The sequence below is a fragment of the Methylobacterium sp. Leaf106 genome (genome assembly GCF_001422895.1).
GTDB lineage: Bacteria > Pseudomonadota > Alphaproteobacteria > Rhizobiales > Beijerinckiaceae > Methylobacterium > Methylobacterium bullatum.
Window position 1 is genome coordinate 1 of sequence record NZ_LMNB01000007.1, and the last position, 57671, is coordinate 57671.

The window sequence follows — 57671 nt, forward strand, 5'->3', positions numbered from 1 at the left end:
CGCCCTTCATCCCCCTACACCACCCTTCCGGCCGTACCGGAGAGCAGTCTGCGAGAACGAGGTTAGGGGGTCAGAATTGGACGCCGATCCCCCGCCTCACGGGGTCAAAGTTGCACGCCGAAACACACAGAACCACGGCCACCGTCGCAGACATCTCCTGCCTGATCGCCTGCAGGGGCACGGACGCCCGACCTGTAGACCACTGCCTGCTGGTACCAGTGAGCGACGCGTCCGCCACGCCTGAGCAGGAGTAGACGGAGCTCGGGAGGCCCAGCGCGGTGGCGATGCTGGTGGCCAGCCTCGTCTTGCCGGAGCCCGGGGGCCCGACCAGGAGGATTGGGGGGAGCCGCGCGAACGGACGCCCGACGAGGAGGTTCAGGATCCGCTCGATCAGGGATGCGGCGTGCGGGTACTGTTCAACGAGGTCCTGGCGCGCGACCGCAAGATCGGGCACCGGCCGGCACGGGAGGGTCACCCCGGCGACGGGCGCCCACTCCGCGCGGGGCGTGGTCCCGCCGCTGCCATGCACGCCTGCCTTGGCCGAGCCAGGGAGATGGTCGACGCTGCGAACGACGAGTAGGCCCGACCCGGACGCCTCCGGCAGATCGTCCCCGTCCTCGTCGCGGGGGGCGTACCCCGTGTCGTCCCGGACCGGTCCCCTCTTTACATTGTATGGCCACTCCAGCGGGGGCACTGAACGCGCGATGATCTGCAGCGAGGTCAGGGCGTCACCCTGGCGGCGGGCCGAGCGGGGCACCGTCTTCGGACGCCAATCTCCCCCGTCGCAGTAAGCAGCAACGCACATCATCTCGGAGTGCGTCGTGAGAAGATTCCGGAGCCCCAGGTCGCTGTGGCCGCCGGCCATCGAGGCCTGCCAGACCCTCACGGCGCACCTAAGGGCGCACCCGTGGTCACCGAGGAAAGCGGCGTAGTAGACGCACCGTGCCGCATAGTCGGCATATCGATCCCTGTCGTAAGGGCTCAGCTTGAGATCGTCCGCGACCTCGTCGCACGCGCTCTCGCATGCCGAGAGCGTCGTCACGGTGACAACGCACGAGGAGAGCCTCTCCAGCGCCGTCCTGACGAGGGGATGGATGTCGAGGAAATCCATCAGGAGGCCATTCGACCAGTGGATCGCGTCGGCCAGGGGATCGCAATCGAAGAAGTCGAGCCCGTGGTCGAGCTCTTCTACGCTGGGCGGATGGTTTCCGGGAAACGGTTCTGTAGGCGCACGGGGGCGCGCACCCCGGGGGGGGGCCTTGGGCATCTATTGGATCCTCAAATTCCGCAGCGCATGACGGTAGGGACCGAACGCGCCTAGAACTGACCTCCCTAGCAGGGAGGCGTTAACGATTGGTTTCGAGCGAGCGTCGGATCTGACGGGCAGTTTCAGCCTCGTCACGGAGGGTATTCACAGTCAGACGGGCATGCTCGACCAACCCCTGGAGGCGGTCCGCGAGCTCGTCGAGTCCCTGAGAACTAAGGGCGTCTGACCCATCCTGATGGAAGGGATCAGACTTCCCGACGTCCTCCCAGATCGCGGCGACGGACAAGAGCAGGTGACCAAACGCCTTAGGTGGCGTCGCGAATGAGGCGTTTCCAAGCATGACCAGGACGTGCACCGGCAGCCCGTGTTTCGCGATGCGGTCACGCTGGAGGGTGCGCTGTCCGAGGCCGGTCACTTGTACCATGGGCCCGAGCCAGAGGTCCCCAAACAGAGATGCGGCCGCGTGGATGACCGCCTGAAGGAGCTCTTCAGATATATCTTGGAATTGGACCGCCTGGCCGTCGATGTACGGCTGCCGCCCCTCGAACGAAAGGATCGGACCGGCCCGAGGGGGGATCCCCCTCAAGCTGGCGAGCGTGCCCACGCCGACCCGTCCGACGGGGACGCCCGGGAGCGTTGAGTTGGACGTCACGGGGCAGAGCAGGATCTTGGGCATTAGTCCTCAATCGAAACGGTAATAGTCGACGCTCGCGCAGAACGGCGAGCCGTCGTTCGCGAGGCACTACATCCCTGTTCCCAGGCGAAGTCGCTTGCCGGACATAGTGAGCGTGACGCCGAGCCGGATCATGCCGCCGCCCCCACGGCGATCCTTGCCAGGGCCCGGCCAAGGTCCTTCTCGTTGACGGACCTGAACCCGGAGAACCGGTCCTTATGGACCACGAGCTCATCCCAGATGCCCGTGGTGTCGCGGTAGATCACCGTCCTGCCTGAGAGCCCACCCAGGTCCCGGACGAGGTCCTCGACCACGGCGTGCGCGTCGTTCGTTACTGTACGGCCGTCGTTGAGGTCCGTGACGCAAACAACGTCGCCATGGAGGTCATAGGTATAGTGCGAACGCTCATAATTCTGCGTCTGACGTCCGGCGGAGGCTTGCTGCAGCTGGACGGGCTGGGGCACCATCGAGTGCGACGGCCGTGGCTCTAATACCAAACGTCCCTCAATCCTCGCAGCCTCGCATTCCTTCAGCCATGCACGATGTGCGGCGAGCTCTGACGGAAGCGCCTCATTGATCTTGGAAATGGCTTCGGCGGCACTGCCGGCGTAACGCTTACCGTGACGTCCGATGTCGATCTCGTACTCTAGAAAGGTTGGTGCCTCGGCAGCACCACGCGAACGTGTGTGCCACACGGCGACAGTGAGCATCTCCCCGGGTACGACCTCATAGTCACGGCGAAAGGACAGGTTCGCCTTGAATGTGTCAGTCACATACGCGGTAGGCTGGTAGCCGGCATCGAGAAGTGACCCGAACTGCTTTTCCAGGGGACTGGACAGGAGAACAACTGGCGTCTGGGGCATGGGCATTCCTTGAAAGGACGAGGCCGGGATACCGCACCTCGATCGACCACCATCTGGGATGGCCGTACGCCCAAGATAGCATTGGCCCTGCCAGACGCCACCGATTTGTTGCGCATCGTTAACGGCGATGGCGTTTCCGATGGGCCATCCGGACGACGCGTACCGTTTCCCCCTAGGCGAATCTGCGAGACCTGCTTCGATCGTCTCTGAAGCGATCTCGCGAACGCGAGACAGGGACCCGGACTGGCATGCCCACCGATGATGAGATCGAGGCCTTGGGGCGCTCGTACTCCCGCATGACACCCTCGGAGCAAAGAGCCCAAGCGGCCTGGATCGACAGGCATGGCCTGCAAATGGCCGAGGCCGCCGCGCTCAGAACTGTCGCCGCTCTGGATCTCCGGCGGTCGCAGCATTCCCCCGCCCGGGAGCCCCGGTCATGAGGCAGTCCACAATCGACGAGATCGCCCTTGGGGCCGCGCGCAGCGTGGAGCGCATCCTCGCCGAGGAGCATCCCGGCGGAGCCCCCCAGCGGCAGGCCAAAATCCAGGTCATGTTCGCGGACTGGATCAAGCACGCCGTTTGCCGGGAGGTCAGGAATGACAGGCGCCGCGTGGCGAGGAGGTCCTGATCATGGCTGAAGGACAGACGCTTCTGAATGCCGTCGGTGGTGACGATTTCAAGCCGGTGGCCCTCACCGCGATACGGGGATAGTCCGCCAAATCGTGCCTCGTCACCCGCGACCCCGCCCGCATCCGTGACATCGCATCGAAGGTGATCCTGCCGGAGGCGCAGTGGTCCAGCGCCGACTTCCCGGAAGACATCGAGCGGCTGACGATCTGGACCGAGGACACGGTCGTCCACGTCCACGAAAACCATGAGGGCGGAACGTCCGTCCTGAAGGTCCGCAGGAACCTACCGGCCGGCGCCGATCAAGAGTGGGAGGCCTGAGCCATGACCCTTCACTGGCAACAGGTCCGCCGGGCCCGGGGGCTGGCCATGCCGCTCCCGCCCAAGCCGAAGCGCCCCCTCGGGCCGCCGGTCCTCTACTACTGGGGCGACGTCGCGGTCCGGACGCGCGCGGACATCGAGGCCAGCGGCCAGACCTGGGACGAGTTCCTCGATGCTTACGCGGCGGACGTGGCGGACAATGCCATCGACATCCGGCGGTTCGAGATGAACCTCGATGTTCTCAAGCTCGTGCCTGATGAGGAGCGCCGCGCCCTCAACCTGGATATCCGTCGACGCTACATGGAGCGCCGGGCGGCAGCAGATCCCGGAGAAGGACGGGCAGCGGGCTCTCTTCTAGCCGCGCCCCCGGCCGTCCCGTTCCAGGCGGCTCTCGATTTCCTGAAGTACCGCCTCGCAACGAGGCGGACCGCGCAGGAGGCCATCTGCCAGGCCGTGTCGGACGTCGAGGGCGACCTCCCAGCCGTGGGGTCCTCCCATGGTTGAGGTGACCATCGAGGAATGGGCCGAGAGGTTCGCGTCCGAGCCGGGCCTGACCATCACTCACGTGATCATGTCCCGGCGGGCGGCCGCCTTGGCCGAGACCGTGCGTGCGCCCTTCGGCAAGCGTCTCTCGATCAGGGCGCGACGGCGGTGGCAGGGCCGGGCCCGGGCTTGGCTGAGGAGGATGTCATGACCGAGCGCGAGAAGGCGGCCGCCGACGCGGCCCTGGCAGCCCTGCCCACGGGCGTCCTGCGGCGGACGGTCTGGCCGGTGAAGGTCACCGATTTCCAATTCGACGAGGCCGCCGGCGCTTGGTCCATAGCGTTCGAAGTGATGGATGTGCCCCTCGTCATTGCCGACCGCGACGTAGAGGAGATCGCCGTCTACGCCGACGGCAGCTATTTGCAGAGGCTGACATGACCGACACCGAGTCTGACGACGTCATGCAGCAGACCTGGTGCTGCTTCACGTGCTCCTCGACGTTCCGGTGGGGGGGAGGTCCGGATGGCGGCGGGCGGCCTGCACTGCCCCCGATGTGATGCCGCCTCGCTCCACCCGGCCGGGGGCGAGGTCAGGTTGCTTGACGGATACGACGGCGAGATCGGGACCCTGAACTGATGGCCCTGCTAGGCCAACGTGTAAAACGATTCCACAAACGCGATCCGGGAATCGTTTTACACGTTCGGGGCGGGCCCACGTCCCGTGCCGCGCCCGTGGCGATACCTGTTCGTCTGCGGTATCCATGCGGTATCCACTACCCAGGCAAACAGCCGCAGGATACCGCGCCCCTGCCCTATCGGACTGAAGATGCTAGGCTTTTCGGGAAAGTGAGGGTGGAGCGGGTACCGGGAATCGAACCCGGGTATTCAGCTTGGAAGGCTGCTGCTCTACCATTGAGCTACACCCGCATGTGGCGCCCGATAGCATGGCGACGCGGTCTTGAGAAGGCGATCCCTTCATCGGCCGTGGTGCCAGCGTGTCGGTATGGATTGGTGGGGGAAGTAGGACTCGAACCTACGAAGCTTACGCAGCGGATTTACAGTCCGCCCCCTTTGCCGCTCGGGACATTCCCCCAAACCACCGCCTTTCGGCAGCGCGCGGGTCCTTATGGTGAGGGCTTGCGCGGGTGTCAACACGTCCCGCGCGGGCACCGACGCAAAGTTCAGGGTGTGGCGAGATCGCCGACGCGCAACTGCACCCGCTCACCGCCGCGCCAGGTATCGATGGCAAGGGTTCCGGCCACGTGGAATTCCCGTCCGATCCCGCCCAGCAGCGCCTGCCCCAACGGTCCCTGGGCGGAGCGGAAGGCGATGGCGCCGATGGCTTGGCCGTCCCGGCTCCTGAAGCGCGCGCGGACGTGGCCGTTGCCGACGATTCCCGCATCGACCAGCCGGTGATACGGCAGGGCGAAGACCGGTTCCGGTGCTCCCGCGCCGAACGGCCCGGCGCGCTGGACGAGGCGAACGACCTCCGCCGTGGCGCCGCCCGCGTTCACGGTGCAGTCGACGAGCAGTGCCTCCACCGCCCTCGCCTCCGACACCGCCGCGGCGAGGGCGGCCGCCAGGAAGTCGCGCAGAGGCGTGGGATCGTGGCTCGGGAGCGTGGCGCCGGCCGCCATGGCATGCCCGCCGCCCTTGACGAGGAGGCCGGCATCCACGGCCTGACGCACCGCATGGCCGAGATCCACCCCCGCGACCGATCGGCCTGACCCCGTGGCGGTCCCGTCCGGGCGCAGGGCGAAGGCGAAAGCCGGCCGACCGAAGCGCTCTTTCAGCCGCGCCGCCACGAGGCCGACCACTCCCGGATGCCAGGAGGCGGAGGCCGTCACCAGGATCGGCGTGTCGGGGGCCAGTGTCAGCGCGCGATCCATCTCGGCCTCGGCTTCCAGCACCGCCTGTGCCTCGATGCCCTGCCGCTCCCGGTTGAGAAGATCGAGTTCGGTGGCGATGCGGGTCGCCTCCGCAGGATCCCCGCTGGTGAGAAGGGCCGCGCCGAGTCCCGCATGACCGATGCGCCCGCCGGCATTGATGCGCGGACCGAGCAGATAGCCGAGATGCCAGGATTCCGGCGGCTCGCTCAGGGATGCCGCATCGAACAGGGCGGCGAGACCGATCCGGCCTCGGCCCCGCATCACCTTCAATCCCTGCACGACGAAGGCGCGGTTGAGGCCGGTCAACGGCACCACGTCGGCGACCGTCGCCAGGGCCACCAGATCGAGGGCTTCGGCGAGATCCGGCAGATCCTCCCGCCCTCCCCGCCTCAGGCGGCGGTTGAGGGCCACGAGGGTGAGGAAGACGACACCCGCCGCGCAGAGATGACCGAAGCCCGAAATGTCGTCGAGCCGGTTCGGGTTCACCAGGGCCGCGACCGGAGGCAGGATTTCCGGCGCGCCGTGATGGTCGAGGACGATCACGGCGAGCCCGCGTTCGGCCGCAGCCGCCAGGGGCTCATGGCCGCTCGTGCCGCAATCGACGCAGACGAGAAGCGTCGCGCCGCCCTCCGCCAGTGCCGTGACCGCCGCCACGTTGGGGCCGTAGCCTTCCGTGATCCGGTCCGGGATGTGGATGTCCACCGTCAGGCCGAGCGCGCGCAGGTAGCCGGCCATCAACGCCGCGCTCGCGGCACCGTCGACATCGTAATCGCCGAACACGGCGACGCGCTCGCCGGCCTCGACGGCATGGGCGAGCCGTTCGGCCGCCGCCTCCATGTCCACGAGGCGGGACGGATCCGGCATCAGGTCGCGCAGGCGCGGTTCGAGATAGGCCGCCGCCTCGTCGGGCCGGATGCCGCGCGAGGCCAGGACGCGGGCGAGAAGGTCGGGCAGGCCATGGGCCTGCACCATCGTCGCGGCATAGGCCTGGGCGGCGGGGTCGCCGCAGCGGTCACGCCAGGGCCGCCCCATGACGGAACGGGTGACGCCGAGGAAGGCACGGGATGGGGCAAGGGCTGAGGCGGCTGACACGCCGTCAGTCTACTCGCCTGGGGCTATCCGGCGCTACTGCGCTGCTCGCTTCGAGGTGACGCGTGAGGCGATACCGGAACCAGCTCCTACCAAGACGAGAAAAGGGCCGGCGCATGGCGCCGACCGTTTGCAATCGAGACTGACGGGGCGGTGTGCCGCCCCGCGCCGCTCAGAGGTTCTTGACGATCGAGTCCACGACCTTCTTGGCGTCGCCGAACAGCATCATCGTGTTGTCGCGGAAGAACACCTCGTTCTCGACTCCGGCATAGCCGGAGCCCATGCCGCGCTTGATGAAGAGGACCGTCTTGGCCTTCTCCACGTCGAGGATTGGCATGCCGTAGATCGGCGAGGTCTTGTCGGTCTTGGCGGCCGGGTTGGTGACGTCGTTGGCGCCGATCACGAAAGCCACGTCCGCCTGCGGGAAGTCGCCGTTGATGTCCTCGAGTTCGTGCACCTCGTCGTAGGGTACGTTGGCCTCGGCGAGCAGCACGTTCATGTGCCCCGGCATGCGGCCGGCGACGGGATGGATGGCGTATTTCACGTCGACGCCTTCCTTCTTGAGCATGTCCACCATCTCACGGAGCGAATGCTGGGCCTGCGCCACCGCCATGCCGTAGCCGGGGACGATGATGACGCGCTCGGCATTCTTCAGGATGTAGGCCGCGTCGTCGGCCGATCCCTGCTTCACGGGGCGCGTCTCGACAGCGCCACCCGCACCGGCCGCGGCTGCGTCGCCGCCGAAGCCACCGAGGATCACGGAGATGAACGAGCGGTTCATCGCCTTGCACATGATGTAGGACAGGATCGCGCCCGAGGAGCCGACGAGGGCGCCGGTCATGATGAGCGCGAGGTTGCCCAGTGTGAACCCGATGCCGGCCGCCGCCCAACCCGAATAGGAGTTGAGCATCGACACGACGACGGGCATGTCCGCGCCGCCGATCGGGATGATCAGCAGCCCACCGAGCACGAAGGACAGCACCACGATCAACCAGAAGATGGCCTTGCTCTCGGTGCCGATGAACACGGCGATCAGGCCGATGAGGGCGATGCCGAGAGCGATGTTGATCGCGTGCCGCTGCGGCAGCATGATCGGCTTGCCGGACATGCGTCCGTCGAGCTTGGCGAAGGCGATGACCGAGCCGGTGAAGGTGATGGCGCCGATGGCGACGCCGAGCGCCATCTCGAACAGCGATTCCTTATGGATATGGCCGTTCTCGAGGATGCCCACCGCCTGCGGGGCGTAGAGCGTACCCGCCGCACCCGCCACGGCGGCGAGACCGACGAGGGAGTGGAAGGCGGCCACGAGCTGCGGCATGGCCGTCATCGGCACCCGCTTGGCGATGACCGCACCCGCGCCACCTCCGATGCCGAGGCCGAGGAGGACGATGATCCAGGCGCCGAACCCGGCCGGAGGATGGCCGACCAGGGTGGTGAGGACGGCGAGTCCCATGCCGATCATGCCGTACAGGTTGCCCTGCCGCGACGTGGTCGGGTGCGAGAGCCCCCGCAGCGCCATGATGAACAGGACGCCGGAGACGATATAGAGGAGGGCGGAGACGTTCTGGGACATCGTCTCAGGCCTTCTTCTTGTACATGCCGAGCATGCGCTGGGTAACGAGGAAGCCGCCGAAGATGTTGACGCTGGCGAGCACGATGCCGACGAAGCCGAAGAAGCGCGCCCAGCCGGTGCCCTTCTCGATCAGCGGAACGCCGGCGGCGAGGAGGGCGCCGACGATGATGACGGAGGAGATCGCGTTGGTGACGGACATCAGGGGGGTGTGGAGCGCCGGGGTCACCGACCACACCACGTAGTACCCGACGAAGATCGCGAGCACGAAGATCGCGAGCTGGAACACGGTGGGGTCGACCGCGCCGTGGGTGGCGGCGGCGATGCCGTGGCTGATGCCCTGACCGAGGCTGTCCGCGAGGCTCTGCGCCTGTTCGGCGGCGGTGCGGGCGGTAGCGGCGGCGGCGCGCGCCTGTTCGGCGGCCTGTTCGGGAGGAAGGGTTGCCATCTGTCTCTCCGTCGCGATCAGGCTGCTGTGGACTGGAAGGACGGGTGGACCACCTGTCCGTCCCGCGTGAGGTTCGTCGCCTTCACCAGCTCGTCGTCCCACTTGACGGCGAGGGCCTTGGACTCCTTGTCGATCAGGGTCTCGACGAAGGCGAACAGGTTGCGGGCGTAGAGGCTCGACGCGGTTGCCGCGAGGCGGCCGGCGACATTGACGTGGCCGACGATCTTGACCCCGTTCTCGGTGGTGACGATCTCGCCGGCCTTGGCACCGGCGACGTTGCCGCCGCGCTCGACGGCGAGATCGATGAGCACCGAGCCGGGCTTCATCGAGGCGACCATCGTCTCCGAGACGAGCTTCGGAGCGGGGCGGCCGGGGATGAGCGCCGTGGTGATGACGATGTCCTGCTTGGCGATATGCGTCGCCACCAGATCGGCCTGTTTCTTCTGGTATTCCGCCGACATTTCCTTGGCATAGCCGCCGGACGTCTCGGCCTGCTTGAACTCGTCGTCCTCTACCGCCACGAACTTGGCGCCGAGGGATTCGACCTGTTCCTTGGTGGCGGGCCGCACGTCGGTGGCGGTCACAACCGCGCCCATGCGGCGGGCAGTGGCGATGGCCTGGAGGCCGGCGACGCCGACGCCCATCACGAAGACGCGGGCGGCGGGCACGGTGCCGGCGGCCGTCATCATCATCGGCATGGCGCGGCCATACTCTGCGGCGGCGTCGATTACGGCGCGATAGCCGGCGAGGTTGGCCTGCGAGGAGAGCACGTCCATGACCTGGGCGCGGGTGATGCGAGGCATCAGCTCCATGGAGAAGGCGCTGATCCCCGCATCGGCCATGGCCTTCAGCGCGGTCTCGTTACCGTAGGGATCCATGATGGCGACGACGGTCGCGCCGGTCTTCAAGAGCTTCAGTTCGTCCTCGTTGGGACGGCGAACCTTGAGGACGAGGTCGGCATCCGTTGCGGCCTCCGCCGCCGTGGCGGCGATGGTGGCGCCCGCCGCCTCGTAATCCGCATCGGGAACACCGGCCTTCAGGCCCGCCCCGGACTGGATCGTCACGTCGGCCCCGAGGCCTTTGAATTTCTTGATCGTCTCGGGCACCGCCGCGACCCGCGGTTCGGCGGGGTCCGACTCTGTCAATACAGCGATGCGCATTCAGGAGATCCCCCTCGGCGATCGTTCTCGATCGCCGTAGCTTAGCAGGAATATAGAGCCCGGACCCCTGGTATACCAGCGGTCCGTGGCTACGTCACGCGAAGAAGAGGTACAGAAGCAGAAGAACGGCGACCGCAGCGGGAGCCTTCCAACCGACGACAGGCGACAGCGCGCCCACCGTGCCCGCCACGCCCGACAGCAGGACGCCGAAGATGGCCGTGAGCCAAGCCTCGCGAATGCCACCCACGGCCAACGCGAGCACCCAGCAGATCACCACGAAGGTGCCGATTTCCACGAACCGGACAAACCCACGGTAGGTCTGTTCATGGGTCTTTTCGTCCATCGCCGGGCTGTAACGTACGCCGGTCACGGTCTTCGCATCGGCCATCTTGTCGTCGTCCCCTTGGGTATCATCTTGATTGGTTCCAAGCGGATTTAGCGCATGCCTCTGTCACCCGCAATCGAGATACCGACTCGCGAAAATATGGAAAGCCGGTTTTATCCCGGAGAATGACAGTCGATCCCCGCTTGTCATGCGCGGGCAGTTAATCTTGGCGATTATTCGGGAGATGGAAGTCCCGCCGCTGCCAGAGCCGCGCCCTGCCGTTCGGTCAGGGTCTCGAGGGAGAAGCGCTCGATTTCGGCCTCGAACAGGCGGTGGTAGTTCAGCTCCGAGCGCAGATGCAGGAACACCGCGCCGAGTCCCACGGCGGCGCGGTCCATGAAGACGAATTCCTGCGGCACGGTCACGGGTCCGCGCTGCTTGAGGGCCTGATGTACCTCGAAGGCCTGACGCCGGCCATATTCGCCGGGCTTGACGCCATCCGCCACCGTTCTCGTGCGATCCTCCAAGATCGGGCCGTAGATGAACCGGGCCCAGATGTTGAGAGTCTCGATCAGCTCCTTGTTGAGGTTCTTGAATCCCCACACCTCGTAGGCGTGGACGATCCGGGCGTTGTCGTTCTCCAACAGGCCGCGATAGAGATCGACCACGCCGCCGACGAAGCGGGGGTGGAAGATGCGGACGCAGCCGTAATCGAGCAGGTTGATCCCGCGCGCCTCGCCGTCCTCGGAGAAGACCGTGTAGTTGCCGAGGTGCGGATCGCCGTGGATCACGGCCGCTCGACTGAACGGGTGCCACCAAGCCTTGAACATCGCCCGCGCCAGACGATTGCGGATCTCGAGGGTCTGATCGGAAAAGCTGAGGATCCTGTCGCCTTCGAGCCAGCCGAGGGTGAGGAGGCGCTTGGTGGAGAGGTCGGTGTGGATGGCGGGCACCCTCACCTCGGCGATGTCCTGCAGAACGGCCCCGTAGAGGGCGGCGTGCTTGGCCTCGCGCTCGTAGTCCAGCTCCTCGCGCACGCGGGCGCCGATCTCCTTGGCGATCTCGCGGGTGTCGAGCCAGGAACTGAGGCGACGGTGCAGGGCGAAGGCGATTTCGAGCTGCTTCAGGTCGGCCTCCACGGCCGATTGCATATCGGGATATTGGAGCTTGCAGGCGAAGGGCGTCCCGTCGAGGCCGGTGGCCCGGTGAACCTGGCCGAGGGAGGCGGCGGCGGCGGGCTTGAGGTCGAAGGAGGCGAACCGCTTCTGCCAGTCGGGGCCGAGCTCGGCCATCATCCGGCGCTTGACGAAGGCCGCACCCATCGGCGGTGCGTCGGCCTGGAGTTTCTGAAGCTCGGTGGCGTATTCCGGCGGCAGCAGATCCGGCACGGTGGCGAGGAGCTGCGCCACCTTCATGATCGGGCCCTTCAGCCCCCCGAGCGCCTGGGCCAAAGCTGCCGCGTTGGTGGGGGTCTCTCCCTTTCCGAACAGCTTGGCGCCGGCCATCCGCGCGGCGACACCCCCGACATTGGCGCCGACACGGGCATAGCGGCTGGCGCGCGCCGAGAAGCGGTTGGCTTCGTTGTCGTGATCGGCCATCGGGTCCATTCTGCGCGACGAAGGAGTGTCACTACGAGATAGGCTCCTCCCCCGAGGGTGCCAGGGCCATGAGCCCTTGGGTCGCGGAAGGGGTCACGCCGCCGGCCAGTTGTCGCGGATCCAGCGCGTGAGGCCATCCTCGTCGATCTCGCTCGCAGCGAGGCCGAGGATCATCCGGGTCGCCTCGGCCTGATCCGGTCGAAAAGCAATGTTGTTGAGACGTAGGAACAGCGTCATCGCCACGAAGGCGATCCGCTTGTTGCCGTCGATGAATGCATGATTCCGCGCAAGTCCGAAGGCATACGCCGCCGCCAGTGAAGCGAGGTCGCCGTCCTCATATCGCCAGCGGTTCACAGGCCTTCCCAGAGCCGACTCGAGGGCATTCTCGTCTCGAAGTCCAGGTGGGCCCCCAAACCGGACGAGTTGGCGTTCATGGGCAACCTTGATCTCTTCGGCCGTCAGCAAACGGGGCTCGGTCATTGCGCGAGCGCCCGCAAAGTATCCTTGTATTCGTCCATGATGTCGTCGACGAGCGCCATTGCCTTGTCGAAATCAGGATCGTAGGGAGTCAGGCGCACTCCGCCGTCGGGCATTTCGGTGACGTGAAGCCACTGACCCTGTTCCAGATTCAGTTTGGTGATGAGTTCCCGCGGCAGGATGAGCCCGGTGGAATTGCCGATCTTCTTGACTTCGAGCTTCATGACCGTCGGGCCTTTCGTTGTACGTTGTGTACAACGAAAGGCCGCCGGCGCAAAGGAGCGTTACCCCTCCATCGCCTCCAGTTCGGCGATCATCCCCTCGATCATGTTGAGGCCGATCTGCCAGAAGGCGGGGTCGCTGGCATTGAGGCCGAAGGGAGCGAGGAGCTCGCCGTAGGGCTTGGCCCCGCCGGCCGAGAGCAGGGCGAAGTAGCGGTCCACGAAACCCTCTTCGGCATTGGCATAGACGCCGTAGAGCGAGTTCACGAGGCAGTCGCCGAACGCATAGGCGTAGACGTAGAAAGGCGAGTGGATGAAGTGCGGGATATAGGCCCAGAACGGCTCGTAGCCGGCGTCCAGCGAGATCGCCGGGCCGAAGCTCTCCGCCTGCACCGACATCCAGAGCCCGTTGATCTGCTCGGCGGTGAGCTCGCCCTCGGCCCGAGCGAGATGGACCTTCCGCTCGAACAGGTAGAACGCGATCTGGCGCACCACCGTGTTGATCATGTCCTCGACCTTGGCGGCCAGCATCGCCCGTCGCTGAACCGTATCGGTGGTGGCGGCGAGCAGGCGCCGGAACGTGAGCATCTCGCCGAACACGCTCGCGGTCTCGGCCAGCGTCAGGGGCGTCGGCGCCATCAGCGCACCGTTATGTGAGGCGAGGACCTGATGCACCCCGTGGCCGAGTTCGTGCGCCAGGGTCATCACGTCCCGCGGCTTGCCCTGGTAGTTCACCAGCACATAGGGATGTGCAGAGGGCACGGTGGGATGGGCGAAGGCGCCCGGCGCCTTGCCCGGCCGCGTCGGCGCATCGATCCAGCGGCGGTCGAAGAAGGTCTTGGCGATGTCGGCCATGCGCGGCGAGAACGCGCCATAGGCGTCGAGCACCATGTCGCGCGCCTCCGCCCAGGGAATGGTGCGCTGCTCGACTCGCGGCAGCGGCGCGTTGCGGTCCCAATAGGGCAGGACGTCCACCCCGAACCACTTGGCCTTCAGCCGGTAGTAGCGGTGCGACAGGCGCGGATAGGCGGCCTGGACGGCGTCCACCAGGGCCGCCACCACCTCGGGCTCGACCCGGTTGGAGAGGTGCCGGTCGTCGGCGACGTCCTTGAAGCCGCGCCAGCGGTCGGAAATCTCCTTGTCCTTGGCCAAGGTGTTGGTGATGAGGGCGAAGGTCCGCAGATTGGCGCGGAACACGTCGCCCAGTGCCCCGGCCGCTTCCTTGCGGACCGCCCCGTCCGGGTCCTGCAGCTTGTTGAGCGTCGGTTCGAGGGTGAGCATCTCGCCCTGCAGCGGGAAGCGCAGGGACGCGATCGTCCCGTCGAACAGCCGGTTCCAGGCGGAGCGCCCGGTGACCGACTTTTCGAGGAACAGCTTCTCGGTGCGGTCGTCGAGCTGATACGGCTTCTCGCGGCGCAGATCCTCGATCCAGGGGCGGTAATGCGCGAGGGGACCATCCGCCATGGCGGCGTCCATCACGCCGTCATCGACCCGGTTGATCTCCAGGGCGAAGAAGAGCAGGTGGCCGGAGGCCGTGGTCAGCCGTTCCTGGGTGTCGCCGTAGAACTTCTGGCGCCGCTCGTCCGTGGTGTCCCCGGAGTAGACGAGGCCGGCGAAGGACATCAGACGGCCGAGCCGGTCCTCGATCGCCTCATAGGCCGCCACCGCCTCGGCGAGGCGAGCGGACGCGTCGGGTCCGCCGGCGATCTCGGCGATGACGCCGCCGTAGCGCTGTGAAAAGGCGCTGCATTCCTCTTCCGCCCGGATCAGGTCGGCGCGGAAGTCCGGCGAATCGATCCCGGAATAGAGGTCGCTCAGATCCCATTCGGGAAGCGAGCCGAGGTCGAGGGCGAGAGCGGCCGCCCGCGCGACGTTCGTTCCTTCCGATCGTTGCCCGGCCGGCATCCGGGCGGCGCTTGAGAGGCTGGCATGGACGACGGCACGACTCGACATGATGTCTTTGATCCTGAAGCGGCGTTTCCCCGCCGTTTCCGCTGATATCGAGCGGTGAGGCTCCGTGATCAACCGATTCGGCCCATTCGGCCGCAACGAATCTCCGGCATGGCCTTCGTTCGCCCCGCCTAGGCCGGGGAGTGGACCATCTGGGAAGAAAGTGGGATCGTCGTTAAGAGCAGCTTTACGCTCTTCGCTCACCCTACGGATCGAAACGAAACACCGGTGGCCGACTCGCAGGGCGATATCCCTGGGACGATCGCCTTTCTCAGCACACGGTCGAGGCTCTCCGCATGTCGACAACGATCCTCATCGTCGACGACGATCCCGTCCAGCGCCGGCTCGCCGAAGCGATGGTGCGTCGCCTCGGTTTCGAGGTGAAGGTCGCCGAGAGCGGCGAGGACGGGTTGTCCCTGCTGCGTTCGGGCGAACCGATCGACGTCGTGCTCCTCGATCTGGTGATGCCCGGCGGCCTCGACGGTCTCGGCGTCATGGCCCAGATGCGCCAGTCGGGTCTCGACATCCCCGTCATCGTCCAGACGTCCAACGGCTCCATCGATGCGGTGGTCAACGCCATGCGGGCCGGCGCCACCGATTTCGTGGTGAAGCCCGCCGGTGCCGAACGGCTCCAGGTCTCGATCAAGAACGCCCTCAAGGTCGATCAGCTCGAGGAGGAGGTCCGGCGCATGCGGCGGCGCGCCTCCGGCTCGCTCACCTTCAAGGACCTGTCCTCGCGCAGCCCCGACATGGAGCGCGTGATCCGGCTGGCCGAGCGTTCGGCCAAGTCCAACATCCCGGTGTTGATCGAGGGTGAATCCGGTGTCGGCAAGGAGGTGCTGGCGCGCGCGATTCAAGGGTCGGGCGACCGGCGCGGCAAGGCCTTCGTCACGGTCAATTGCGGCGCGATTCCCGACAACCTCGTCGAATCGACCCTGTTCGGGCACGAGAAGGGCGCCTTCACCGGCGCCACCGAGCGCCATGTGGGCAAGTTCGTCGAGGCGTCGGGCGGTACGCTGTTCCTCGACGAGATCGGCGAACTTCCCCTCGATGCCCAGGTGAAGCTCCTGCGCGCCCTGCAGGAGGGGGAAGTCGATCCGGTGGGCGCCAAGCGCAGTGTCCGAATCGACATCCGCCTCATCTCGGCCACGAACCGCTCGCTCCTCGACCTCGTCAAGCAGGGCCGCTTCCGCGAGGACCTGTACTACCGCCTGAACGTCTTCCCGATGACCCTGCCCCCCCTCCGGGCGCGCCGCGAGGACATCCCGGATCTGGTGCGCTCGTTCTGTGCGCGCTTCGCCGCCGAGGAGGGCAAGCGTGTCCGCGCGATCACGCCGGAGGCGATGTCGCTGCTCAGCCGCTACGGCTGGCCCGGCAATGTCCGACAGCTGGAAAACGCCCTGTTCCGCGCGGTGGTGCTCGCCGATAGCGACGAACTCACCGTGGCCGAGTTCCCGCAGATCGCCGCCCAGGTCGAAGGGTTCGACGTGCGCATTCCGGCCGCCCCGGTCCAGCCCATGGTCCATGCCGGAACCCCGGAGCCGGTGCGCGAGATCGTCCGCGTGGAGGTCCGCGACCCCCACGCCATGACCCTCGTCACCGAGGAGTCCGGCGAGATGAAACCGATGGACGAGCTGGAGGCGGAGATCATCCGCTTCGCCCTGCAATATTACCGGGGCCGCATGTCCGAAGTGTCGAGGCGCCTCGGCATCGGCCGCTCGACGCTCTACCGCAAGCTGAAGGATCTCGGTCTCGACGGCGACGAGAAGGGCGACGAAGCCGCTGCCTGAGACGCGGGAGCGATCCCTTCGCATCCTTTGAATTGGGATGTGCGTCACGGCACTGCGTTTCCAGCCTCCGGCGCACGCCAGGCTTCCACTGTTGCCCGCGCGCCGTTGCAAGCGGTGGCGCAAGCAGCGATTGTTTTGAGCTCAAACACGGCCGTTGCGGCCGGTTCCGGGAGTTTCATCATGGGCGCTTCGCGCTCCGCCTCCGTCGCACTGGCTGCCCTGATGGCGGGTTGTGTCGGCTACGCGGTAAAGGCCGAACCCCGGCTCGATCCGGCTCCTTCCGTGGTGCAGAGCGCTGCCGCGCCATCGGTCTCGTCCGAGCAGGGGCAAGGCGACAGGGTGGCGACCGGGGCGATCTCCGCGCCGGTATCGCCCTCCCCCGAGCCGGCCAAACCCGCCGCAGCGGGAGAGGCCGCCCAAACGCCAGCGAGTCCGCCCGAGACGGGCAAGGCGGAGACCACGAACGCCGAGGCCGGCTCCGAACCCGCTGGCGCCGTGTCCGCAGCTCCGGTGCCGACCGACCCGATGGGGGCGGCCCTCGCTGCCCGCCTCGCCGATCCGGCCCCTCTCCTCGCACGCCTGAGCACCAAGGACCGGGAGGCGATGCAGGCCTTCTACGGTCTCGGTGCCTTCAAGCCGGTCTGGGTGGTCGATGGCGCCTTCACCCCCGCCGCCAAGGCCGCCGCGTCCCGCCTTTCCCTTGCAGCCGAGGACGGCCTCAACGTCCAGGCCTATCCGGTGCCGGTCATCGGCACGCAGGGACTGACCGAGGCCCAGACCGCCGAGATCGAGCTGAAACTCTCGGCCGCCATCGTACTCTACGCCAAGGACGCACGCGGGGCGCGCCTCAACCTGTCCGCCATATCCCGCCTGATCACGCCCACCCTCGACATTCCCGGCGCGGATGCCGTCCTGACGCGCGTCGCCAGCGCCGGGCCGCAAGCCGGTACCGTGCTGCAGGGCTACAACCCGGCGCAGGCCGGCTACCTCGCTCTGAAGGCGCGGCTCGCCAGCCTGCGCAATCTCCATAGCGCGCCCATGGCGGCATCGCCCGTCACAATTCCCGCCGGGCCGGTGCTCAAGGTCGGCATGAACGATCCCCGCGTCCCCGCGCTACGCCGCCATTTCGGCTTGCCGACCCGGACCGCCGGCACCCTCGACGCCGCCTCCGGCGAGCCGGATGCGTTCGATGCGAACGTGTCCGCCGCCGTGGCGAAGTTCCAGCGCGGTCGCGGCCTGCCGATCACCGGCACGCTCACGCCGCAGACCGTCGCCGCCCTGGGCCGGGCCGAGTCATCCTCGCGCGTCGGCGACGAGGAGGCGACCGTCCTCGTCAACATGGAGCGCTGGCGCTGGCTGCCGAGCGACCTCGGTCGTGACTACGTCCTGGTCAACATCCCCGAATTCCGCCTGCGGGTGGTCCGCAACGGCACGCAGCGCGACGAGACCCGCGTCATCGTCGGCAAGGCCGAGACGCCGACGCCGGTCTTCTCCGGGATGATGGAATACGCCGTCATCAACCCGTCCTGGAACGTGCCGCCCTCGATCCTCAAGAACGAGTTCCTGCCCGCCCTGGCCCGCGACCCGAACTACGCGGCCCGTCGCGGCTACGAGGTTGTCTATCGCAACGGCAACATCTCGGTGCGCCAGCCGCCGGGCGAGCGGAATGCGCTCGGGTTCATCAAGTTCCTCTTCCCCAACAACCATGCCGTCTACCTGCATGACACGCCCAACCGTTCGCTGTTTTCCGCTTCTCAGCGGGCGATGAGCCATGGCTGCGTGCGCGTGGACGATCCCTTCCGGTTCGCCGATTCGGTCCTGCCCGAAGCGTGGTCGAGCGAGCGGTTGAAGAAGCTCATCGGCAAGGGCGAGCGCACCATCCGCCTGCCCGAGAAGCTGCCGGTGCATCTCGCCTATTTCACCCTCGATGCGGACGAGCGCGGATCCCTACGCACGTTTTCGGATCTCTACGGTCACGATGCGCGCATGAAGATCGCCCTCGGTCTCGCACCGGGCAGCCTGCTCGTCGCCAAGGCGCCGGTGAAAGCGCCGGCCAAGGTCGCGGCGCGGCCTTCGACGTCGGCGCCGGGCGCGGCCGGGGCTTCGCCGGAGGTTCGCCGCGCCGCATCGCACCCCGCCCCTTCCGGCGCCAATCCCGTGCGGGCGGTCAGGGCACCGGCGGCCAGATCCGCCGAAGCGGCCCCGGTCGATCCGTGGGGACCGGTACCGGCCCCTGCCCCGGTCTCCCGCGGCTGGTGGTAACGCGCCACCGGTGTCGTTGCGCGAATGTCACGCGGCGAGGAATGTGCGCCGCCGCTCTTGTCGATGCTGAATCATGGCGGCGGGCCGGCACGATTTCGCCACGGTTCAAACCTAGCCGTTGTGTCGACCGGCGAATGGCTGAGGATCCGAGAACCTTTCGTTTACGGTTTTCGGTAACCTTGCGTTCACCATGATCCACGCGCCAACGCGTGGTCTGGCAGAGGTGAGGACGATCGTGGGCATTCCGCTGCGTGAAGAGGCCCAGTCGGCCGACCGATCCACCCAGCCGATCTCTCGCCTTCGGGGCTATCTCCGCGACGCCTTCTCCCATTCCCGCCTGCGCCGTTCGATCGTCGCTGCGTCGGGCATCGCCCTGGCGCTCGGCGCGGGCACGCGAGGGACGCAGGATGCGGTCGCCAACGGCGATACCCGCACTCTCTCGATCTACCATACCCATACGAAGGAGAGCGCGACGATCACGTTCAAGCGTGACGGGCGCTACGACCGGGCGGCGTTGGAACAGCTCAACTGGATGCTGCGCGACTGGCGCTTGGACGAGCCCACCAAGATGGATCCCCGCCTGTTCGACACGGTGTGGGAGGCCTACCGGTCTGTGGGCTCGCAGGAGCCGATCACCGTGGTCTCGGCCTATCGGTCACCGGGTACCAACGCCATGCTGCGCCGCCGGTCGCGTGCGGTGGCCGAGTTCAGCCAGCACATGCTCGGCAAGGCAATGGATTTCTACCTGCCGGATGTCTCCATCGACCAGCTGCGCGCCGTCGGCATGCGGATGCAGCGCGGCGGTGTCGGCTGGTATCCCCATGCCGGCTCGCCCTTCGTCCATCTCGACGTCGGCTCCGTCCGCTCATGGCCGCGCATGAGCCACGACCAGCTGGCGCGCCTGTTTCCCGACGGCAAGACCGTGCACCTGCCCACCGACAACCGGCCCCTGCCGGGCTACGAGCTTGCCCGCGCGGAGGTGCTCGCCCGTGGCGGCACCGTGCTCGGCGTGACCCAGGTCGCGACGGTGGAGGAGGATGACGGCCCGAGCATCAAGGGCTTCTTCGCCAGCCTCTTCGGTGGCGGCTCCAAGACCCCCGCGCCGCCGCCCGAAGCTCCGGCCCGCGCCCGGGCAAAGCCCACCGTTCTCGTGGCCAGTGCCGATCCGGACGACCAGTCGGGCACCCGCGAGGCCCTGGCCTATGCCGCCCCGGCCGCCTCCGATGCCCTCAAGGGCGCTCTCCTGCGCCGTGACGGACGCGATGCCCAGAGCCTCCTGACCCAGGACGTCTCCGAGATTCGGGACGTCTCCAAGATTCAGGACATCTCCAAGCCGGCGATCCCCGCCGAGGCGGAAGCGAGTTCGATCGACGTGCCGCTGCCGCCGCGCCGGCCATCGGAATTCGCCGCCGTCTCCGCCGCACTCACCATGCCCCTGCCGCCGCCGCGTCCCGCCATTCAGGTGGCGAGCCTCGCGCCCACCGGGATGGCCGCGCCGCCGCCCGTCACCGCGGCGCCCACCCGTTTCGCCCGGCCCGTCGCCGCGGATGCCGATGCCCGCACGCAACTGCGCGCCCTGTTCGAGGTGGCCGCCGCGGAGACCGCGCCGGCCAGCCGCGCCTCTCCCGTTCACGTCGCCCCGGCCCGCGCCCGCGCCGATGCCGCGCCGGCCGGCTTCGTCGCCCAGGCGGAGAGCGGCGTACGCAGCCGTTTCTCCGGACGTAGCCCAGGCGACGACCTCACCGCCGCGCGCTTCACCGGCTCGTCCACCCGCGCGGTGGCTGCCGGGCGCTGACCCTCGCTAACCTGATGGCCTCCGACTTGGGTCGGGGCCGACGCCCGGGCGGCGGCGATGGGGTGCGCAGAGGGCGGAACAGGCTTGACGCCTTGCCCGCCACGGGACACGAAGTCTGCGGCAATGGATTCTGCCGGGCGTGAAGAGTGCCTCACACAACTCCCGATCACGGTCGGTTCTCCCTCGGAGTACGACGGCGCAGCGGGAGTTCGGTGAGAGAGACTCAGCCGAACCGCCATAAGGGCTGATGATTCCTACCCTTTTGCCACGCAGCAAGACGGTGGAACCATGCCTGCCTCCTTCAAGAACCGGATCGCCGATCTGAAGCGCGTCACGATGGTCCGCGTGGCCTGGGCGATCGCGTTCGCCCGCTGGGCGGTGATCCTCGTGCCGATGGCGGTCGTGGTGGGCTCCCTCTGCGCGGCCTTTCTCTGGTGCCTGGACGTCGCCACGAGCGCCCGGTTCACGCATCCCTGGCTGCTGTTCCTGCTGCCTGTGGGGGGCTTTGCCATCGGCCTGCTCTACCATCGCGTCGGGCGCGGCGTGGAGGGCGGCAACAACCTCGTGGTCGATCAGATCCACGAGCCCGGTGGCGGCGTTCCCCTGCGCATGGCGCCGCTGATCGTCCTCGGGACCGTCGTGACCCATCTCTTCGGCGGTTCCGCCGGCCGGGAAGGCACGGCGGTGCAACTCGGCGCCAGCCTCGCCAGCGCCATCGGGCGCCTGGCCAGGCTCGATCCGGCGGGCACGCGCATCGTGCTGATGGCGGGCGTGGCGGCAGGGTTCGGGGCGGTGTTCGGCACCCCCATCGCCGGGGCCGTCTTCGCCCTCGAAGTCCTGGCCATCGGCCGGGTGGAATATGCCGCTCTGATCCCCTGCCTGCTCGCAGCCGTCATCGGCGACTGGGCCTGCCAGGCCTGGGGCATCCACCATTCGCTGTTCCGCATCGCCTATCTGGCGGATGCGACCGGCCCCATCGCCCTCGATCCGATTCTACTAGCGAAAGTCGCCGTCGCGGGTGTCGCCTTCGGGCTCGCGGCTCTCGTCTTCGCCGAGGCCAACCACATCCTCGGCGGGTGGTTGAAGCGCCTGATTCCCTACGCGCCCCTGCGCCCGGTCCTCGGCGGCCTGGCGGTGATCGGCCTCGTCTACGCGGTCGGCACCCGTGACTATCTCGGCCTCGGCGTCACCGCGCCGGATGCGGGAGGCTTGAGCATCGCGAGCTTCTTCGGCCCGGAGGTCCATCCCTGGTCCTGGGCCTGGAAGATCCTTTTCACCGTCGTCACCCTGGCTTCGGGCTTCAAGGGCGGCGAGGTGACGCCGCTGTTCTTCATCGGCGCCGCCCTCGGGAATGCCCTTGGCGGAGTGATGGGGGCGCCCCTCGACCTGATGGCGGCGCTGGGCTTCGTGGCGGTTTTCGCGGGAGCGGCCAACACGCCCCTTGCCTGTACGCTGATGGGGATCGAGCTGTTCGGGGCGACGCACGGCGTCGCCATGGCGGTCGCGTGCTTTGCCGCCTATGCCTGTTCGGGCCATCACGGCATCTACCTGTCGCAGCGCATCGCCGTCTCGAAGGGCGGCGCCGTCGAGCCCGGCTCCACCCTGCGCGAGGCGCGCACCCGGCGTTGAAGCGGCGGGAGGCGGCCTCGCACCTCCCGCCCGATCGTCACTTCTTGTCGTGGCTGTGGCCGTGGGCGTGGCCATCCTTGTCGGAATGCAGCGGCTTCCCGTCACGTCCGACCTCCTTGGATTCCTGAACGCGCGGGTCGTCGCGATGGGCCGGGCCGCCCGACACGGTCCCGGTGTTCGGGACCGAGACGGAGGGGTTGCTGGCATTGCCGTGCCCGTCGATGGCCAGGGCCGGAACCGCGAGGCCGAAGAGGATGCCGGTGGCGGCGAGGCTGCGTGCAAAGCGTGTCATGGTCGGTGTCTCCGTGGTTGCGCGGCTGCTCCGCCGCGTCGATCCAGGAGATGGAAAAGCCGTTTGACGCCCGCGCGCCGCCTTCGTGACGAAGTGTGTCATATCGGACCTCGATGAGCCTGACTCATCGAGGTCTCCCCGCGCGACGGCGCGGCGGCGGTCGTCCGCCGAACCTCACCGACCCTGACCTATGGGTCAGAGTCGGTGAGACTTGGTATCAGGCGTGCCCTGGACCTACACGCGCGGCAGGATCAGCTCGGCCCGCAACCCGCCCTCGGCCCGGTTGGTCAGGGTGAGACTGCCGCCCTCGGCCTGGATCGCGCGCCGGGCGATGGTGAGGCCCAGACCGGTACCGCCGGTATGGCGATTGCGCGAGGCCTCCAGGCGCGTGAACGGCGCGAACGCGCTCTCCACCTCCTCTGGAGCAATACCGGGGCCGTCATCCTCGATCCTCAGGACGACCGCGTCCTCGCCGACTTCCAGGATCATGGCGGCTCGTTCGCCATAGCGCACGGCATTGTCGACGAGGTTCTCCAGGGCCCGCCTCAGGGCGACGGGTCGAACCTCCGACAGTGCCCTGCCGGGCCCGTCATACGTGACGGGCCGGCCGGCATCGGCGGCGGCATTGGCGACGCTCATCGCGAGACTCGCCACGTTGGTGATCCGGCGTGGCTCCGGGTCCGTATCGCCGCGCAGATAAGCCAGCGTCGAGTCGATCATGGCCTGCATCTCGTCGAGGTCGCCGGACATGGCCTGTCCCTCCTTGGCGTCGGCCAGGCGCTCGATGCGCAGGCGCAGCCGGGCGATGGGCGTGCGCAGATCGTGGGAGACGGCCGCGAGTGCCTGAGTCCGCTCGGAGACCAGTCCGTGAATACGGTGCTGCATGGCATTGAGCGCGCGGGCGATTCCCCGCGTTTCGTCCGGGCCGGCCTCGGGCACGGCGACCACGGGGCCGTTGCCGATCGCTTCCGTGGCTCGGGTGAGGCTGCGCAAGGGCTTCGCGATCCGATGCACCAGCAGTACGGCGGCGAGGCCGACGAGGATCGCCACCGCCGTCGAGACGAAAGCCCAGGCTCCCCGGCGGGCGAGGTTCGGAGCATGGGCGGAACGGAAGGTCAGCGTGCCGCCATCGGGCAGCGAGAGCGCCCCGCTCAGATCCTGCGCGTGCAGTGCATCCTCCCCCTCCCCCATGGCGAGGACGAGCCCGGGGCCGAGGCTCGGCTGGAGGGCGAGGATGCGGGACCTGAGCGACCAGAGGATAGGATCGTCACGCTCCCGCGGGCGGATCGGCGGGGCCTTCGACCACCCGATCTCGAAATGTGGCGAGGACAGTGCCCTCGCCTCCGTGTCGCGCTCCATCACCGGCCGCCGGATCAGGCCTTCCCGCGCCAGAGCCAGCTGAGTGGCGAGCTGCTGCGCGAAGGCCTCGTCGGCGGCCGCGACCGCCGATTGGCGATAGAGCAGCAATGCCCCGGCATGGACGACGACGATGGCCACGAGCAGTACGGCCATGGTGCGCGCCTCGAGGCTGCGCACGAAGGCGAGCAGGCGCCTCACCTCCGTTCGACCGTCGCGCTGAAGATGTAGCCTGAGCCACGGACCGTCTTGATGATCGCGGTGTGGCCGTCCGGCGGCTCCAGCTTTCGCCGAAGTCGGCTCACCAGGGTGTCGACGCTGCGGTCCGAGGGTGAGCCGAGGCGGGCGCGGGACAGTTCCAGGATCTGCTCGCGGCCGAGGACGCGGTTCGGATGGTCGAGGAACACCAGGAGCAGGTCGTATTCCGCCCCGGACAGGTCGACGCCCGCGCCCTCGGGGTCGCGGAGCGAGCGGCTGCGCAGGTCGAGACGCCAGCCGTCGAAGGCCACGCTCTCGCTGCGGGACGCGTCCGGCGCGGTCGCGGCGATGGCGGAGCGCCGGAGAACCGCGCGGATCCGGGCGAGCAGTTCCGGCCGTCCGAACGGCTTGGCCACATAATCGTCCGCCCCGAATTCGAGGCCGAGCACGCGATCCGCCTCCTCGTTGCGGGCGCTGACCATGATGACCGGAACCGTGCTCTTCGCGCGCAGGCTCCGCAGGAGATCGATGCCGGAGGCGCCGGGCAGCATCACGTCGAGGAGGACGAGATCGATGCCGCCCTCCGGCAGGAGCCGCCACATCTCCCCGCCGTTGCGGCAACCGGTGACGCGGTAGCCGTTTTCCCGCAGCAGGCGGGTGACGAGCATCCGCATGCCGTCGTCATCCTCCACGAGGAGGATGTGAGCCGTGCCGGCCAGCGAGGGCGTGTCGAGGAGCTGAGGCATCGTCGTTATTGCCCTGCCCTATGCGCGAAAGGTTGGGCCGGCACGCCGCGATGTCGGCCTACACCATGCCGAGGGCCTGCATGTAGAGCTCCAGGATCGCCTCTTCCTCCTGGCGCTCGGCATGGTCCTTCTTGCGCAGGGAGATGATCTTGCGCAGGGCCTTCACGTCGAAGCCGGTGCCCTTGGCCTCGGCATAGACGTCCTTGATGTCGCCGGCGAGGCCGGCCTTCTCCTCCTCCAGGCGTTCGATGCGCTCGATGAAGCTCTTGAGCTGGTCGGCGGCAACCGAGGAGGCATCGACGGCGGGTGCGGCGGAAGCGGCCATGAGCGTCTCAATTCCTGATCTGACGCGCATCGGGTGGGATGCGCCGGAGGAGGCTGGTTAAGCGATCACGCTTACCGGAAGCTTAGTGCGGCTCGGCTTGGGCCTTCGAGAAGGCCGCCTGCTGCTCGGACGTGGCCTCGGCCTGGTTCAGCCGCTTCCATTCCTCATAGGGCATTCCGTAGACGCGCTCGCGGGTCTCGTCCTTGGTGAGGCCGAGGCCGCGCTCGTCGGCGGCGTCCTTCATCCAGTTCGACAGACAGTTCCGGCAGAAGCCGGCCATGTTCATGAGGTCGATGTTCTGGACGTCGCTGCGCGTCTGCAGATGCGCCACGAGGCGGCGGAACACCGCGGCTTCCAATTCCGTCCGGGTGGCGGTGTCGATCTCGGTCATGGCTGTTTCCTCATCCTCGGGCTCGCGGCCAGTCACCGCTTTCGCGCGAGGATATACCATCGCTGATGCGCGGTCCCGTTTTCGGGCGCATGGCTTTCGGGGGCATGGCGATCCCGGCGCTCCTGCGCGCGCATGACCTCCCGCGGAAATGCGGGTTCATGCGGAAGGCGCCGGACACTTCGCTTGGGATCGCGAATAACGCGGCCCCCTATGTAGTCACCTCGTTCCCGAGCGGCCAACGGCCTGTCCAGCGCCAGGACTAATGTCCGTCGCTCTTCGGGTGGGTTCATATTCCGGTGAGCCTGCAGTGTCCCTTGGGGATCTTGCCATCCGGGTCTCGGCTCCGGTGGTTGATCGGGATGAGGAGTTACGGGAACTGTCAGAACGGTTGCGAAACCGGAGGCGCCGACCGTCGCTCCGTGCGGAAGGCCATTCAAAATTGGAGCGGGGCGCGGTTGATCCGGAATGGGTGTCAACGGGCCGGCGCGGCGGAACTGTCGCTGGCAGCGCGGCGTCAGCCACGACAGCCCATAAAGCCATGCTGGAACTCGCACCGAGCGTCGCGCGCACCGGAGAAGTAGAAGCCGTGCACGCGGATGTTCTGGTCAAGCTCGCAATCCTCAACCCCGGAACATAGTGTTGCAGGCTGATTGCCCGGCGCGGCGCAAACCCGAGCGATCTCGTCAGGCGTGAGGGCTAACTGCCAATTGGAACAGCGATGAAACGCCTGTCCGGACCCTCAAAGCCCATCGAATAGACCGAGACGATGGCGACCATACCTGGCGTCATGTCGGGTGCAAAGGAGACGAGACCATCGTACTGTCTGACCACTGCATAAAGCCGATAGCCCTGCGGGCAGCCACGGCTCTCCGGCACGGCGGTATCGCGATAAACCTCGCGAGCTTTTCCATTGACGGTCAAGGTAAGGGCAAAGCCCGATACATACTCCTCGCCCAGGGCCGCGCATTTTGGCGGAGCAATACCGTCCTCGATTGTTGACAGCACCAGCTCATAGTCCTGATCGGGATTCGCCATGCCGTCACCAGGGCGGCCGAAGCGCAACTTGCGCATATCGGTGTTCAGTGCACCATCGGCATTGAGGGCAGCGATATCTACCGGTTCACCAATGTCCAGCTTGTCGAGCATGGGCTTGGCCTTGGCCCGTACGCCGGCCACTGCCGAGGCGATGCTGCCGGTCTCGTTCTCGATTACCTGACGGAAGGGGGTGCCCTCGACCCAGCTCTTGGTGTTGAGGTCGAGCACGTACAGATTGGCATACGCAAAGCCAGAACCGTCCTGGATGCCGAATTCCTCGTAGGCGAAATAAGAGCCGGTGTTGGAATAGCCGATGAAGCCGATCCCGGCGCGGTCTCCGGCTGAGGCCGGTAAGGCCAACAACATCAGCAAAACGACCGTAAGCTTGCAGATATTGAATATCAATTCTCTGCTCTCCTAAGTCCTGGCGTCGGCAACCTGTTGACAAGGTCGAAAACCGGCAAGCGACGACCACGAAGTGATGCCGAATCGCCATTCGTCTCGGTGACAGCAATCACATTATGCCACTTGATCTCGGTGATTGCTGCTCCTCGCTCTCTTGCGTCTAGCGCATCGCGAGGCCTCAAATCAGCGCTTGCCCGGCGTCTCGCGCATGCAGGTGCCAAACCGCACGACGTTGCGGCAGGGTTCGTCCTACATCGGGGCTACACAAGAACTCACGGCCCACCGCCCTCTGACGGAGACCGCGACATTCAATAGGATCCAGTCATGAACACCCGTTTCGCTCCCGCCGTTGCCGCTGTTGCTTTGACCCTCGGCGCCGTTGCTTCGCCTGCGCTCGCTCAGAGCTATACTGCGCCCGCGGGTATCTCTGCCTACGCGGCCCCCGGCAGTGCAGTCCGTCAGGTCGTCGCCGATGACGATTTGACCACCGGGTCGGTCGTCAGCCGCCGCAGCGTCGATTCCGCCCGCGAAGGCAACGCAGAGCAGAACAGCTTCCCGGTCTGGCAGTACGGCCGCACCTCCGGCGGCCCCCGCTAAACACAGTCTGCTCAAATGACGAAAGCGGCGGGGCGTGAGCCCCGCCGCTTTCGTATGTGCTCTCTGTTCATCACCGAATGACGGTCAGCCGGCTTTCGGCATCAGCGGTCGGAGGAGCTTGGCGAAACGCGCCGCCCATTCGATCTGGCCCGGCTCCAGGGCGATGAGATCCTGCCGGATCTCCACGAGGGCGTTGGGAAGGCCGCGCGCGATGGCGTGGCGATCGATCGTGTCGCCCGGCAGGCCCCCGCCATAGGGCTCGTTGTCGCCCACCGTCAGCCCGGCCGGGTCGGCGCGCAAGCCGGCGATGAGGGGCGCACTCATCCGGTCGTCCTCGTCCCACAGGATGCCCACATGCCAGGGCCGCATAAAGCCGCGCCACGAGGCCGTGAAGCTGTGCATCGTGACGATGGAAGGCGGCACGCCTACCTCCGTGGCCCGCGCGACGGCCGCATTCACCGCCTCGTCGAACGGCACGTAGAAGCGCCGGATGCGCTCGTCCTTGCCGGCTTCGTCGATGCGGGCGTTGCCCGGCACCACCGCACCATCCGACAGGCGCATGACCAGCGTCGGGTCCTCGCGCCCCCGGTTGGGGTCGATGACGAGGCGCGAGAACCGCGTGAGGATGGCCGGCACGCCGAGATGCGCCGCGAGCCGCCGCGTCACGTCCGCCGCGCCGATATCGTAGGCGATGTGGCGCGCGAATTCCCGTTCCGGAACGCCGAGCTGCGCCAGATCCTCCGGTACGTGATTCGAAGCGTGCTCGCAGATGAGGAGGAGCCCGGATGCGGGATCGCCTGGGATCGTCTCGACGGGATGCGGCGGAAACATGAGGTGGTCACGGTCCTTCAGGGCCGATTGGGGGAAAATCCCCCTGGGCAGGCAGGAAACACGCCGCCGGTCGCGTCATCGCGCGCTTGCCGAGGCGGCAGGGCTCGGGCACAGCACGTATAGGCGATCGCGCCGCCACGGCAATAATCCGGCGGACAAGCAATCCGGCCCGCGCGATCGGACCTTGATGAGACACGGACACGCCATGACCGCGCCTTCACACGCCTCGCCCGCTTCCCCCCCTTCGTCCCACGATGCCGCTCGCGGCCTGCTTCTCGGTTTCCTCGACGAGGCGATCGCCGCCGCGCATCCCTCCCGCTGCCTGGTGCCGCACCTGCCCGCGCCGGGGCCCGGCCGGCTGATCATCCTCGGTGCCGGCAAGGCCGGCGGCAGCATGGCCGCCGTGGCGAGCCGGTTCTACCGGGAGCAGCACGGTGTCGACGAGAGCCGCATCGTCGGCCTGGCGGTGGCCCGCCACGGCTACGGCGAGGATGCCCCGATGATCCGCATGGTCGAGGCCGGGCACCCGGTGCCGGACCAGGCCGGCATCGACGCCACCATCGACGCCCTGAAGATCGCGGCCGATGCCGGTCCGGAGGACGACGTGCTGGTGCTACTCTCGGGCGGCGGTTCGGCCAACTGGATCGCGCCCGCCGGCGACCTCACCCTCACCGAGAAACAGGCGGTGACCAAGGCGCTGCTGCGCTCGGGTGCGCCGATCAACGAGATCAACGCGGTGCGCAAGCACCTCTCCCGGATCAAGGGCGGACGTCTGGCCATGATGGCCCGCAACGCCCGCTCGATCCTGACGCTGGCCATCTCCGACGTGCCGCACGACGACCCGGCGGTGATCGCCTCCGGCCCGACCGTGCCCGATCCCTCGACGCTCGCCGACGCCCGCGAGATCTGCGAGCGCCGCAACATTCCCCTGCCCGAGACCGCCAAGGCCCTCCTCAACGACCCGGCCAACGAGACCCCGAAGGCGGGCGACCCCTCCTTCGCCCGGGCCGAGTACCGCATCATCGCCCGTCCCATCGACGCCCTGAACGCGGCGTCCGACGCGGCCAGGCGCGCCGGCTACGAGATCGTGATGCTCGGCCCCGACGTGGAGGGGGAGGCCCGCGAGGTCGCGGCGGAACACGCCGCCCTCGCCAAGGAGATGAAGGCGGCCGGCCGTAAGGTGGCGATCATCTCCGGCGGCGAACTCACCGTGACCATCGTCGGCGAGGGCCATGGCGGCCCGAACCAGGAATACGCCCTCGCCCTCGCGATCGGCCTCGATGGCGAATCCGGTATCCTCGGCATTGCCGCCGATACCGACGGCACCGACGGCGGACGCGGCGAGGCCACCGATCCGGCCGGCGGTCTCGTCGATCCGACGACGCTGGAGCGCGCACGCGCCGCCGGCCTCGATCCGGCTGCGATGCTCGCGGACAATGATTCGACGAAGTTCTTCGCCACGATCGGCGATCTCGTCCAGCCGGGTCCCACGCGCACCAATGTCAACGATTGCCGCATCATCCTCGTCGGTTAACGGCGTGAGCCGTCGCCGTACGACCCCCTCCCCGCCGCGCGTGGGGAGGGGGAAGGTTCTCTGGCTCGCCTCTCCGCTGGCCGCCCTCTTACTCACCGCCTCGCCCGCCCGGGCCGATCTGCGGATGTGCAACCAGACCGCAAGCAAGGTCGGCATCTCGCTGGGATATCGCGATACGCAGGGCTGGGTGACGGAAGGGTGGTGGGACGTGGCGCCCAAAGGGTGCGAAATCCTGCTGCGCGGCGCTCTCGCCGCGCGGTTCTATTACGTCTACGCGGTGGACTATACCCGCGGTGGCGAGTGGAACGGCCGGTCGCTCATGTGCACCCGCGACACCGAATTCACGATTCGCGGCGTCGAGGATTGTCTCGCGCGAGGCTACGACCGCAACGGCTTCTACGAGGTCGATACCGGTGAGCAGAAGAGCTGGACGATCCAGCTCACCGACCCGAGCCAGCCGGGGGCGCCTTAAGAGTCTTCTTGAGGAAAGTCGTGAAGGCCGGCAAATCGACTGTCCATGCATCGAAGCCAGGATGCTGGGGTTCTAGCCACGCCGAATATCGATGGCCCTTGACGATTGAAAGTCGAGCGTAATTAAAACGCAGCTGGTACGTCCCATCCATGATCGGAAGGATTTCGATCACTTGAAGGCCTGGTTTCGCGACAATGATATGAGATAGTCCGGCCCCGTGAGGGGACATGATGACCGAGGCATGCCGGGCGATAGCGAATTGGTGCCAGAGAGGGATTTTTGAGAACTCCATCACGGTGAACCCGAGCTTTCTCGCTACGGCTTCCACATCGGCTTCATTCTTCATCACACGCCGGGCGGCGTCTCGTCGTGTCACGTAGACACGGTCTGGCAGTTCAACGTTGTTGCTTGCGGCCAAGGTGCTCGCGCGTTCACCAAGTTCTTCGTAGATACTATCCAGATGGCGCCATCCTGACATGCCACGGAAACCGACCCGCGCGACCAACAGGCGTTCGACGAAGACCGATCTGTCGAGCTTCTGAACTGCTTTTCCGAGGTCGAGCATCTCAAGAGTATCTTGCTCGAAGCCGGACCGCGCAGCGTTGAGGAGGATTTTGCATCCCTCGTTTTCAATCAAACCACTGCTTTGGATCCATGCTAGCCTCGGAAGATAATCAATGAGCCAATGATAAATTCCTCGGCTTCCACGATTGAGACCAAGCGCGAGCGGTATGTTCTCCGTCTGGGTCCTGTCGGTGACATTGAGGGGGAACCCCTTCGAGACGACGATCGCTTTACTCTCGGTCCAAATTTGTCCGGATGGATGGGTGAAAACGTTCCTGTACTCGGAAACTGTAGGTTTCAGGGGGCGAGCGATGAGCCTGTTAAATACCGCAACTTCGCGCTTCAAGCCCTTAAGATGATGCTTGTCAGTGTTAGGCGAAGCGACGAGCTTGACGCTGCCGAAAATCTCCTGAGCAGGCTGCGGAGCAAAGGTTAGTTTGGATACAGTTGGTTTTATTAATGATCCGCCTCCACTTACTTTCGCGACTAGATCAAGAAGCTCGCGTTTGAGCTTGGCGTCGCGCAAGTGTTTAAAAACGAGGCCAGTCGACTTGAGGAAGCGTGTCGTATCGTGAAGGGATGGCGTGTCTATGAGTAGGCGGGCCGCCAGATGTGCACGCTTATTCACTGCAAGTTGCCGCGCAGTCGCAAACTTAACCGCTTGCGGAAGCGCTGCGTTGGGAAGATCCTTTAAAATGCAGCCGATAACATCGTCGTCGGAAAGGATGAAGGCAGCCTGCAAGCGTTGAAGAAGCAATTGGGGTTGTTGTTTGATCAGATCCGAGTTGTTAGTAATCGATATTACTTGATCCCAGCGATTGGCTGCTGCCTCTTCGCGGCAGGCCCTTACTGCTTCTCGTGCGCGGCTAATAGGTGTGGAAAGGGCGCCAAATAGCACTGATCACTAATCCTGTTGTTGATCGAAAATTTGGCCGAGCAGATTCAGGATTTTCCCGCCTCTGATGTGCGGCTAGCAATACGCTTCTGCTTACGCTCCGCCTTCCGAGTCTCAATACCAGAGTCCTTGCGCGCCTTGATGCGGGCCTGGCGCTTCATTTCGGCTTTTTCCGAACGAGGAGGGGCATGCTGTTCGCTCATCGAACTCACTCTTGCCTAATCTCGATCCAAACCCGACTGCGCGTCCGGCATAGCACGTGCGAGGTACAGCATCCCGGACAATTCTGTAAACCCGAACACCTTCACGAAGCAGGTGATTTTGGGTTCGCAAGGTTCGAGCGTGGAGCCCATGATCCCGCGTATAGTCTCGCAGTTCGCGAAGCTGGCGAACGTGCCCTTCACTCAGATTGCTCCATAGGCGGCAACCACCCCCTCGGTGGGGCCTGAGAGAACAAGTCTCAGCAGCTTGACGTGTAAGCCGTCGCAGTGCTTCTGGCCCCCTACCCCCAATCGGTCGTTCGAACCCGACGGGTATCCTCAAAAAAACTTGGAGACCGGAGTGAAACGCTCGCGCCGCACGAAGATCATCGCCACCCTCGGTCCGGCTTCCGATACGCCGGAGATGATCGAGAAACTGTTCCGCGCCGGTGCGGATGTGTTCCGGCTCAACATGAGCCACCTTCCGCGCGAGAAATTGCCCGAGAAGATCGAGGTGATCCGCACCATCGAGCGCGAGTTGCGCCGGCCCATCGCGGTCCTGGTGGATCTCCAGGGCCCGAAGCTGCGGGTCGCCGCCTTCGCCGAGGGCGGCGCCATCCTCGAGAACGGCGCCTCGTTCGTGCTCGATTCGGATCCGACGCCGGGCGACATCCATCGTGTCTACCTGCCGCATCCCGAGATTCTCTCCGCGCTGGAACCGGGCCACGTCGTCATCATCGATGACGGGAAGTTGCGCCTGGTCGTGACCGAGGTCTCCGAGGGACGCGCGGTGACCGAGGTCGTCATCGGCGGCAGGATTTCCAACCGCAAGGGCGTGTCCCTGCCCGACACCGTGATCCCGGTGGCGGCGATGACCGAGAAGGATCGCGGCGATCTCGAAGCCGGGCTCAATGCCGGGGCGGACTGGATCGCGGTCTCCTTCGTTCAGCGTCCCGAGGACGTGGCCGAGGTGAAGAAGGTCGCCGCCGGCCGAGCCCTGGTCATGGCCAAGATCGAGAAGCCGCAGGCCCTCACCCGCCTCGACGAGATCATCGAGATCTCCGACGGGATCATGGTGGCGCGCGGCGATCTCGGCGTGGAGATGCCGCTGGAGCAGGTGCCGGGCGTGCAGAAACGGATCACGCGCGGTGCGCGGCGCCTCGGCAAGCCCGTCGTCGTCGCGACGCAGATGCTCGAATCGATGATCACGGCACCGGTGCCGACGCGCGCCGAGGTCTCGGACGTGGCGACCGCCGTCTACGAGGGTGCCGATGCGGTGATGCTGTCGGCCGAGAGCGCGTCCGGCGCCTTCCCCATCGAGGCGATCTCGATGATGAGCCGCATCGCCGAGCAGGTGGAGCGTGACGCCCTCTACTGGACGATCCTCACGGCGCAGCGTTCGGAGCCCGACGCCACCGCATCGGACGCCATCGCGGCGGCCGCCCATCAGATGGTCGACGCCCTCAACCTCACCGCCATCATGGCCTGGACGCATTCGGGATCGACGGCCCTGCGTCTCGCCCGCTCGCGGCCCAACGCCACGATCATCGCGCTGACGCCGAAGCGCGAGACCGCCCGGCGGCTGGCCATGTGCTGGGGCACGCACCCGATCGTCACCAACGATGCCAGCGACGTGGACGACATGGCCTTCCGCGCGGCAAAATTCGCCGTGCGCGAGCGCTTCGCCGAGATCGGCGACCGGGTCATCGTGGTGGCCGGCGTGCCGTTCGGGACACCGGGCGCCACCAACCTCGTGCGGATCGCCTTCGTCACCCGCGATCACGCCGCGAGAGCCTGATCGGATCAGCGCGCGACGGGCTGCTCATGTCTCGTCGCGCCGATCCGGGTGGCGAGCCCTTCGACCGCATCCACGAGGGCGTCCGTCGCCATGTAAGGCACCATGTGCCCGATGCCCGGCAGGAGAACGAGCCGGGCGCCGGGGATGAGTTTGGCGAGGGGGGCGGCATGGCGCGTCGCCGGAACGGCGGCATCCGCATCGCCGGAGACGACCACTGTCGGAACGGCGATCTCACCGTAGCGTGGAGCCTGGGCCGCCAAGGCCGCGGGCAGGCCGATCAGGTCTTCGAGATTCGCGAGCATCGTCGCGGGGCGCAGCACCAGGGCTGAGCGGCTCCGCTCGAGATAGTCCCCGGGGAGTTCCTGCGGCCGGAAGGCCGCACGGCCCGCGCGTTCCAGATAGTAGAGGCCGATCGGTGTCGCGACGGTGCGGCTGAGCAGCCATGTGACCGGAGGCTTCAGGGCGAGACGGTAGTACCACGGCAGAGGCGCCATGGCCGGAAACGGCATCGCCACCGGCGCCACCAGGACGAGACCCGAGACGACTTCGGGATGGTCGAGGGCGATGGCGGTGGCCAGGGCGCCGGACCAGGAATGGCCGAGCAGGACCACCGGGCCGGTCCCCATGCGCGCGACCGCCTGTGCGATCGCATGGCCCTGCACCGCGGGGCTTCCCCCATCACGGCCGCCGAGGCGGTCGCTCCAGCCGTATCCGGGCCTGTCGAAGGCAATGACGCGAAAGCCGTCCTGGGCGAGCCTGCGGCCGACGCCTTCCATCGGGTCGGCCGCGTTGGCGGAGGCTCCGTGAAGAAGCACGACGGTCCCCTTCGACGACGTCGTCGGGCCGGCCTGGATGGTGGCGAGCCGCCCGCCATCCACCTCGATGAAAGGCCCCTGCGGCGGAAACCGGGCGCCGACCCGCAAGGTGACGATCAGGGTGACGAGGGCTCCGGCCGCGAGAACGCTGACGATCACCCCGAGCATCGCGCCCGCGATCAGGCCGAGCCAATGGAGGAGAACCATGTCCGGCTACAGGTCCCGGCCGTCGATCTCAGGGACAAGCCGGTCGATGGCGCTCTGGAGCTTCTCCATGCGCGGATAGATGGCGGCGGCGCGGCGGAAAGCGTCCAGGGCGCGACGCTTGTCGTCCATGGACAGATAGATCCGCCCCAGCGCGGCCCAGGCCTCGTAATGCCGTGGTTCCAGCACCAGCGTCCGCTGCAGGTCGGCCACGGCGTTGGTCTGGTCGGTGAGAAGCCAGAACACCGTGGCCCGCCGGTTCCAGCCCTCGGCCCATTGCGGCTCGAGGGTGGTAGCGCGGTCCATCAACTCGACGGCGAGGGCATAGTCGCGGCCCGACATCGCCTGACGGGCACGTTCCGTGAGAAGGTCGGCGGTGGCGCTGCCGGAGCGCCCGAGGCGCTGCTCGATCAGGCGGGAGATGCCTTTGGCCTCGGCATCGTCCTCGGACGCCTTTAGCCTCGCATAGAGATCCTCGAGGCTCGGCGCCTGCACTTTCTTGGGTGTATCCTTGCCGTTTTCCTTGCCTTGTCCGGTCTCACGACCCTGGCTCTGTGGCGGCAGAGCGTCGGCTGACGACACCCCAAACGAAAAAATCGCCGCGCTCAGGAGCGCAGCGTTGAACAGAATGCCAAAATGCCGGGACAGCGTCATGAGAGCGAGCTTCCTCGCCCTTCACGCCGCCGTCAACAGGCCGGCTTGACGCGGCTGCCCCGAATTGCCGGGCAGCCCGCAGCCTCAGCCCTGACGGGCCTTGAAGCGCTTCTGCGTCTTGTTGATGACGTAGACGCGGCCCTTGCGGCGCACGAGCTGGTTGTCGCGGTGACGGCCACGGAGGGACTTGAGGGAGTTGCGAATCTTCATCGGTCTCACGTCGGCCGGGTTTGAGCCCGCCGCCTGTCCATAGGGTCTCGGGAACGAGGCACCTCGGTAAGGCGTCCTCGGCGATGGCAGTTCACGCATCGCGGAAAGGCGGTTGCCATATCAGGCTTGAGCGCCTGAAGGCAAGGTGCAACCGACCTGCCGGGGATGCGGATTCTTCAAACTTGCGCCCCGGCACACGGCCGGGGCCTTCTCGTCCGCCGTTGGACGCCCTCAGCGCTCGCGCCAAGCCTTGGCGATCTGGTCCGTCAGGGGCTTCGTCAGGTAGGAGATGACCGAGCGGTCCCCGAGTTGCATGAAGGCCTCCACGGGCATGCCGGGCACGAGCTGGACCTTGCCGAGGCGCTCCACCTGATCCTCCGTCATGCGGATGCGCGCGGTGTAGTAGGTCATGCCGCTCTTCGGGTCCTGCGAGACGTCGGCCGAAACCCGGCTCACGATCCCGTCGATCTCGGGCGTCGTCCGCTGGTTGAAGGCCGGGAAACGTAGGACAGCGCGCTGATCGACGCGCACGTTGTCAATGTCCTGCGGCTGGATCCTGACCTCGACGATGAGCTTGTCGGCGTCGGGTACGATGAGCATCGCCGGCTCGCTGGGAACCACGAGACCGCCGATCGTATGCACCGTCAGCTGGTGGACCGTGCCGTTCTGGGGCGAGCGCATGTCGATGCGCTTGAGCTGATCCTCGGCGGCGATTCGCTTCTCCACATATTCGGACCAGCGGCCACGGATCTCGGCGAGCTCCTTGCCGGTCTCGGTCCGCATGTCCTGGTCTATCTGGAAGATCTGCAGCTCGATCTCGGTGATCTTGCCCTTGGCGGATGCGGTGGAGGCGATGAGTTGCCCGCGCTCGCCCTGCAGCCGGGCGCCGTCCCGTTCCAGGGCGGTGACGCGGGAGAGCGGCACGAGGTTCTTGCCGTAGAGCTCGCGCACGCCCTTCAGCTCGGTTCCGATCAAGGCCGTTTCCCGCTCCTTGGCGGCGGCCTGTTCGGTGAGACCCTTGATCTCCTCGCCGAGCTGGGAGACGCGCTCGCGCAGCTGCGCCTTCTGGCCTTCACGGCCGGCCACGCGGGCTTGGAACAGGCGGGTTTCGCTGTCGACCAGATGGGCGACAGACGGATCCTTGGCCTTGCGGGCTAGAAGGTCCGGCGGGAAGGTGATCTCGGACGCGCCGTCGCGCTCGGCCTCGTCACGCGCCCGACGGGCTGCGAACTCATCGAGCGCCTTCAGGATGATGTCGAGATTGGCGCGGGTCTGGGTCTCGTCCAGGCGGATCAGGATGTCGCCGGCTTTCACCCGCGCGCCTTCCTTCACCCGCAACTCGCCGACGACGCCGCCGGTGGGGTGCTGCACCTTCTTCACGTCCGATTCGACCATGAGCTGGCCCGGCGCGATCACGGCACCCGAAATCATCGTGAAGGTGGCCCAGCCGCCGATTCCGATGACGAGGACGGCGCCGACTCCGATCGCGGCGGCGAGGTGACGGCGGATCGACCCGTTGGCGGTGGGCCGGATTTGAGCGGCGGGGAGGCCGGTGGGCGACAGTGCGATGGCCATCACGCGCTCTCCTGCAGGGTGGCGACGTTCGCGCCGGTACGTTGTGCGGCGACGGGCTCGGCGGCGGGAGCCGGAGTCGACCGGAGGACGCGCTTGAGCACCTCGTCCTTGGGGCCGAAGGCCTGGGCGCGACCGTCGGCCATCATCAGGATCATGTCGACGGCCGCCAGGGCGCTGGGGCGGTGCGCCACGACGATGCAGATGCCGCCGCGCTGCCGCACCCCGACGATGGCCTGGGTCAGGGCGTTCTCGCCCTCCCCATCGAGATTCGAATTGGGCTCGTCGAGCACCACGAGGAAGGGGTCACCATAGAGCGCCCTCGCCAGTCCGACCCGCTGGCGCTGCCCTGCCGACAGGCCCGCCCCGCCCTCGCCGATCCGGGTGTCGTAGCCTTCCGCCAGGCGCAGGATCATCTCATGGATACCCGCTGCCTTGGCGGCCGCGATGACCGCACCCGACTGGGCATTGGGATCGAACCGGGCGATGTTCTCGGCGATGGTGCCGGCAAACAGCTCCACTTCCTGCGGCAGGAAGCCGATATGCGGCCCGAGATCGGCGCTCGACCATTGGTCGATGGCCGCGCCGTCGATCCTGACCTTGCCGCGCACGGGCGGCCAGACGCCGACGATGGCGCGGACGAGGCTCGACTTGCCCGAGGCGCTCGGGCCGATGATTCCGAGCCCCTGCCCCCGCTGCAGGGACAGGCTGACATCCTGCACGACGATGCGCTGGGTTCCCGGCGGTGCGAGGGTGACGTTTTCGGCCACGAGGCTCTGCGACGGAGCGGGCAGAGCATGGGGCTGTTCGACGGCGGGCAGGCGGGCGAACAACTCCGAGAGCCGTGCCCAGCTCTGGCGCGCCTGCACGAATCCCTTCCAGTTGGCGATGGCGAGTTCCGCCGGAGCCAGGGCGCGGGCCACGAGGATCGACGAGGCGATGATGACGCCCGCAGAGGCGAGGTTGTTGATGACGAGCCAGGCGCCGAGGGCGAGCACGCCCGATTGCAGCGCCATGCGGAACACTTTCGAGCCCGCTCCGAAACCGCCCGCGACGTCCGAGACGGCCATCTGAGACTGCATGTAATCGCGGTTGGCGCCGCCCCAGCGATCGGCGAAGCGTCCCTGCATCCCCATGGCGGCCAGCACCTCGGCGTTGCGGCGCCCGGCTTCCGCGAGGCCGTTGCGACGCATGCCGTGGGCGGTTGCGGTCTGGGTCGGGGCGCGGGTCGAGCGATCCGTCGTCAGGGCGAGGACGGCCAGGACCGCCGCGCCCACGAGCGCGGCGACGCCGATGAGAGGGTGGAACAGGAAGCAGATAAAGACGTAGATCGGCATCCACGGCAGATCGAAGAAGGCCGAGGGCCCCGTGCCGCCGAGGAAGGCACGCAACTGGTCGAGATCGCGCAGGGGCAGCAGCCCGTCGCCCGGGGTCGCGCCCTTCAGGGGAGCCCGCACGACGATGTCGAACACCCGCGCCGAGAGGGCTTCGTCCAGCGAGGCGCCGACGCGCGCGAGGATCCGCGAGCGGATCGTCTCCAGGACGCCCTGAAATCCGTAGAGGACCAGAGCGAGGATCATGAGGCCGATAAGTGTCGGAACGCTCCGGCTCGGAATGACGCGGTCATAGACTTCGAGCATGAAGAATGAACCAGTCAGATACAGAATGTTCACCAACCCGCTCATGACCGCGACGCCGATAAACGCCGTTCGGCAACTTGCCAATGCCGAAATGATCTCGGCTGATTCCCGCCCCTTAGCCACTGCCGCCCCCGCCGTCGCGTTCGATTGTCAAGTTTAGTGTGAATGGTAGTCTGCGATACCGTTTGGGAACGGCGGCCCGACACTCGCCTCCTTTATAAGAAAAGCGTGAAGTCGAGAACTCGAAAACATGCTGCTGCGGTTGGATTATGGCCGTCTGTGTCCGGAGGGTCCATCTCTCGCGGCATATGCCCCCGGCTCTCGCCGCCTCAGGGGGGATGAACCGCTTCCTTTCCCCCGAGACGTGGCCTTCGTATTCGGAAGAGGAAACGATGCGGTCGGCACAGATGGGTCGTCGACGACTTGCTTGCGCGTGCCGGCTGCCGATCCCGTGAAGAAACCCCGAGCAAGCATGGTCCGTAAACGTTCTCGGCCTATGGTGGTGAGAGAAACGGTGAAGCGCCGGAGCGTCTTGCGTGCGGTCGGACAAAGAAACGGAAACGTCTCCAGAGCCGGTGTCACGGCGCGAGGACCGTAACTCGACGAACTGGATAGCCAACGTTCGGCTTCCCGATGGTCGGGAAATTCCATGCACCGTGAAGGACGTCTCGAAATCCGGCGCCAAGCTTGGTATTCCAGCCTACCACGCGCTGCCCGAGTCGTTCCTGCTCCGCATCATCGGCCGGGACTTCGTCTGCATGGTGAAGCTCGCCTGGAGGCGCGGCGACTATGTCGGCGTTAGGATCGAGCGCGTCGGCAAGGTGGCGCCACCGCGCGTCCGGGACGAGCCGCCGCAGCCGGTGGCGACCTCCTTGGACAAACCGGAGGCGATCGACGAACCGGGCGGCGTCGGTATTCCTTCGCGCAGACGGAAACCATCGTCCTTCTGACGCGGGATCGAAGTGGTCTCCGTGACCGCGTCAGGCCCGGATCAGGTCCCTCATGCCTGGCGCTTTCTCGCTGCCGGGGAAGACCTTCTCGGAAAGAACCTTCTCCTCGAAGCCGAACTGGTCGATCAGCAGGCCCTTCATCACGGCGCGCAGATCCATCGTCGGAGCGAGATCGCGGCCTTCGAACAGGGCGCTTTCCTTGAGGCTCGGCCAATCGGCGATCACCCGCCCTCCCGCCACCGCTCCACCGACGAGGAAGGCGACCGTGGCCGTGCCGTGATCCGTGCCGGAGGAGCCGTTCACATGCACCGTGCGGCCGAATTCGGTGACGATCAGCACCAATGTCTGGGCCCAGGAGGCACCGAGCCCCTCCTTGATCGCCGCCATTCCGGCATCGAGGGAAGCGAGGTTCTTGGCCAGGCGCCCTTCGTAGGGGCCTTGCGAAGAGTGGGTGTCCCAGCCGTCGAAATTCATCACGGCGATGCGGGGGCCGGTCACCGGGGCCATGAGCGAGGCTGCGGCGCGGGCGGCGGAGGCGAAGCTGTTGGGGCCCTTCAACGGCTGCTTGCCCATCGCCGCCATGCTGGGATCCGAAGCGATGAAGTCGTCGACCTGCACGCCCTCCCGCAGGGCATTGGCCAGGGCTTGGTCCTTGTCGTCGTAGAGGGCCTGGAGGCGCATCAGCGTATCCGCCGCCGCGTAGGGCATCGTCTGCGGTTGCCACGTCTCCACCTGGGCCGGGCCACGCAGGATCAGTGGCGTCGTTGCGCTTACGGAGAGGGCCTTGGTCGGCCTCAACTCGATGCCCTTGGCCTTGGGAATGAGGGACAGCGCCCGATTGAGCCAGCCGGTATCGATGCTGGAACTGGCACTCGTCATTCCGTTCTCGAGGATCTGCTGCGCGTCGAAATGCGAGCGGGCGCGATAGGGGGTGGCGACGGCATGGAACAGCGTGGCCTCGCGCTTGGCATAGAGGTCCGCCAGGTTCGGCATCGCCGGGTTGAGCGAGAACAGCGGGTCGAGCCGAAACGGCGTATGCGTCGGGGACAGCTTGAAGTCGGAGCGGATCGCCGCGAATTGTGGATCGCCCACCGGCATCACCGCCGAGAGGCCGTCGAGGCCGCCGCGCAGCACCACCACGAGGAAGCGCGGGTCGCGGCCGGAGGCGGCCCAGACCTTGGGCACATAGGGCCATGCGAAGAGGGCGCCGGCACCGAGCAGCAGGTTGCGGCGCGTCGGCAGGTGGGCGTGTTCCTGAGGGTTCATGGGGTCATCGCCTCTCTCCCGGCTAAGCAGGTTTCGCAAAAGTGGTCATCGGTTTTGCGCCTTGAAACCTGCGACATTCCAAAGGCTTGAGCGAGGTGAAGCAGTGGCTCGCCAACGCGAACCCGCTCAGCGCCGCTGGAATTCCGGGCTCAGCATCAGCAGGGCCAAGGCCTGTTCGGAGCTTTCCCCCTGCCTGATCACGCGCCGTGTCTCGTCCGAGAAATAGCTGCCGATCCGGTCGTCCACGAGCTTGCGGATGTCCACGTGATCCGCGTTGAGCGTCGCGCATTGCTGCGCCCAGTCGATCCGGCTCTTGATACCGTCCGAGGTCACCCAGGCATCGTCCTCCTCGGCCCAACCCTTCGGGGACGGGGCCGCCAGGAACGGCTGGCCCATGGCGAGGAGCGAGGCCTTCGGAGACGGTCTGACCGGCGCTTGCCCGAGGAGGCGGCCGGTCGCGGCCAGGAACTCGAGCGGCGGGCGCAGCTTCACGGGGGCAGCGGCCCAGGCCTCGTCGCTCCGGATCAGGGCGGTGGTCACGGCCTTCAGATCGCCGTCGCTGTCCCTGAAGACTTTGGCGAGGCTGTTTTGCAGCGAGTCCGACACTTTTTCCGAGACGAAGGCGCGTGCCATCCGCCGCGTCACGTAGCGCGCCGTGGATGGGTGACGGGCGAGGTCGGTCAGGACGGCGAGGAATTCATCGGCTCCCGCCTCGGCGTAGCGCTTGCCCAGGATGGTCTTCGGCCCTGGCTGATGCTGGCGCTCTTGAAACACCACCTTGCCGAGAGTCTCGGATTGCGGCTTGAGATCCACGGTCCAGCCGGTGAGGACGGAGGCCAGGGCGGTTACGTCGGCCTGGCTGTAGCCACCGTCGACGCCGAGGGTGTGAAGTTCGAGCACTTCGCGCCCGAGATTCTCGTTGAGGCCGGATTTCTTGATACGACCGACCTTGGAATCGGGTCCGATGGACGATGCGTTGTCCAGATAATAGAGCATGGAGGCGTGGAGGATCGCCGCCTTGGCCATGTCGTGAAAGCGACCGAGAATGAATGGCCGAATGGCTTCACGCTGGAACGAGCCTGCCGTTAGGCTGGATTTCCCCTTACCCGCGCCGACGGTGAAGTGGTTGCTCCAGTGCAGGAACAGCCGCTCGTGCAGGGGCGCCTTCGTCGCAGCCGCCAGTCTCAGCCAAGCGATCAGCTCATCGGGATTTTTCGTGATCGGAGCCTGCGTGACTGCGGTTTCGGGCTCCATCATGCCGCCAGCCATCGACGGCTCGGTACCGAGCGCCATGGCCATGGCGCCGTCCTGTTTCACCTTGACATTGCCGGACCCCGTATCCGCCATCGCCTCGCGACGTTGCCGCGCGATCTGACGGCGTTGCATCATCGCCTGCAACTGGTCGCTGCTGGACATCAGCTTGGCTTCGGGGACCGTCAGCGGCATGTCGAGCTGGGCACGGACGTAGCCGCGCGGATCGTCCACGGCGGATAGATCGATGGCGCCGCATCCGAGACCGAACCGTCCGACCGCATTCGAGAATGCCAAGTTTCGGCTCATCATCATCTCCGGCATCCGGGACCGCTGGCCGAGATGCCCGGCACCGAATGAACGCGCTCGTCTTACACGATCTGTCTGAGGCGGTTCTGTGACCGGGCCTTCGGCTCACGCAAGCGTGACAGTGGCGGGCATCGGCCGATCGAACCACGACTGCATCGGACCAGACTCGTCGACAGGATTCCGTGCAGGTTGTGCCGAGTGCGTGAAAACCGGTCCGGGACCAGGCACGAACGAGAAAAGGCCCCGTTTCGGGGGCCTTTGTTCTCTCGACCATTCCACTGAAAGAGGAATGGTGGGCGCGACAGGGATCGAACCTGTGACCCCTACCATGTCAAGGTAGTGCTCTCCCGCTGAGCTACGCGCCCCGGCTGAAGCGTTTCCGCTGCAGCGAGGAGCGGCGTATAGCTTTGGGTCGGAACGGGCGTCAAGGGCCTTTCGTCCGGAAAGAGCCTGTTCCGGTCGCGCAAGCCCGCTTTCTCCGATGGCGCCGCCTCCTCCCACGAGGCCTGGGACGCGGCTGTCATGTTGCGCTGCGGCGACAAGGGGTGGAGTAGACGGCAGGCTCGGCACGTGGTTGATTTTCACGGCCGGCTCAAGATCGGTTAGATACTTGATGGGTTATGATTTCGGCAGAAAATTAAACGATCATATCGGACAATTTTATTCATAAATTCAAATTTATACCTGTAATAGGTGAAATTCATAATAAGTTATGTTTCTTGAAATACATGTTAAAAGAAAGATTCTGCTTGAGGTAAGCGCGGTGGTGTCATGAATTTTTCATCTTGATCGATCCATCCCAGTTCTATGATGTGATTGTTTCAATCGATGTAATGTCGCGGCTATTTTGCAGATGATCGATCTGGTCCGTATGCTTCTGGCGGGATCGATGATTGGAATGTTCTATCGCTAACGTATGTGATGCAGGGTGTGTGATTTATATCAACCCTCGAGACTGCCCGTATCTTGATGTCTGCCTGGCCTCCGTGCTGCAGCAAAGCTGCCATGGGTTGGACACGGTTCCGGCTGCATATTATGCATCACAGGGTCGCCGGTCCGTTGCGAGTGCGAGACGGTGGTTTCCTCGATCAAGAGCGTGTGCGAATCGAACGTGATCAAACGTACAGACATAGCGATCGTCGGCCGTTCGTGCCGGTTGCCCGGCGCTGCCAGCGTCGACGGCCTCTGGCAGCTCCTGAGCGAAGGACGATGCGCCGTTGGCCGCATCCCTGAGGATCGCTGGTCGCTGGAGCGGTTCGGTCATCCGCGCGCTCAGGAGCGCGGCAAGAGCTACACGTGGTCGGCGGGCGTTCTCGACGACATCTGGTCGTTCGACCCCGGCGTGTTCGGCATCTCGCCGCGCGAGGCCGAGCAGATGGACCCGCAGCAACGGCTCCTGCTCGAACTGACCTGGGAGGCCCTGGAGGATGCGGGTTTGCGTCCCTCCGCCGTGGCGGGGTCGCAGATCGGCGTGTTCGTGGGCGCCTCGTCCCTCGATTACGGCAACCTGCGCGTCCTCGATACGTCATCGGGCGATGCCTATGCGGCGACCGGCAACACGCTCTCGATCCTGTCCAACCGGATCTCCTATATCTACGACCTGAAGGGGCCGAGCTTTACCGTCGATACGGCCTGTTCCTCCTCCCTCGTGGCGCTCGATGCCGCCGTCGCGGCGATCGCTAGCGGCCGGATCGACACGGCGGTCGTGGCGGGTGTGAACCTGCTCGCGAGCCCGTTCAACTTCATCTGTTTCTCCAACGCGCAGATGCTGTCGCGCACCGGGCTCTGCCAGGCCTTCTCGGCCAATGCCGACGGCTATGTCCGGTCCGAGGGCGGCGTCGTTCTCGTGCTGAAATCGGCGCGTCAGGCGGCCCGCGACGGCGATACCGTGCGCGGCGTCATCGCGGCGAGCGGCGTGAATTCCGACGGCCGGACCACCGGCATCTCCCTGCCCTCCGGCTACGCACAGGGTGCCCTGCTCGAACAGGTCTACCGCGAGGCGGAGATCGATTTCGACGCGGTTGCCTTCGTGGAGGCGCACGGCACCGGCACGGCGGTGGGCGATCCGATCGAGGCCGGCGCCATCGGCGGGAAGATCGGCCGGCCCCGCAAGGAGCCGCTGCCGATCGGCTCGATCAAGAGCAACATCGGCCATACCGAGCCGGTCTCGGGGCTCGCCGGCCTGCTCAAGGCGAGTCTCGCCCTGGAGCACGATCTGCTGCCGCCCTCGCTTCACGCGGCCGAACTCAATCCCGACATCCCCTTCAACAAGCTCAATCTCTCGGTGGTCACCGCGCCGTTGGCGATCCCGCGTGGCCGCGGCGAGCGTTTCGCCGGCGTCAACTCGTTCGGCTTCGGCGGCACCAACGCCCATATCGTCCTCACCGACGGGGCGCCGGCCACCGCCGCGAGCGATGCCGGGCGCCCGCCCGAATTGCTGCTTCTTTCGGCCCAGAGCCGTGCGGCCCTCAACGAACTCGCCCTCGACTACGCCGAGCGGTTCGAGCAGGCCGATGGCGCCCAGACCGTGCGCATCGCCGCCGCCGCCGCCCATCGGCGCGAGCGCCTGTCCACCCGCCTCGCCATGCCCCTCGACGCCGACCTGCCCGCCACCTTGCGCGCGGTCGCCGATGCCGAGGAGACCGACATTGCCCGCGTCGGCACTGCCGTGGACCGCAATGCGGAGGTCGCCTTCGTCTATTCCGGCAACGGCAGCCAATGGGTCGGGATGGGCCGCGAGGCGTATGAGCGCAGCGCCACCTTCCAATCCGCCTTCGACCGGATCGACGTCCTGTTCGCCGAGATCTCGGGCTGGTCGCTGAAGGAAGCCCTGTTCGCCGAGGACCTCGCCGAGCGCATGGTCCTCACCCGGGTGTCGCAGCCCCTGATCTTCGCGATCTCCAGCGCCTCGACCACGGCCCTGAAGGCCGCCGGCCTCGTCCCCTCCTTCGTCCTCGGCCACAGCGTCGGCGAGATCGCGGCCGCCGAGGGAGCCGGCATCCTGAGCCTGGAACAGGCGGTGAAGGTCATCTTCTACCGCAGCCAGCATCAGGAGACGACGCGGGGTCTGGGCACCATGGCGGTGCTGCTGGCGCCCGTCGAGGAGATCGAGATCTTCCTCAAGGATTATCCGAGCCTCGACATCGCGGCCTACAACAGCCCGAAGGCCGTCACCGTGGCGGGCCCCGTCGCCGATATCGACGCGGCCATGAAGGCGCTGGCGCGCAAGCGCCGCCGTGGCCGCAAGCTCGACCTCGCCTATCCCTTCCACGGCCGGCTGATGAACCCGACCGAGAAGCCGCTGCTGCGCGATCTCGCCGGGCTCACGCCTCATCCCGGCGCTATCGCCATGGTGTCCACCGTGACCGGCACGGTGCTCCCCGGGGGGGAGTTCGACGCCGGCTATTGGTGGCGCAACATCCGCGAGCCGGTGCGCTTCTCCGATGCGGTCCAGGAGGCGACCCGCAAGGGTGCCCGGATCTTCGTCGAGGTCGGTCCGCGTGCGACCCTGCTGCCGCATATCGGCGACTGCATCGAGCCCCTCGGTATCGAGAACGCCACGGTGGGCGTTCTCACCAACAAGCCCGTCGGCAGCGACCCCTTCGCCCGCGCCCTGGCCTCGGCCCTCGTCCACGGTGCCGCCGTCGACGAGGCGGTGGTCTTCGGCGAGAACCCGAAGGGCGACGTCGCCCTGCCGTCGTATCCGTGGCAGCGCCGGCCCTTCCGCCTGTCCGAGACATCGGAAGGCGTCGGTGCGGCGACCGCCCGTGTCTATCACCCGCTCTACGGTTCCCGGTTGTCGCCGGACGGGCTCGAATGGCTCGGCCATGTGGACATCGCCACGGTGCCCGATCTCGACGATCACCGCATCGACGGCCAGGCGATCCTGCCGGGTGCGGCCTTCATCGAGATGGCGCTGGGCGTCGCCCGCGAAGCCATGCGCAGCGACGACGTCGTGCTGGCCGAGTTCGAGATCCTGTCGCCGATGGTCTTCGCCGAGGAGGCACTTCGCGAGGTCGCCGTTCGGCTCTCCGGCAGCGGTAATCAGATCCAGATCCTGAGCCGGCCGCGCCTGACCCAGGCAGGCTGGCAGCTGCACGCCTCCGCCAAGGTCGTGGACGGCACCTTCGCCGCCCGGCCGCGGCAGGACATCGACATCCCGGCCGAGAACGCCGTCGAGGGCGCCGGGCTCTATCGCCTCGCCGCCGCCTCCGGCCTCGATTTCGGGCCGAGCTTCCGACAGGTCGCCCTCAGCGCACGCGTGGACGAGACGACCATCGTCTCCCAATTGAAGCCGGCAGAGGCCGATCTCCGGTTCGGCCTCGTGCCGGCGCGGCTGGACGCCTGTTTCCACGGCCTGATCCTCCTCTTCGCCGACCTGATGGGCGAGGGCTCGACCAAGGCCTACGTTCCGGTGCGCTTCGGCGAAATCAGGCTGATCCGGCCGGGCGCGGTCATCGCGCGGGCGATGATCCGCACCCGGCGCTGCAACGAGCGCAGCATCCTGGCCGACTTCACCCTGGTGGACGAGGCGGGCGAGGTGATCGCCACCCTGCGCGAAGGCCGCTTCCAGGCCCTGCGCACCAAGTCCGGTCAGGATCTCGCCGCCTATGCCATCGCCCAGCGGTCCGAACTCGCCACCGAACCCACCGCGATCCCCCTCGACCGGCGTGCCCGCATCGCCGATGCCGTCCGGCCCGGCATCAAGGCGGCCCTCGCCCCGGCGGATGCGGCCCTCTCGCCGGGCCATCTCCTCCTCGAAGGCTGGGCCACCTCGCTGGCCTACCGCATGGCCGAGGGGCTGCAGCGCTCGGGCACCGTTGCCATCGACGAGCGTGTGCCGGAGGCGATGCGGCCCTGGCTGCTGAACGCCCTCTACGCCCTCGAGAGCAGCGGGCTCGCCACCCTCGACGGAACGCGCTGGACCCTGCGCAAGGATGTCACCCTGCCCGCGCCCGACGAAATCATGCGCTGGATCGCGGCCGACCATCCCGAACTCTCCGCCGAGCTGGTGCTCACCGCGGATCTCGGCGCCGTGGTCGCCCGCCTCGTGGCCGGTGAACTCGCCAGTCCGCCGACCCTGTCGCAGAACGCCCTCGACGCCTTCGTCCTGCGCAGCGCCACCGCCCGCGCATCGTCCGACGTCATCGCGGCGATCTGCGAGGGAGCACGAGCGGACCTGCCGAAGGACCGCTCGCTGCGCCTTCTCCAGGTCGGGTTCGGGCCGCTCTCAGCGCAGGCCGCCGCCATCGCCGACGACATCGCCGCCCAGCTCACCGTGTTCGAGACCGATCGGCGCCTCGCCGAGCGCGCCCGCCTCGCCCTGCCCCGCGGCGTCACCGTGATCGAGGACGAAACCGACCTGACTGAGGGCGGCTTCGACGCGATCCTGGCGAGCAACGTCTTGCACCGATCCGAGCGCGGTCTCCTCGGCAAGGTCGCCGACGCCCTCGCCACCGGCGGGTTCCTCCTGGCGGTGGAACCGGGTGCGTCGCTGTTCCGCGACCTCGTCTTCGGCCTGATGCCGGATTGGTTCGAGAGCGTGGACGGCATGCCGCTGGGTCGCCTCGACGACATCACCGGCTGGCAGCGTTCGCTCAGCGATACCGGCCTCGTGCGCATCGCCGTCGACCGGGCCGCCTCGGCCAATGGCGACGATCTCCTCTTCCTCGCCGAGGCGCCGGTGCGGGCCAAGGCCGCCACCGGCCAGACCTTCACCTTCATCATCGGATCGCGGGATTCTTTCGCCGCCGAAACCGCTTCCTCGCTGGCGACGCTCCTCGTCGCCGCCGGCGTCCACGTCTCGATCATCCTCGATTCCGAGCAGTCCCTGCTCGAACTCGAACGGGAGACCCCCGACACGGTGGTGTTCCTCGCCGGGGCCTTCGGTTCCGGCGGTGAGGCAGCAGACCGGCTGCGCGAGCGCTGCCTCGGCCTCAAGCGCTGTGTCGAGCATCTCGGGACGCGGCAGACCCGTCTCTGGGTCGTCTGTCCCGGCGCGACGCGCCATGACGGGGCGGGCGCGGTAGAAGCCGGTCTCTGGGCCTTCACCCGCACCCTCGCCAACGAGGTGGCGAATCTCGACATCCGCCGCATCGACCTCACCGAGGCGATGCCGACCAAGATCGCCTCCGAGCGCCTGCGCGACGTGATCCTGTCGGGCACTCCCGAGACGGAGATCGTCCTCGACGTCGATGCCACCCGCGTGATCCGGTTCTCGCCGGGGCAGCTCTCGCGCCGCCCTGCCGTCGATGCGGTGCCCGCGCCGGCCGCGCAGCTGGAGCGCAGCGCCACGGGAGGTCTCAACGACATGCGTTGGGGGCCAGCCGAGCGGCGCACTCCCGGACGCGGCGAGGTCGAGATCGCCGTAGAGGCCACCGGCCTCAATTTCCGCGACGTGCTCTGGGCATTGTCGATGCTTCCCGAGGAGATCCTCGAGGACGGCTTCGCCGGACCGCGCTTGGGTCTCGAAGTCGCCGGCCGTGTGGTTTCGGTAGGCAAGGGCGCCGCGGCGTTCAAGGTCGGCGATCGCGTCGTCGCTTTCGCCCAGTCGGGCTTCTCGACTCACATCGTCGTGCCCGAACTCGTCGTGGCGCCGAGCCCTCCCGGCCTCGACCCGCAGGCGGCGGCGACCGTGCCGGTCGCCTTCCTCACGGCCTATTACAGCCTCGTCAGCTGCGCCCGCCTGCGGCGCGGCGAGTGGGTGCTGGTCCATGGCGGCGCCGGAGGCGTCGGTCTTGCCGCCCTGCAGATCGCCAAGCTGAAGGGCGCGCGCGTCATCGCTACCGCCGGCTCGCGCGAAAAGCGGGCGCTCGTGAAGGCGCTGGGGGCCGAGCACGTCCTCGATTCGCGCTCGCTGGCCTTCGTCGACGAGGTTCGCCGCATCACCGGCGATGGCGTCGGCGTGGTGCTGAACAGCCTGTTCGGCGAGGCGATGGAACGCAGCCTGAACTGCCTGAAGCCGTTCGGCCGCTTCATCGAACTGGGTAAGCGCGACTACGTCGCCAACACCCATATCGGCCTGCGGCCGTTCCGCCGGAACCTGTCGTATTTCGGCGTCGACCTCGATCAGGTGCTCCAGCACCAGGGTGAGGACGGGGCGCGTCTGTTCCGCGAAGTGATGGCCCTGTTCACGGAAGGCGGTCTCAAGCCCCTGCCGTTCCAGCCCTTCACCGCCGACGAGGTCTCGGACGCGTTCCGGCTGATGCAGCAATCCGGGCATGTGGGGAAGATCGTCATCGCCCCGCCGAAGCCGGGCAGCATCGTGGTCGAGCGCAAGTCCGATTTCCGGGTCTCGGCGGAGGGCGTGCACGTCATCACCGGCGGGCTCGGCGGCTTCGGCATCGAGGCGGCCCGGTGGCTCGCCGACCGGGGAGCCCGTCACCTCGTGCTCGTCGGGCGAAAGGGCGCATCGAGTCCGGAAGCCAAGCAGGTGGTGGCCGATCTCGCGGTCCGCGGCGTCAGCGTCGCCGCGATGGCCTGCGACATCACCAGCCGCCGGGCGGTGGACGACCTCGTCGAGGAGGTCGAAAGCGGCGGCCGCAAGCTCGCCGGCGTGATCCACGGGGCGATGGTGCTGCAGGACGGCCTCATCGCCAATCTCGACGCCGCTTCCCTCGACGCGGTGATCCGCCCGAAAGTCGTCGGGGCCGAGCATCTCGACGCCGCGACGCGGGGCCGGTCGCTCGATTATTTCGTCCTGTTCTCGTCGGCCACGACCTTCATCGGCAATCCGGGCCAGGGCGCCTATGTCGCTGCCAACGGTTTCATGGAGGGCCTCGCCCGTCGTCGCCGCGCGCTGGGACTGCCCGCCCTCGCGGTCGCCTGGGGCGCCATCGGCGATGTCGGCGTGCTCGCCCGCAACCGCGCGGTGATGGAGACCCTGGCGGGCCGTGTCGGCGTGACGCCGATGGACGCCCGCCGCTCCCTCGACCTCATGGCCGAGGCCCTGGAGGGGCAAGGCTCGTCACCCGACGATGCCGTTCTCGCCATCGCCTCGATGCACTGGGGTAAGGCGCGCGAGCGTCTCGCCACCATGCGCTCCCCGAGCTACGGCGATCTCGGCTCGGACCAGCAGGCGGAAGCCGGCACGGTGGCCACCATCGATATCGGCGGCCTGCTCAAGAGCCAGGACCTCGATGCCGTGCGCAAGACCGTCTCCGACGCCATCGTCGAGGACATCGCCCGCATCCTGCGCCTGCCCAAGGACGATATCAGCCGCGTGCGCCATCTCTCCGAGATCGGCCTCGATTCGCTGATGGGCGTGGAACTGGGCGCCAGCCTGCAGGAGCGCTTCGCCCTCGACGCGCCGCCTTCGGGCATCTCCTCGGGATTGACCGTGGTCGAATTGGCGGAGACCCTGATCCAGTCCGTGGCCGCCCCCGTGGACGACGCGTCGGCGGCGGTGATGAGCCTGGCCCAGCGCCATGCCAGCGAGGGCGTCGACGTGCGCACCCTCGAGCCGTTCCACGAGCTCGTCGAGCAGAACAGCCTCCAGATCAAAGAAATCCTGCCGTAAAGGAGGGCTGGCCCGAGCCAGCCCTCGTGATCCGCAACCGGAAGACCCTATCCGTATGTCCAACCCACCCCGTCCCGACGGTGGCCGCGCGGCACTCGCGGGCTTCGTCACCAATCGCCTTGGCCGCAACGCCAGCCGTCAGGCCGCCCCGCGCCCGGAGGCGAAGACGACGGACGCCTCGGTGCAGAAGTTCGAGTCCCTGCCCGGCTACCGGGAATTGCGGCTTCAGCGTTCGGCCGCCGACCTGATCGGCCTCGGCAATCCGTTCTTCCGGGTCCACGAGACCAAGGCCGGCGCCACCACGCGCATCGCCGGCAAGGGCTTCATCAATTTCTCGTCCTACGATTACCTCGGGCTCAACGGGCACCCGGATGTGAGCGAGGCGGCGCGCCGCGCCATCGACGAGTACGGCACGTCGGCCTCGGCGAGCCGGATCGTCGCGGGCGAGCGGCCCGGACATCTCAGCCTCGAACAGGCGCTGGCCGAGCATTACGAGACGGAAGCCTGCGTGGTGATGGTGAGCGGGCACGCCACCAACGTCACGACCATCGGCGCCCTGCTCGAACCCGGCGACGTGATCTTCCACGACGCCTTGAGCCACAACAGCATCGTCACCGGGGCGCAACTCTCGGGCGCCCAGCGCCGCTCCTTCGCCCATAACGATCTCGACGCCCTGGAGACCCTGCTCGGTGCCACCCGCCACGAGCACCGCCGTGCGCTGATCGTGGTGGAGGGTCTCTACAGCATGGACGGCGATGCGCCGGATCTCGCCGGCCTCATCGCCCTGAAGCAGCGCTACGACGCCTGGTTGATGGTGGACGACGCCCATGGACTCGGCGTCCTCGGCCGGAGCGGGATCGGCCTCGCCGAGCATTGCGACGTCGATCCGCGCCTCGTCGACATCTGGATGGGCACGCTGTCGAAGACCCTGTCCTCCTGCGGCGGCTACATCGCCGGGCCGGCCGCGCTGATCGAGTATCTCAAATGCACCGCTGGCGGCTTCATCTACAGCGTCGGCTTGTCTCCGCCGCTGGCCGCCGCCGCCGAAGCCTCACTCGCCCTGATGCATGCGGAGCCGCACCGGGTCGAGCGCCTGCGCCAGAACGGCCACCTGTTCCTGTCCTGCGCCAGGAAGCACGGGCTCGATACCGGCACGAGCCTCGGCCTCGCCGTCATTCCCGTCATCGTCGGGGATTCGCTGAAATCGGTGACCCTGTCGGACCGCCTGTACAAGCGCGGCATCAACGTGCAGCCGATCATCCACCCGGCGGTGCCCGAGCGCTCGTCGCGCCTGCGCTTCTTCATCACCTCCGAGCATACGCCCGAGCAGATTCGCGAGACCGTGGCGGCCGTGGCCGAGGAACTCGCCGAGATCGAGAAGGGCGGCTCGCTGATCGAGCAGCTCATGGCCAAGCGCGGCAAGCCCTGAGAGCATCCTGCCCGGCTCCGCCGGGCAGACGGCGCGGCATCGCCCGCAATGAGTGAGATCCTGAGGCCGGCACCATCGGCCGGATGGCGCGGCGCAGAAGCCCCCGTATCGCGAGGGCCGCGCGTATCGGTCGAGCGATCCGCCGTCCTGCCCCTACGGGGCTCACCCTTCAGAAAGCGCCGCCCACGCGGACGCCGGTGGTGATCGGCTGGGACGCCGCGGCGAAGACCGAGAGGACCTTCTTGACCTCGGTGAACGGCGCGTTCGAGACGTAGATCATGTCGCGGTTGCGCATGCGGAAGGCCTGGGTGAGGAACAGGCTGTTGGGGTCGCGCATGTCGAAGCGATAGACCACCGGCACGAGCGGCGTGCCGAGGAGCGGGCTTCCGGGCTTCAGGCGGCGCACCACCGGGGCGGGCTCGAAGCGGAACAGGAAGGTTCCGGTGGGGTCGGCATCGGCGTCGCTCTGGCCGCGCGCCTTGGCCAGCGCCTGCGCCAGGGTGATGCCCTCGGCCTGGAACGGAATCTCGTTGGAGGTGCCCAGTGCTCCGATGGCCAGGAAGGTCTGGGGATCGCGCACCAGGGTGAGGTTGTCGTTGGGGCGCAGGTAGATGTTCTCTTTGGGGTTCGACACCACGGTGGTCAGCGGCACCGTTGCCGTCCTGCCGTTGCGCGACAGGCGCACGAAGGTCTCGCTGACCGGGGCTTTCACGCCGCCGGCCGTGGCGATGACATCGAGGATGCGATCGCCCTGGGTGCCGAGCGGGACGCGGGCGCCGCCCACCGCCTCACCCCCGACGGTGACGGATTGCGAGACMGGCCGGSTCACGGTGACGATSACCTGMGGCTGGATCGCCTTGCCGGCGAGCTCGGTCTCGATCAGCGCCTGGACGTCCTGGGCACGGCGCCCCGCGACTTTGATCCGGCCGGCATAGGGCACCGAGATGGCTCTCGCGATTGCGCTTGAGCCGATGAAGCCGGAGCCGCAGCAGGCGGCAAAGCCTTGTCCCAGGCACGGCTCGGGGGTCATTCGCATTCCCGGNTGGATCGCCTTGCCGGCGAGCTCGGTCTCGATCAGCGCCTGGACGTCCTGGGCACGGCGCCCCGCGACTTTGATCCGGCCGGCATAGGGCACCGAGATGGCCCCGTCCCGCGAGACGATCTGCTCGGGCAGCTGCGCCGCCTTCGAGCCCGCGGACATCGAGTTGACCGTGAGCGGACCGGAATAGAGGCCCCCCGAGCCAGCTTCGAACACCGAAACGGCGACAGCGTCACCGATCCCGATCACCGGTTCCGAGGGCATGCGTCCGTCACCGAACGAGGACAGCAGGCTGTCGAGGGGGCGTCCGCGCAAGGCCTCCACCACGGCGGAGTTCACCTCGATGAACTCGTAGCGGGCGAAGGTCCCCTCGCTCGTCGCCTGATCGCTTCCTTCCACCACGGCCGAGGTCGACGGACCGGCGGCGGGCAGGAAGGCGTTGCAGCCCGACACCGTGACGGCGATGGCGATGGCCAGCGTGGCTTTGGGTAACATCGAACTCTCCTCAGACCCGCCCCCACGACGAGTGTCTTGTCGGATCACGTGTCGGTCGGCGGATACGAACCGTCCGTCAGCGCCGGTCTCGGTCGCCAGCCGTGCCGGCCGGTGCGAGGCCGGTCGTCACGAACGGTCCACTCTTGATAGCGCCAAATCTCTTCGATCGTTTAACGATCGTTCCACTATCCCATTGTCGGAACGATGCGCGGGTCCGCCTCGGTCACGTTCGTGTCAGCACGATGGTGAGGCGATAGCCGATCCCGGTCGCTCTGCCGATCACCCCTTGATGAGGGACCGGAGGAAACGGCCGAGCTCGGGGGCGGTGGAATCGACCCGCTGTGGACCGTCACGGAAGGTCCCGAACCCGAAAACGGCATAGTCCGTGGTCGTGTCGCCGAAGCCCGGCCGGCAGGTGGGCAGGGACGGGGCGTGATCGCCATAGACGCAGAGGATCGCATCGCGCCCCTCGAGGCCGGCGATCAGGGTCTCCATGGCCCGGCCGGTATGGGCGACGTGGTGGAGATACTGCGCCAGCGGATCGTCGATGCCGTTGAGCCGGCCGGGCTTCCAGGGCCCATGGTTCTCCATGGTCACGGCGAAGACGAAGACGGGTGTCGTCGCTGCCTCGACCTCCGCGAGGATGCGCGCCGCCAGGGCCTCGTCGCCGATATACGGCCCGATGCGCGGGGCACCGGCAAAATCCTCCTCCATCACGAGGCGCGCGAAGCCGAACCGCCGCATCACCTCGGCACGATGGAAGAAATCGCGGTGGAAGGGATGCACGAAGACGGTCGCGTATCCCGCCCGCGACGCCCGCCGGGCGATGCTCGCCGGCTCGTCGCCGCCGTTGCTGAGGTAGGGATCGTAGCGCCCGAACCCGAGGCTGTCGGGCTCTCTCCCGGTGAGCACCGCATGTTCCGTCCGCATCGTGTAGGCGCCGTGCGCCGGGACCGTCAGCCGGCCGTGGCGCGAGGCGCGGGTCCGGATCGTCTCCATCAAGGGAATGTCCGGTCCGCCGAGCCGGGTCGGGTCGATGAAGGATTCGAGCTGAACTATCACCACCACCGGTGCCGCACCGGATTGCCCGAGCGAGACGTCGTCGGTGGACTCCGGCGGCGGTGGTTCGCGTCTCCAACGCAGGGCATAGGCGATGATCGTGGCCGGCAGCCCGTAGCGCGCGCAATCCGCGTCGAGATCGGGCCGGGGAAACCGGGCGGCGAGCCACTGCGCCGGACGTCCGGTGCCAAGCGCGGAGGCCAGTCCGACGAGGAGGCATGGCAAGCCGATGAGGGCGACGAGGGCGACTCTCGGCTCTTCGGGCAGCGCCGTGGGCTCGATCCAGTACCACAGGGCGACGACGACGAGACTTACCCCGAGGGGGATGGCCATGCGCGGGTCTGTGAGCGGCCGCGTATAGTAGAGGTCTGGATGGCGCGGCACCTGCCGCAGCAGGGCGAAATCGCTGAAGACCAGCGGCTCGCCGATCACTGCCTGTTTCAACCGGCTGACGACGACGAGGATCGCGACGGTGAGAAGGCAGGAGAAGGCCGCGAGCCAGGGGCGCCACGAGAAGCAGAACCAGAAAGCCGTGAGCAGCGCATAGCCGGCAAGGCGCAGGGCCAGTTCGGCGGGACGACGGCCGATGGGCCGACGACCCGCACCGTCCCACGCCTCGATGGCGAGGGAGCCGATCAGTGCCATGGCGAGAGCGGCGGGGATCGTCATGCCTTGTCGCCACCTTTGCCGATCCCCCGCCGTGCCCGGATCAGGCGGACGATGGGGTTCAGCACGGCGTAGCGCAGGCGCATGACGATCTGTGCCCGGCGGCTGAGGGCGAGCTTCGATGGCGCCGCCGCTTCGCGGCTCTCGCTCAGCCGGTCGAGGAGCTGTTCGGGCGTGCACGGCTTCATCGCCACGGGGTCGAGATAGAGCGGGTAGACGAGGAGCGCGCCTGCCACGAGTTCGTCGAGGGCGAGCCGCCGGCCCTTGTCGGCGCCGGGCGCGAGGTCTTCGGTCAGCCCCCAGCCGGCGTAGAAGGGGCGGCCATGGACCGCCACGCTCAAGCCCCGGATCAGGGCCTCGAACCCTGCGAGCGAGGTCATCGTCTCCACATGGTGCGCCCGGTCGAGGAGATCGACGATGGAGAGGCCGGCCACGATCCTGTCGGCCAGGGCCAGAACTTCGGCCTCCGGGATCGCGCCCGGCCGGAACCCGGCCTCCACGTCGGGATGCGGCTTGTAGAGGAGGAAGTCCGTCGGATTGCGGGCGCGGGCCGCGCGCAGGAGTTCGAGATTCGAGCGGACATGCGGCGAGCCGTGCCGTACCGAGGCATCGTCCTCGACCTGGCCCGGCACCAGCACGATGCGCCGGTCCTCGGGCCAACACGATGCGTCTCCGGAAAGGCCGACATTGTATTTCGTCAGGCGCCGTTCCACCACGAGTCGGCGCAGGGCCGACGCCCGGGCCACGAGTTCGGGCGGAAAATCCTCGGTCTTGAGGATGCGCGTGAGGCGGCTCTCGGTGCGGGGATCGTAATAGATGCCGCTGTCGTCCACCACGATGGAGGCGCCGGGCTGCAGGCTCGCCCCGAGGCCGACGGACCGCAGGAACCCATCCTCGATCCGCGCGAGGGGAATGCCCTGTTCCGCGCAGAGCGCCGGCAGTCGTTCAGGCATCCGCGTCGCCCAGGCGAGGATGCGGGCATTTCCGGCCCTGGCCTTCGCCACGGCATCCTCGGCGTTCATGGCATGGACGGGCTTGCCGGACGGGCCGCCGACGAAGACATCGAGGGCCGGCCGCTTCCAGCGCGAGATGCCGACGAGGACGGTGGGGCGGGAATTGTCCCGGAACCGGCCTTCCAGCCATGCCACCTTGTCCCGGCATTCCCCGAGCGAAATCGGTCTCCGCGTCCATGGGTCGAATGCGTGGATCCCGGCCTCTCCCCCGAACGGCGCGCCGTCGAGCGTCAGACGCAGGGTCGACAGTCCCGCCGCCGGCGAATCGTAGGGGCTGAGCAGGGGGCCCGGTTCGACGGTGAGAATCGCGCGACCGGCAAGCCGCAGGCTCGACGCCGTGAGGCCGCCCCGGCCCCAGACCACGCCGATCGTTCCCGGCGTCCAGCCCCGGCCGAAACGGAGGCCCGTCACGGATTCGATCTCAGCCCGCAGGGCCCGGACGGGCCGGCTCGCGGCGAGCAGCGAGCCTGTCGCTATCGATGCGGCCGAGGCAGATGGCGTCGAAA

At 67.2% G+C, this 57671-nt stretch carries 46 protein-coding genes, 3 tRNA genes, 1 pseudogene and 1 riboswitch; of the genes and pseudogenes, 15 read left to right on the forward strand and 35 right to left on the reverse strand.

Features of this window, described 5'->3' with window-relative positions; translation table 11 throughout:
• Positions 1–70: 70 nt before the first annotated feature.
• The 3 genes from ASF34_RS06725 to ASF34_RS06735 form a co-directional block, all read right to left on the reverse strand.
• Positions 71–1111 carry an AAA family ATPase gene (locus ASF34_RS06725; protein ID WP_244478921.1) on the reverse strand — a complete coding sequence of 347 codons (1041 nt, stop codon included), beginning with the start codon at positions 1109–1111 and terminating at the stop codon, positions 71–73.
• Positions 1112–1346: 235 nt separating this feature from the next.
• Complete coding sequence (locus ASF34_RS06730) at positions 1347–1943, reverse strand: hypothetical protein (protein WP_056159977.1); 597 nt, start codon at positions 1941–1943, stop codon at positions 1347–1349.
• A gap of 128 nt (positions 1944–2071) precedes the next feature.
• Positions 2072–2803, reverse strand: coding sequence for a hypothetical protein (locus ASF34_RS06735; protein WP_156465652.1), 732 nt, complete (start codon positions 2801–2803; stop codon positions 2072–2074).
• 436 nt (positions 2804–3239) lie between these two features.
• Here ASF34_RS06735 and ASF34_RS06745 point away from each other — a divergent pair, with 436 nt between their 5' ends.
• From ASF34_RS06745 to ASF34_RS06760, 4 genes are all read left to right on the forward strand, one after another.
• Entirely contained in the window at positions 3240–3431 is a 192-nt protein-coding gene (locus ASF34_RS06745) for a hypothetical protein (RefSeq protein WP_056159988.1), read from the forward strand.
• A gap of 143 nt (positions 3432–3574) precedes the next feature.
• Positions 3575–3751, forward strand: coding sequence for a hypothetical protein (locus tag ASF34_RS22690; RefSeq protein ID WP_156465653.1), 177 nt, complete (start codon positions 3575–3577; stop codon positions 3749–3751).
• Between the two features lie 3 nt (positions 3752–3754).
• Positions 3755–4255, forward strand: a complete 501-nt coding sequence (locus ASF34_RS06750) for a hypothetical protein (RefSeq protein ID WP_056159991.1) — start codon at positions 3755–3757, stop codon at positions 4253–4255.
• A 186-nt stretch (positions 4256–4441) separates the two neighbouring features.
• Positions 4442–4672: a hypothetical protein gene (locus tag ASF34_RS06760; RefSeq protein ID WP_056159997.1), complete on the forward strand. Its 231-nt coding sequence runs from the start codon at positions 4442–4444 to the stop codon at positions 4670–4672.
• Positions 4673–5086: 414 nt separating this feature from the next.
• On the opposite strand, the gene ASF34_RS06770 is transcribed toward ASF34_RS06760, so the two are convergent.
• The 11 genes from ASF34_RS06770 to ASF34_RS06820 form a co-directional block, all read right to left on the reverse strand.
• Positions 5087–5160, reverse strand: a tRNA-Gly gene (locus ASF34_RS06770).
• 82 nt (positions 5161–5242) lie between these two features.
• Positions 5243–5326: transfer RNA gene (locus ASF34_RS06775), tRNA-Tyr, on the reverse strand.
• Positions 5327–5414: 88 nt separating this feature from the next.
• Positions 5415–7154: a single-stranded-DNA-specific exonuclease RecJ gene (gene recJ / locus ASF34_RS06780; RefSeq protein ID WP_244478925.1), complete on the reverse strand. Its 1740-nt coding sequence runs from the start codon at positions 7152–7154 to the stop codon at positions 5415–5417.
• A gap of 229 nt (positions 7155–7383) precedes the next feature.
• Complete coding sequence (locus tag ASF34_RS06785; protein ID WP_056145168.1) at positions 7384–8784, reverse strand: NAD(P)(+) transhydrogenase (Re/Si-specific) subunit beta; 1401 nt, start codon at positions 8782–8784, stop codon at positions 7384–7386.
• A 4-nt stretch (positions 8785–8788) separates the two neighbouring features.
• The gene (locus ASF34_RS06790) at positions 8789–9229 is read right to left on the reverse strand and encodes a proton-translocating transhydrogenase family protein (RefSeq protein ID WP_018044342.1); all 441 of its coding nucleotides are present in this window, start codon (positions 9227–9229) and stop codon (positions 8789–8791) included.
• Positions 9230–9246: 17 nt separating this feature from the next.
• Positions 9247–10389, reverse strand: a complete 1143-nt coding sequence (locus ASF34_RS06795) for a Re/Si-specific NAD(P)(+) transhydrogenase subunit alpha (RefSeq protein ID WP_056160002.1) — start codon at positions 10387–10389, stop codon at positions 9247–9249.
• Between the two features lie 94 nt (positions 10390–10483).
• Positions 10484–10777 (reverse strand): aa3-type cytochrome c oxidase subunit IV, encoded by a 294-nt coding sequence (locus ASF34_RS06800; protein WP_018044344.1) that lies wholly within the window; start codon positions 10775–10777, stop codon positions 10484–10486.
• 170 nt (positions 10778–10947) lie between these two features.
• Entirely contained in the window at positions 10948–12312 is a 1365-nt protein-coding gene (locus tag ASF34_RS06805) for an ABC1 kinase family protein (RefSeq protein ID WP_056160083.1), read from the reverse strand.
• Between the two features lie 93 nt (positions 12313–12405).
• Positions 12406–12792, reverse strand: coding sequence for a type II toxin-antitoxin system death-on-curing family toxin (locus ASF34_RS06810; protein WP_056160004.1), 387 nt, complete (start codon positions 12790–12792; stop codon positions 12406–12408).
• A complete protein-coding gene (locus ASF34_RS06815) occupies positions 12789–13013 on the reverse strand; it encodes an AbrB/MazE/SpoVT family DNA-binding domain-containing protein (RefSeq protein WP_018044347.1) in 225 nt (74 codons plus the stop codon). The genes ASF34_RS06810 and ASF34_RS06815 overlap by 4 nt, the downstream gene beginning before the upstream one ends.
• 60 nt (positions 13014–13073) lie before the next feature.
• Positions 13074–14915, reverse strand: a complete 1842-nt coding sequence (locus ASF34_RS06820) for a M3 family oligoendopeptidase (protein WP_056160086.1) — start codon at positions 14913–14915, stop codon at positions 13074–13076.
• A gap of 341 nt (positions 14916–15256) precedes the next feature.
• On the opposite strand from ASF34_RS06820, the gene ASF34_RS06825 reads away from it, so the two are divergent.
• From ASF34_RS06825 to ASF34_RS06840, 4 genes are all read left to right on the forward strand, one after another.
• Complete coding sequence (locus ASF34_RS06825) at positions 15257–16750, forward strand: sigma-54-dependent transcriptional regulator (protein WP_056145153.1); 1494 nt, start codon at positions 15257–15259, stop codon at positions 16748–16750.
• Positions 16751–16930: 180 nt separating this feature from the next.
• The gene (locus ASF34_RS06830; RefSeq protein ID WP_056160008.1) at positions 16931–19012 is read left to right on the forward strand and encodes a L,D-transpeptidase family protein; all 2082 of its coding nucleotides are present in this window, start codon (positions 16931–16933) and stop codon (positions 19010–19012) included.
• Between the two features lie 223 nt (positions 19013–19235).
• On the forward strand, positions 19236–20807 hold the full coding sequence (locus ASF34_RS06835) for a DUF882 domain-containing protein (RefSeq protein WP_082494091.1): 1572 nt from the start codon (positions 19236–19238) through the stop codon (positions 20805–20807).
• Positions 20808–20917: 110 nt separating this feature from the next.
• Positions 20918–21071: riboswitch (Fluoride riboswitch) on the forward strand.
• A 24-nt stretch (positions 21072–21095) separates the two neighbouring features.
• The gene (locus ASF34_RS06840) at positions 21096–22436 is read left to right on the forward strand and encodes a voltage-gated chloride channel family protein (protein WP_056160012.1); all 1341 of its coding nucleotides are present in this window, start codon (positions 21096–21098) and stop codon (positions 22434–22436) included.
• A gap of 37 nt (positions 22437–22473) precedes the next feature.
• Here ASF34_RS06840 and ASF34_RS06845 read toward each other — a convergent pair whose 3' ends face one another.
• From ASF34_RS06845 to ASF34_RS06875, 6 genes are all read right to left on the reverse strand, one after another.
• A complete protein-coding gene (locus ASF34_RS06845) occupies positions 22474–22728 on the reverse strand; it encodes a hypothetical protein (RefSeq protein WP_018044353.1) in 255 nt (84 codons plus the stop codon).
• Positions 22729–22962: 234 nt separating this feature from the next.
• Entirely contained in the window at positions 22963–24285 is a 1323-nt protein-coding gene (locus tag ASF34_RS06850; protein ID WP_056160016.1) for an ATP-binding protein, read from the reverse strand.
• On the reverse strand, positions 24282–25028 hold the full coding sequence (locus tag ASF34_RS06855; RefSeq protein WP_018044355.1) for a response regulator transcription factor: 747 nt from the start codon (positions 25026–25028) through the stop codon (positions 24282–24284). The genes ASF34_RS06850 and ASF34_RS06855 overlap by 4 nt, the downstream gene beginning before the upstream one ends.
• A gap of 58 nt (positions 25029–25086) precedes the next feature.
• Positions 25087–25353, reverse strand: a complete 267-nt coding sequence (locus ASF34_RS06860) for a DUF2312 domain-containing protein (protein WP_018044356.1) — start codon at positions 25351–25353, stop codon at positions 25087–25089.
• 82 nt (positions 25354–25435) lie between these two features.
• Complete coding sequence (locus ASF34_RS06865) at positions 25436–25744, reverse strand: DUF1244 domain-containing protein (protein ID WP_056145141.1); 309 nt, start codon at positions 25742–25744, stop codon at positions 25436–25438.
• Positions 25745–26440: 696 nt separating this feature from the next.
• Positions 26441–27184 carry a DUF2259 domain-containing protein gene (locus ASF34_RS06875; RefSeq protein ID WP_056160020.1) on the reverse strand — a complete coding sequence of 248 codons (744 nt, stop codon included), beginning with the start codon at positions 27182–27184 and terminating at the stop codon, positions 26441–26443.
• Between the two features lie 324 nt (positions 27185–27508).
• Between ASF34_RS06875 and ASF34_RS06880 the strand changes: the two genes are divergently transcribed.
• Entirely contained in the window at positions 27509–27781 is a 273-nt protein-coding gene (locus ASF34_RS06880; protein ID WP_056160023.1) for a hypothetical protein, read from the forward strand.
• An 84-nt stretch (positions 27782–27865) separates the two neighbouring features.
• Here ASF34_RS06880 and ASF34_RS06885 read toward each other — a convergent pair whose 3' ends face one another.
• Positions 27866–28612: an N-formylglutamate amidohydrolase gene (locus ASF34_RS06885; RefSeq protein WP_056160028.1), complete on the reverse strand. Its 747-nt coding sequence runs from the start codon at positions 28610–28612 to the stop codon at positions 27866–27868.
• 205 nt (positions 28613–28817) lie between these two features.
• Here ASF34_RS06885 and ASF34_RS06890 point away from each other — a divergent pair, with 205 nt between their 5' ends.
• Both ASF34_RS06890 and ASF34_RS06895 read left to right on the forward strand, forming a co-directional pair.
• Entirely contained in the window at positions 28818–30146 is a 1329-nt protein-coding gene (locus tag ASF34_RS06890; protein WP_056160031.1) for a glycerate kinase type-2 family protein, read from the forward strand.
• Positions 30147–30270: 124 nt separating this feature from the next.
• Positions 30271–30618, forward strand: a complete 348-nt coding sequence (locus ASF34_RS06895) for a DUF1036 domain-containing protein (protein WP_056160036.1) — start codon at positions 30271–30273, stop codon at positions 30616–30618.
• Here ASF34_RS06895 and ASF34_RS22090 read toward each other — a convergent pair.
• Both ASF34_RS22090 and ASF34_RS22695 read right to left on the reverse strand, forming a co-directional pair.
• Positions 30587–32080: a glycosyltransferase family 61 protein gene (locus ASF34_RS22090; protein WP_082494092.1), complete on the reverse strand. Its 1494-nt coding sequence runs from the start codon at positions 32078–32080 to the stop codon at positions 30587–30589. The genes ASF34_RS06895 and ASF34_RS22090 overlap by 32 nt on opposite strands.
• 44 nt (positions 32081–32124) lie before the next feature.
• Positions 32125–32280 carry a hypothetical protein gene (locus tag ASF34_RS22695; RefSeq protein ID WP_156465654.1) on the reverse strand — a complete coding sequence of 52 codons (156 nt, stop codon included), beginning with the start codon at positions 32278–32280 and terminating at the stop codon, positions 32125–32127.
• Positions 32281–32638: 358 nt separating this feature from the next.
• Between ASF34_RS22695 and pyk the strand changes: the two genes are divergently transcribed.
• Positions 32639–34075, forward strand: a complete 1437-nt coding sequence (gene pyk / locus ASF34_RS06910) for a pyruvate kinase (RefSeq protein ID WP_018044365.1) — start codon at positions 32639–32641, stop codon at positions 34073–34075.
• 5 nt (positions 34076–34080) lie between these two features.
• Here pyk and ASF34_RS06915 read toward each other — a convergent pair whose 3' ends face one another.
• From ASF34_RS06915 to ASF34_RS06935, 5 genes are all read right to left on the reverse strand, one after another.
• The gene (locus ASF34_RS06915) at positions 34081–35097 is read right to left on the reverse strand and encodes an alpha/beta fold hydrolase (RefSeq protein WP_056160046.1); all 1017 of its coding nucleotides are present in this window, start codon (positions 35095–35097) and stop codon (positions 34081–34083) included.
• Positions 35098–35103: 6 nt separating this feature from the next.
• Entirely contained in the window at positions 35104–35676 is a 573-nt protein-coding gene (locus ASF34_RS06920; protein WP_443136525.1) for a tetratricopeptide repeat protein, read from the reverse strand.
• 156 nt (positions 35677–35832) lie between these two features.
• A complete protein-coding gene (gene ykgO / locus ASF34_RS06925) occupies positions 35833–35958 on the reverse strand; it encodes a type B 50S ribosomal protein L36 (protein ID WP_003601867.1) in 126 nt (41 codons plus the stop codon).
• Positions 35959–36189: 231 nt separating this feature from the next.
• A complete protein-coding gene (locus tag ASF34_RS06930) occupies positions 36190–37533 on the reverse strand; it encodes an HlyD family type I secretion periplasmic adaptor subunit (RefSeq protein ID WP_018044368.1) in 1344 nt (447 codons plus the stop codon).
• Positions 37533–39215, reverse strand: coding sequence for a type I secretion system permease/ATPase (locus ASF34_RS06935; RefSeq protein WP_244478922.1), 1683 nt, complete (start codon positions 39213–39215; stop codon positions 37533–37535). Before ASF34_RS06935 ends, ASF34_RS06930 begins: the two co-directional genes overlap by 1 nt.
• Positions 39216–39706: 491 nt before the next feature.
• Here ASF34_RS06935 and ASF34_RS06940 point away from each other — a divergent pair, with 491 nt between their 5' ends.
• Positions 39707–40120, forward strand: a complete 414-nt coding sequence (locus ASF34_RS06940) for a PilZ domain-containing protein (RefSeq protein ID WP_147830368.1) — start codon at positions 39707–39709, stop codon at positions 40118–40120.
• 30 nt (positions 40121–40150) lie between these two features.
• Here the strand turns inward: ASF34_RS06940 and ASF34_RS06945 are convergent, their stop codons facing one another.
• The 3 genes from ASF34_RS06945 to ASF34_RS06955 all read right to left on the reverse strand — a co-directional run bounded on the left by ASF34_RS06945 (position 40151) and on the right by ASF34_RS06955 (position 43311).
• Entirely contained in the window at positions 40151–41386 is a 1236-nt protein-coding gene (locus ASF34_RS06945) for a DUF1501 domain-containing protein (protein WP_056160052.1), read from the reverse strand.
• 126 nt (positions 41387–41512) lie between these two features.
• Positions 41513–42934, reverse strand: coding sequence for a DUF1800 domain-containing protein (locus ASF34_RS06950; protein WP_244478923.1), 1422 nt, complete (start codon positions 42932–42934; stop codon positions 41513–41515).
• Positions 42935–43236: 302 nt separating this feature from the next.
• A tRNA-Val gene (locus ASF34_RS06955) sits at positions 43237–43311 on the reverse strand.
• 746 nt (positions 43312–44057) lie between these two features.
• Between ASF34_RS06955 and ASF34_RS06960 the strand changes: the two genes are divergently transcribed.
• Both ASF34_RS06960 and ASF34_RS06965 read left to right on the forward strand, forming a co-directional pair.
• A complete protein-coding gene (locus tag ASF34_RS06960; protein WP_156465655.1) occupies positions 44058–51464 on the forward strand; it encodes a type I polyketide synthase in 7407 nt (2468 codons plus the stop codon).
• A gap of 55 nt (positions 51465–51519) precedes the next feature.
• The gene (locus tag ASF34_RS06965; RefSeq protein ID WP_018044375.1) at positions 51520–52893 is read left to right on the forward strand and encodes an aminotransferase class I/II-fold pyridoxal phosphate-dependent enzyme; all 1374 of its coding nucleotides are present in this window, start codon (positions 51520–51522) and stop codon (positions 52891–52893) included.
• Positions 52894–53062: 169 nt separating this feature from the next.
• Here ASF34_RS06965 and ASF34_RS23230 read toward each other — a convergent pair.
• From ASF34_RS23230 to ASF34_RS06980, 4 genes and pseudogenes are all read right to left on the reverse strand, one after another.
• Positions 53063–53935, reverse strand: an 873-nt coding sequence (locus ASF34_RS23230) for a polysaccharide biosynthesis/export family protein (RefSeq protein WP_210166712.1), incomplete at its 5' end; no start/stop codon positions are given.
• A gap of 1 nt (position 53936) precedes the next feature.
• Positions 53937–54427 (reverse strand): annotated as a pseudogene (locus tag ASF34_RS23375) (polysaccharide biosynthesis/export family protein); the annotation flags it as partial.
• Between the two features lie 279 nt (positions 54428–54706).
• On the reverse strand, positions 54707–56155 hold the full coding sequence (locus tag ASF34_RS06975) for an LTA synthase family protein (protein WP_056160060.1): 1449 nt from the start codon (positions 56153–56155) through the stop codon (positions 54707–54709).
• Entirely contained in the window at positions 56152–57576 is a 1425-nt protein-coding gene (locus tag ASF34_RS06980) for a capsular polysaccharide export protein, LipB/KpsS family (RefSeq protein WP_244478924.1), read from the reverse strand. The genes ASF34_RS06975 and ASF34_RS06980 overlap by 4 nt, the downstream gene beginning before the upstream one ends.
• Positions 57577–57671 lie beyond the last annotated feature (95 nt).

Excerpts from the sequence above, each read along its gene's own strand:
- ASF34_RS06725 (WP_244478921.1), bottom strand. The coding sequence starts at position 1,111 with ATGGATTTCCTCGACATCCATCCCCTCGTCAGGACGGCGCTGGAGAGG.
- ASF34_RS06730 (WP_056159977.1), bottom strand. The coding sequence starts at position 1,943 with ATGCCCAAGATCCTGCTCTGCCCCGTGACGTCCAACTCAACGCTCCCG.
- ASF34_RS06735 (WP_156465652.1), bottom strand. The coding sequence starts at position 2,803 with ATGCCCCAGACGCCAGTTGTTCTCCTGTCCAGTCCCCTGGAAAAGCAG.
- ASF34_RS06745 (WP_056159988.1), top strand. The coding sequence starts at position 3,240 with ATGAGGCAGTCCACAATCGACGAGATCGCCCTTGGGGCCGCGCGCAGC.
- ASF34_RS06750 (WP_056159991.1), top strand. The coding sequence starts at position 3,755 with ATGACCCTTCACTGGCAACAGGTCCGCCGGGCCCGGGGGCTGGCCATG.
- ASF34_RS06760 (WP_056159997.1), top strand. The coding sequence starts at position 4,442 with ATGACCGAGCGCGAGAAGGCGGCCGCCGACGCGGCCCTGGCAGCCCTG.
- recJ (WP_244478925.1), bottom strand. The coding sequence starts at position 7,154 with ATGGGGCGGCCCTGGCGTGACCGCTGCGGCGACCCCGCCGCCCAGGCC.
- ASF34_RS06785 (WP_056145168.1), bottom strand. The coding sequence starts at position 8,784 with ATGTCCCAGAACGTCTCCGCCCTCCTCTATATCGTCTCCGGCGTCCTG.
- ASF34_RS06790 (WP_018044342.1), bottom strand. The coding sequence starts at position 9,229 with ATGGCAACCCTTCCTCCCGAACAGGCCGCCGAACAGGCGCGCGCCGCC.
- ASF34_RS06795 (WP_056160002.1), bottom strand. The coding sequence starts at position 10,389 with ATGCGCATCGCTGTATTGACAGAGTCGGACCCCGCCGAACCGCGGGTC.
- ASF34_RS06800 (WP_018044344.1), bottom strand. The coding sequence starts at position 10,777 with ATGGCCGATGCGAAGACCGTGACCGGCGTACGTTACAGCCCGGCGATG.
- ASF34_RS06805 (WP_056160083.1), bottom strand. The coding sequence starts at position 12,312 with ATGGCCGATCACGACAACGAAGCCAACCGCTTCTCGGCGCGCGCCAGC.
- ASF34_RS06810 (WP_056160004.1), bottom strand. The coding sequence starts at position 12,792 with ATGACCGAGCCCCGTTTGCTGACGGCCGAAGAGATCAAGGTTGCCCAT.
- ASF34_RS06815 (WP_018044347.1), bottom strand. The coding sequence starts at position 13,013 with ATGAAGCTCGAAGTCAAGAAGATCGGCAATTCCACCGGGCTCATCCTG.
- ASF34_RS06820 (WP_056160086.1), bottom strand. The coding sequence starts at position 14,915 with ATGCCGGCCGGGCAACGATCGGAAGGAACGAACGTCGCGCGGGCGGCC.
- ASF34_RS06825 (WP_056145153.1), top strand. The coding sequence starts at position 15,257 with ATGTCGACAACGATCCTCATCGTCGACGACGATCCCGTCCAGCGCCGG.
- ASF34_RS06830 (WP_056160008.1), top strand. The coding sequence starts at position 16,931 with ATGGGCGCTTCGCGCTCCGCCTCCGTCGCACTGGCTGCCCTGATGGCG.
- ASF34_RS06840 (WP_056160012.1), top strand. The coding sequence starts at position 21,096 with ATGCCTGCCTCCTTCAAGAACCGGATCGCCGATCTGAAGCGCGTCACG.
- ASF34_RS06845 (WP_018044353.1), bottom strand. The coding sequence starts at position 22,728 with ATGACACGCTTTGCACGCAGCCTCGCCGCCACCGGCATCCTCTTCGGC.
- ASF34_RS06855 (WP_018044355.1), bottom strand. The coding sequence starts at position 25,028 with ATGCCTCAGCTCCTCGACACGCCCTCGCTGGCCGGCACGGCTCACATC.
- ASF34_RS06860 (WP_018044356.1), bottom strand. The coding sequence starts at position 25,353 with ATGGCCGCTTCCGCCGCACCCGCCGTCGATGCCTCCTCGGTTGCCGCC.
- ASF34_RS06865 (WP_056145141.1), bottom strand. The coding sequence starts at position 25,744 with ATGACCGAGATCGACACCGCCACCCGGACGGAATTGGAAGCCGCGGTG.
- ASF34_RS06880 (WP_056160023.1), top strand. The coding sequence starts at position 27,509 with ATGAACACCCGTTTCGCTCCCGCCGTTGCCGCTGTTGCTTTGACCCTC.
- ASF34_RS06885 (WP_056160028.1), bottom strand. The coding sequence starts at position 28,612 with ATGTTTCCGCCGCATCCCGTCGAGACGATCCCAGGCGATCCCGCATCC.
- ASF34_RS06890 (WP_056160031.1), top strand. The coding sequence starts at position 28,818 with ATGACCGCGCCTTCACACGCCTCGCCCGCTTCCCCCCCTTCGTCCCAC.
- ASF34_RS06895 (WP_056160036.1), top strand. The coding sequence starts at position 30,271 with ATGTGCAACCAGACCGCAAGCAAGGTCGGCATCTCGCTGGGATATCGC.
- ASF34_RS22695 (WP_156465654.1), bottom strand. The coding sequence starts at position 32,280 with ATGAGCGAACAGCATGCCCCTCCTCGTTCGGAAAAAGCCGAAATGAAG.
- ASF34_RS06915 (WP_056160046.1), bottom strand. The coding sequence starts at position 35,097 with ATGGTTCTCCTCCATTGGCTCGGCCTGATCGCGGGCGCGATGCTCGGG.
- ykgO (WP_003601867.1), bottom strand. The coding sequence starts at position 35,958 with ATGAAGATTCGCAACTCCCTCAAGTCCCTCCGTGGCCGTCACCGCGAC.
- ASF34_RS06930 (WP_018044368.1), bottom strand. The coding sequence starts at position 37,533 with ATGGCCATCGCACTGTCGCCCACCGGCCTCCCCGCCGCTCAAATCCGG.
- ASF34_RS06935 (WP_244478922.1), bottom strand. The coding sequence starts at position 39,215 with ATGAGCGGGTTGGTGAACATTCTGTATCTGACTGGTTCATTCTTCATG.
- ASF34_RS06945 (WP_056160052.1), bottom strand. The coding sequence starts at position 41,386 with ATGAACCCTCAGGAACACGCCCACCTGCCGACGCGCCGCAACCTGCTG.
- ASF34_RS06965 (WP_018044375.1), top strand. The coding sequence starts at position 51,520 with ATGTCCAACCCACCCCGTCCCGACGGTGGCCGCGCGGCACTCGCGGGC.
- ASF34_RS06975 (WP_056160060.1), bottom strand. The coding sequence starts at position 56,155 with ATGACGATCCCCGCCGCTCTCGCCATGGCACTGATCGGCTCCCTCGCC.